At 44.7% G+C, this 57,671-nt stretch carries 54 protein-coding genes (1 of these 54 running past the window's edge); 27 read left to right on the forward strand and 27 right to left on the reverse strand.

Going from position 1 to position 57,671, the window contains the following annotated elements; genetic code table 11:
* Positions 1-158: 158 nt before the first annotated feature.
* Both H6F63_RS12990 and H6F63_RS29380 read left to right on the forward strand, forming a co-directional pair.
* Positions 159-575 (forward strand): AAA family ATPase, encoded by a 417-nt coding sequence (locus H6F63_RS12990; protein WP_190637937.1) that lies wholly within the window; start codon positions 159-161, stop codon positions 573-575.
* A gap of 47 nt (positions 576-622) precedes the next feature.
* Positions 623-1,651 (forward strand): AAA family ATPase, encoded by a 1,029-nt coding sequence (locus H6F63_RS29380; RefSeq protein WP_347276794.1) that lies wholly within the window; start codon positions 623-625, stop codon positions 1,649-1,651.
* A 117-nt stretch (positions 1,652-1,768) separates the two neighbouring features.
* Here H6F63_RS29380 and acs read toward each other — a convergent pair whose 3' ends face one another.
* Positions 1,769-3,742, reverse strand: a complete 1,974-nt coding sequence (gene acs / locus H6F63_RS13000) for an acetate--CoA ligase (protein ID WP_190637939.1) — start codon at positions 3,740-3,742, stop codon at positions 1,769-1,771.
* A 400-nt stretch (positions 3,743-4,142) separates the two neighbouring features.
* On the reverse strand, positions 4,143-5,633 hold the full coding sequence (locus tag H6F63_RS29385; protein ID WP_242019737.1) for a pentapeptide repeat-containing protein: 1,491 nt from the start codon (positions 5,631-5,633) through the stop codon (positions 4,143-4,145).
* A 75-nt stretch (positions 5,634-5,708) separates the two neighbouring features.
* On the opposite strand from H6F63_RS29385, the gene H6F63_RS13010 reads away from it, so the two are divergent.
* Positions 5,709-5,957 carry a hypothetical protein gene (locus tag H6F63_RS13010; protein ID WP_190637941.1) on the forward strand — a complete coding sequence of 83 codons (249 nt, stop codon included), beginning with the start codon at positions 5,709-5,711 and terminating at the stop codon, positions 5,955-5,957.
* On the opposite strand, the gene H6F63_RS13015 is transcribed toward H6F63_RS13010, so the two are convergent.
* Positions 5,947-6,204: a hypothetical protein gene (locus H6F63_RS13015; protein WP_190637942.1), complete on the reverse strand. Its 258-nt coding sequence runs from the start codon at positions 6,202-6,204 to the stop codon at positions 5,947-5,949. The genes H6F63_RS13010 and H6F63_RS13015 overlap by 11 nt on opposite strands.
* Positions 6,204-6,980 carry a Uma2 family endonuclease gene (locus H6F63_RS13020; protein WP_190638007.1) on the reverse strand — a complete coding sequence of 259 codons (777 nt, stop codon included), beginning with the start codon at positions 6,978-6,980 and terminating at the stop codon, positions 6,204-6,206. The genes H6F63_RS13015 and H6F63_RS13020 overlap by 1 nt, the downstream gene beginning before the upstream one ends.
* A 124-nt stretch (positions 6,981-7,104) precedes the next feature.
* On the opposite strand from H6F63_RS13020, the gene H6F63_RS13025 reads away from it, so the two are divergent.
* Complete coding sequence (locus H6F63_RS13025; protein WP_190637944.1) at positions 7,105-8,385, forward strand: FGGY-family carbohydrate kinase; 1,281 nt, start codon at positions 7,105-7,107, stop codon at positions 8,383-8,385.
* A gap of 142 nt (positions 8,386-8,527) precedes the next feature.
* On the opposite strand, the gene pcrA is transcribed toward H6F63_RS13025, so the two are convergent.
* Positions 8,528-10,849 carry a DNA helicase PcrA gene (gene pcrA, locus H6F63_RS13030; RefSeq protein WP_190637945.1) on the reverse strand — a complete coding sequence of 774 codons (2,322 nt, stop codon included), beginning with the start codon at positions 10,847-10,849 and terminating at the stop codon, positions 8,528-8,530.
* Between the two features lie 241 nt (positions 10,850-11,090).
* Here pcrA and H6F63_RS13035 point away from each other — a divergent pair, with 241 nt between their 5' ends.
* A complete protein-coding gene (locus tag H6F63_RS13035; protein ID WP_190420314.1) occupies positions 11,091-11,819 on the forward strand; it encodes a winged helix-turn-helix domain-containing protein in 729 nt (242 codons plus the stop codon).
* An 80-nt stretch (positions 11,820-11,899) separates the two neighbouring features.
* On the opposite strand, the gene H6F63_RS13040 is transcribed toward H6F63_RS13035, so the two are convergent.
* The gene (locus tag H6F63_RS13040; RefSeq protein ID WP_190637947.1) at positions 11,900-12,739 is read right to left on the reverse strand and encodes a fatty acid desaturase; all 840 of its coding nucleotides are present in this window, start codon (positions 12,737-12,739) and stop codon (positions 11,900-11,902) included.
* 188 nt (positions 12,740-12,927) lie between these two features.
* On the opposite strand from H6F63_RS13040, the gene H6F63_RS13045 reads away from it, so the two are divergent.
* Both H6F63_RS13045 and H6F63_RS13050 read left to right on the forward strand, forming a co-directional pair.
* Positions 12,928-14,154: a TetR family transcriptional regulator gene (locus H6F63_RS13045; RefSeq protein WP_190637949.1), complete on the forward strand. Its 1,227-nt coding sequence runs from the start codon at positions 12,928-12,930 to the stop codon at positions 14,152-14,154.
* Between the two features lie 387 nt (positions 14,155-14,541).
* A complete protein-coding gene (locus tag H6F63_RS13050) occupies positions 14,542-15,771 on the forward strand; it encodes an ISL3 family transposase (protein ID WP_190638008.1) in 1,230 nt (409 codons plus the stop codon).
* A 226-nt stretch (positions 15,772-15,997) separates the two neighbouring features.
* Here the strand turns inward: H6F63_RS13050 and H6F63_RS13055 are convergent, their stop codons facing one another.
* Entirely contained in the window at positions 15,998-16,405 is a 408-nt protein-coding gene (locus H6F63_RS13055) for a hypothetical protein (RefSeq protein WP_190637951.1), read from the reverse strand.
* 388 nt (positions 16,406-16,793) lie between these two features.
* Between H6F63_RS13055 and H6F63_RS13060 the strand changes: the two genes are divergently transcribed.
* Entirely contained in the window at positions 16,794-18,518 is a 1,725-nt protein-coding gene (locus H6F63_RS13060) for an RluA family pseudouridine synthase (RefSeq protein WP_190637952.1), read from the forward strand.
* A gap of 243 nt (positions 18,519-18,761) precedes the next feature.
* Positions 18,762-19,241 carry a peptide-methionine (S)-S-oxide reductase MsrA gene (gene msrA / locus H6F63_RS13065; RefSeq protein WP_190637954.1) on the forward strand — a complete coding sequence of 160 codons (480 nt, stop codon included), beginning with the start codon at positions 18,762-18,764 and terminating at the stop codon, positions 19,239-19,241.
* A 222-nt stretch (positions 19,242-19,463) separates the two neighbouring features.
* Here msrA and H6F63_RS13070 read toward each other — a convergent pair whose 3' ends face one another.
* The gene (locus H6F63_RS13070) at positions 19,464-20,486 is read right to left on the reverse strand and encodes a spore photoproduct lyase family protein (protein WP_190638010.1); all 1,023 of its coding nucleotides are present in this window, start codon (positions 20,484-20,486) and stop codon (positions 19,464-19,466) included.
* Positions 20,487-21,059: 573 nt separating this feature from the next.
* On the opposite strand from H6F63_RS13070, the gene H6F63_RS13075 reads away from it, so the two are divergent.
* The gene (locus tag H6F63_RS13075) at positions 21,060-22,112 is read left to right on the forward strand and encodes a J domain-containing protein (RefSeq protein WP_190637956.1); all 1,053 of its coding nucleotides are present in this window, start codon (positions 21,060-21,062) and stop codon (positions 22,110-22,112) included.
* 299 nt (positions 22,113-22,411) lie between these two features.
* Positions 22,412-23,152, forward strand: a complete 741-nt coding sequence (locus H6F63_RS13080) for an SIMPL domain-containing protein (RefSeq protein ID WP_190637958.1) — start codon at positions 22,412-22,414, stop codon at positions 23,150-23,152.
* Positions 23,153-23,220: 68 nt separating this feature from the next.
* Here the strand turns inward: H6F63_RS13080 and H6F63_RS13085 are convergent, their stop codons facing one another.
* The 3 genes from H6F63_RS13085 to H6F63_RS13095 form a co-directional block, all read right to left on the reverse strand.
* On the reverse strand, positions 23,221-23,604 hold the full coding sequence (locus H6F63_RS13085; protein ID WP_190637959.1) for a YkvA family protein: 384 nt from the start codon (positions 23,602-23,604) through the stop codon (positions 23,221-23,223).
* A 143-nt stretch (positions 23,605-23,747) separates the two neighbouring features.
* A complete protein-coding gene (gene metK, locus H6F63_RS13090; RefSeq protein ID WP_190637961.1) occupies positions 23,748-25,007 on the reverse strand; it encodes a methionine adenosyltransferase in 1,260 nt (419 codons plus the stop codon).
* A 239-nt stretch (positions 25,008-25,246) separates the two neighbouring features.
* Positions 25,247-25,663 (reverse strand): hypothetical protein, encoded by a 417-nt coding sequence (locus H6F63_RS13095; protein WP_190638016.1) that lies wholly within the window; start codon positions 25,661-25,663, stop codon positions 25,247-25,249.
* A gap of 229 nt (positions 25,664-25,892) precedes the next feature.
* Between H6F63_RS13095 and H6F63_RS13100 the strand changes: the two genes are divergently transcribed.
* Positions 25,893-26,597 carry a Uma2 family endonuclease gene (locus H6F63_RS13100; protein ID WP_190638012.1) on the forward strand — a complete coding sequence of 235 codons (705 nt, stop codon included), beginning with the start codon at positions 25,893-25,895 and terminating at the stop codon, positions 26,595-26,597.
* A gap of 53 nt (positions 26,598-26,650) precedes the next feature.
* Here H6F63_RS13100 and H6F63_RS13105 read toward each other — a convergent pair whose 3' ends face one another.
* The 7 genes from H6F63_RS13105 to psbB form a co-directional block, all read right to left on the reverse strand.
* Positions 26,651-27,394: an HAD family hydrolase gene (locus H6F63_RS13105; protein ID WP_190637963.1), complete on the reverse strand. Its 744-nt coding sequence runs from the start codon at positions 27,392-27,394 to the stop codon at positions 26,651-26,653.
* 126 nt (positions 27,395-27,520) lie between these two features.
* On the reverse strand, positions 27,521-28,705 hold the full coding sequence (locus tag H6F63_RS13110; RefSeq protein ID WP_190637964.1) for a 30S ribosomal protein S1: 1,185 nt from the start codon (positions 28,703-28,705) through the stop codon (positions 27,521-27,523).
* A gap of 422 nt (positions 28,706-29,127) precedes the next feature.
* Positions 29,128-29,337: a hypothetical protein gene (locus H6F63_RS29390; protein ID WP_242019746.1), complete on the reverse strand. Its 210-nt coding sequence runs from the start codon at positions 29,335-29,337 to the stop codon at positions 29,128-29,130.
* A 120-nt stretch (positions 29,338-29,457) separates the two neighbouring features.
* The gene (locus H6F63_RS29395; RefSeq protein WP_199297996.1) at positions 29,458-29,988 is read right to left on the reverse strand and encodes a S1 RNA-binding domain-containing protein; all 531 of its coding nucleotides are present in this window, start codon (positions 29,986-29,988) and stop codon (positions 29,458-29,460) included.
* A 94-nt stretch (positions 29,989-30,082) separates the two neighbouring features.
* The gene (gene nrdR / locus H6F63_RS13120; protein ID WP_190637966.1) at positions 30,083-30,646 is read right to left on the reverse strand and encodes a transcriptional regulator NrdR; all 564 of its coding nucleotides are present in this window, start codon (positions 30,644-30,646) and stop codon (positions 30,083-30,085) included.
* 205 nt (positions 30,647-30,851) lie between these two features.
* Positions 30,852-30,947, reverse strand: a complete 96-nt coding sequence (locus H6F63_RS13125; protein ID WP_190420256.1) for a photosystem II reaction center protein T — start codon at positions 30,945-30,947, stop codon at positions 30,852-30,854.
* A 115-nt stretch (positions 30,948-31,062) separates the two neighbouring features.
* The gene (psbB, locus tag H6F63_RS13130; protein ID WP_190637968.1) at positions 31,063-32,592 is read right to left on the reverse strand and encodes a photosystem II chlorophyll-binding protein CP47; all 1,530 of its coding nucleotides are present in this window, start codon (positions 32,590-32,592) and stop codon (positions 31,063-31,065) included.
* A 53-nt stretch (positions 32,593-32,645) separates the two neighbouring features.
* Between psbB and H6F63_RS13135 the strand changes: the two genes are divergently transcribed.
* Complete coding sequence (locus H6F63_RS13135) at positions 32,646-32,900, forward strand: hypothetical protein (protein WP_190420252.1); 255 nt, start codon at positions 32,646-32,648, stop codon at positions 32,898-32,900.
* Between the two features lie 123 nt (positions 32,901-33,023).
* On the opposite strand, the gene H6F63_RS13140 is transcribed toward H6F63_RS13135, so the two are convergent.
* Positions 33,024-33,326 carry a hypothetical protein gene (locus tag H6F63_RS13140; protein ID WP_190637970.1) on the reverse strand — a complete coding sequence of 101 codons (303 nt, stop codon included), beginning with the start codon at positions 33,324-33,326 and terminating at the stop codon, positions 33,024-33,026.
* A gap of 446 nt (positions 33,327-33,772) precedes the next feature.
* Entirely contained in the window at positions 33,773-34,660 is an 888-nt protein-coding gene (locus H6F63_RS13145; RefSeq protein WP_190637972.1) for a hypothetical protein, read from the reverse strand.
* A 264-nt stretch (positions 34,661-34,924) separates the two neighbouring features.
* Here H6F63_RS13145 and mnmG point away from each other — a divergent pair, with 264 nt between their 5' ends.
* The 6 genes from mnmG (at position 34,925) to H6F63_RS13175 (ending at position 41,854) form a co-directional block, all read left to right on the forward strand.
* Positions 34,925-36,841 (forward strand): tRNA uridine-5-carboxymethylaminomethyl(34) synthesis enzyme MnmG, encoded by a 1,917-nt coding sequence (gene mnmG / locus H6F63_RS13150; RefSeq protein WP_190637974.1) that lies wholly within the window; start codon positions 34,925-34,927, stop codon positions 36,839-36,841.
* A gap of 330 nt (positions 36,842-37,171) precedes the next feature.
* A complete protein-coding gene (locus tag H6F63_RS13155) occupies positions 37,172-38,479 on the forward strand; it encodes a hypothetical protein (RefSeq protein ID WP_190637976.1) in 1,308 nt (435 codons plus the stop codon).
* Positions 38,480-38,597: 118 nt separating this feature from the next.
* Positions 38,598-39,176, forward strand: a complete 579-nt coding sequence (locus H6F63_RS13160) for a TIGR04376 family protein (RefSeq protein ID WP_190637978.1) — start codon at positions 38,598-38,600, stop codon at positions 39,174-39,176.
* A gap of 40 nt (positions 39,177-39,216) precedes the next feature.
* Positions 39,217-39,972 carry a prolipoprotein diacylglyceryl transferase family protein gene (locus H6F63_RS13165; protein ID WP_190637979.1) on the forward strand — a complete coding sequence of 252 codons (756 nt, stop codon included), beginning with the start codon at positions 39,217-39,219 and terminating at the stop codon, positions 39,970-39,972.
* 73 nt (positions 39,973-40,045) lie between these two features.
* Positions 40,046-41,464 (forward strand): radical SAM protein, encoded by a 1,419-nt coding sequence (locus H6F63_RS13170; RefSeq protein WP_190637980.1) that lies wholly within the window; start codon positions 40,046-40,048, stop codon positions 41,462-41,464.
* 75 nt (positions 41,465-41,539) lie between these two features.
* Entirely contained in the window at positions 41,540-41,854 is a 315-nt protein-coding gene (locus tag H6F63_RS13175) for a hypothetical protein (RefSeq protein ID WP_190637981.1), read from the forward strand.
* Between the two features lie 32 nt (positions 41,855-41,886).
* On the opposite strand, the gene H6F63_RS13180 is transcribed toward H6F63_RS13175, so the two are convergent.
* Both H6F63_RS13180 and H6F63_RS13185 read right to left on the reverse strand, forming a co-directional pair.
* On the reverse strand, positions 41,887-42,219 hold the full coding sequence (locus H6F63_RS13180; RefSeq protein ID WP_190637982.1) for a hypothetical protein: 333 nt from the start codon (positions 42,217-42,219) through the stop codon (positions 41,887-41,889).
* Between the two features lie 245 nt (positions 42,220-42,464).
* Positions 42,465-43,316 (reverse strand): hypothetical protein, encoded by an 852-nt coding sequence (locus tag H6F63_RS13185; protein WP_190637983.1) that lies wholly within the window; start codon positions 43,314-43,316, stop codon positions 42,465-42,467.
* A gap of 326 nt (positions 43,317-43,642) precedes the next feature.
* Between H6F63_RS13185 and H6F63_RS13190 the strand changes: the two genes are divergently transcribed.
* From H6F63_RS13190 to H6F63_RS13200, 3 genes are all read left to right on the forward strand, one after another.
* Entirely contained in the window at positions 43,643-46,540 is a 2,898-nt protein-coding gene (locus tag H6F63_RS13190; RefSeq protein ID WP_199297997.1) for a zinc-dependent metalloprotease, read from the forward strand.
* A 362-nt stretch (positions 46,541-46,902) separates the two neighbouring features.
* Positions 46,903-47,715 carry a hypothetical protein gene (locus tag H6F63_RS13195; protein WP_190637984.1) on the forward strand — a complete coding sequence of 271 codons (813 nt, stop codon included), beginning with the start codon at positions 46,903-46,905 and terminating at the stop codon, positions 47,713-47,715.
* 393 nt (positions 47,716-48,108) lie between these two features.
* Entirely contained in the window at positions 48,109-48,876 is a 768-nt protein-coding gene (locus H6F63_RS13200; RefSeq protein WP_190637985.1) for a DUF3825 domain-containing protein, read from the forward strand.
* A 136-nt stretch (positions 48,877-49,012) separates the two neighbouring features.
* Here H6F63_RS13200 and H6F63_RS13205 read toward each other — a convergent pair whose 3' ends face one another.
* The 3 genes from H6F63_RS13205 to H6F63_RS30510 form a co-directional block, all read right to left on the reverse strand.
* Positions 49,013-49,441, reverse strand: coding sequence for a type II toxin-antitoxin system VapC family toxin (locus H6F63_RS13205; RefSeq protein WP_190637987.1), 429 nt, complete (start codon positions 49,439-49,441; stop codon positions 49,013-49,015).
* Positions 49,438-49,719 carry a type II toxin-antitoxin system Phd/YefM family antitoxin gene (locus tag H6F63_RS13210; RefSeq protein WP_190457273.1) on the reverse strand — a complete coding sequence of 94 codons (282 nt, stop codon included), beginning with the start codon at positions 49,717-49,719 and terminating at the stop codon, positions 49,438-49,440. The genes H6F63_RS13205 and H6F63_RS13210 overlap by 4 nt, the downstream gene beginning before the upstream one ends.
* An 89-nt stretch (positions 49,720-49,808) precedes the next feature.
* Positions 49,809-49,943 (reverse strand): hypothetical protein, encoded by a 135-nt coding sequence (locus H6F63_RS30510; protein ID WP_277876405.1) that lies wholly within the window; start codon positions 49,941-49,943, stop codon positions 49,809-49,811.
* Positions 49,944-50,022: 79 nt separating this feature from the next.
* Here H6F63_RS30510 and H6F63_RS13215 point away from each other — a divergent pair, with 79 nt between their 5' ends.
* A complete protein-coding gene (locus tag H6F63_RS13215) occupies positions 50,023-50,205 on the forward strand; it encodes a hypothetical protein (protein ID WP_190457275.1) in 183 nt (60 codons plus the stop codon).
* A gap of 201 nt (positions 50,206-50,406) precedes the next feature.
* Here the strand turns inward: H6F63_RS13215 and H6F63_RS13220 are convergent, their stop codons facing one another.
* Both H6F63_RS13220 and H6F63_RS13225 read right to left on the reverse strand, forming a co-directional pair.
* The gene (locus tag H6F63_RS13220; RefSeq protein WP_190637989.1) at positions 50,407-51,900 is read right to left on the reverse strand and encodes a pitrilysin family protein; all 1,494 of its coding nucleotides are present in this window, start codon (positions 51,898-51,900) and stop codon (positions 50,407-50,409) included.
* Between the two features lie 43 nt (positions 51,901-51,943).
* Positions 51,944-53,686, reverse strand: coding sequence for a pitrilysin family protein (locus H6F63_RS13225; RefSeq protein WP_242019748.1), 1,743 nt, complete (start codon positions 53,684-53,686; stop codon positions 51,944-51,946).
* Between the two features lie 224 nt (positions 53,687-53,910).
* On the opposite strand from H6F63_RS13225, the gene H6F63_RS13230 reads away from it, so the two are divergent.
* The 4 genes from H6F63_RS13230 to H6F63_RS13245 all read left to right on the forward strand — a co-directional run.
* Positions 53,911-54,546 carry a TetR/AcrR family transcriptional regulator gene (locus H6F63_RS13230; protein ID WP_190441615.1) on the forward strand — a complete coding sequence of 212 codons (636 nt, stop codon included), beginning with the start codon at positions 53,911-53,913 and terminating at the stop codon, positions 54,544-54,546.
* Between the two features lie 244 nt (positions 54,547-54,790).
* On the forward strand, positions 54,791-56,032 hold the full coding sequence (locus tag H6F63_RS30990; RefSeq protein ID WP_190637991.1) for a Rid family detoxifying hydrolase: 1,242 nt from the start codon (positions 54,791-54,793) through the stop codon (positions 56,030-56,032).
* Positions 56,033-56,343: 311 nt separating this feature from the next.
* Entirely contained in the window at positions 56,344-57,321 is a 978-nt protein-coding gene (locus H6F63_RS13240) for a phosphate/phosphite/phosphonate ABC transporter substrate-binding protein (RefSeq protein ID WP_190441618.1), read from the forward strand.
* A gap of 80 nt (positions 57,322-57,401) precedes the next feature.
* On the forward strand, positions 57,402-57,671 hold the 5' portion of the coding sequence (locus H6F63_RS13245; RefSeq protein ID WP_190637993.1) for a phosphonate ABC transporter ATP-binding protein. 447 nt of this gene lie beyond the right edge of the window; the window shows 270 of its 717 coding nt (coding positions 1-270); the start codon lies at positions 57,402-57,404; its stop codon lies beyond the right edge, outside the window.

Raw genomic sequence — 57,671 nt, forward strand, 5'->3', positions numbered from 1 at the left:
ATCATCGACGTGACAAAACAAAGCTTCTAAACTAAGCATGGGCGGGTAGATACTTGAGAACTCAGCACTTTCAGCGTATCTGCTCCGCCCTTTTTTATCCCGAACTCACGTTATCTTAGGCTTGCAGGGTAGCCTAATTGTTTTTAGAGGATAATGTAATGCCAGTAGTACATAGTCAGATTCTTCATCAGATAGATATTAAAAAAATTAAGAATATTTCTAATGTATCTATTGACTTTGAAGGCTCTCCCTTGATATCTCTCATGGGAGTAAACGGTAGTGGTAAATCAACAATACTTCATGCACTAGCCTGCGTATATAAACCTATAAATAAAGACCATGATAATTATAAGTTTCCTATGTTTTTTCCGCCAACTAATCACTTCGATTGGTCTGGCTCAGACTTTTCAATAACTCACAGTTACGGGGATGGCAAGAATAATCACAAGAAAGTTTTAATGCAATACCAAAAAAAGGATAGATGGGTGATCTATGAAAGAAGACCTGAAAGATACGTTAAGTTTCTAGGTATAAAAACCTGCGTTCCGGTAATTGAAACCGAAAAAAAGGTCTAAAAATTAAATATATTACAACAACACAAACTACTTCAGTAGATAAACTAATTCGAGATAAAGCTGGATATGTTCTAAATAAAAACTACGATAGTTTACACGTACATGAGTATCGTAACCGAACTATTCTAGGTGTTAAATCTGGTGCAACCCAATATTCCGCACTCACTATGGGAGCAGGTGAACAAAGAGTGTTCGCAATCCTCGATACAGTTTTTAGGTCTCCAGAAAACTATAGCTTAATTTTAATAGACGAAATTGACTTACTCATGCACCCTGATGCTCTCGAAAGATTAATTAATGTACTTTTTGAGCGAGCCAAAGACAAGAATCATCAAATAATATTTACTTCTCATAATACTGAATTATTTGGACTTAAAGATAAAGTGCAATTGAGACATATTCATCAAACGAAAACCCGTACAGTTTGTATGCCAAATACAACTCCAGATATTACTCGTCGTATGACTGGCAAGGCAGTTAGATCGCTTGAAGTGTATGTTGAAGATGCTCTTGCAGAAGCAATAGTAAGACATATTGCAAGCTCACTTGGAATTTCTAAAGACGTACGGATTAATAAGTATGGTGCAGCCATAAATGTATTTACTGTTTCTGGCGGGCTTGCTCTTTCTAGTCAATCAATTAGTAATTCATTATTTGTACTAGACGGGGATGTGTATGTCACCTCTGAAGAAAAGAAAAAACAAATAGAAGGGGTGGTGACTGGACATGGTTCAACAATAGAGGGAATAAGAGAGCAAGTATTAGAAAGTATGAAACAGTTTAATCTTGATCAGAATATGAAGCCTGAGGAATTTATCTTCAAATTAATAAATGAATTGACAGAGCAAGCTAATCCAGAAAATGAAGAAATTAGGAGTATAGCATCTGATATTATTAATGCTGGCAATCATCACAATTTAGTTAAGCTACTCACTGAGCAGCTTGGATTTAATGAAGAAATTGCTTTAAATCGCCTCATTCAAGTTGCATCCCAATCTCATAGCTGGCAAGAGTTTTCTGCTCCAGTCTATGATTGGTTAGAAGCCAAAAAAACAGAATTACATTTAGGGGTGTGAATATCTGGATTCTATTGACAAAATCTCTCGGAGAAGCCCTACCAGTAAGGAGTGGGCGGGATGCCCACCCCTTAGATGTTGCTACAAAGTTGAGATTATCTCGTCTTGATTGTTCAATCAGGCTTCTTCTCGGAGTTTATCCAACACGCCACGATCCTCTAGCGTAGAGGTGTCGCCAGAGACTTCTTGACCAGAAGCGAGATTTCGCAACAAGCGCCGCATAATCTTACCCGAACGAGTTTTGGGTAAGGAGTCGGTGAAGCGAATTTCGCCAGGACGCGCGATCGCGCCGATCTCAGCTACAACGTGTTTTTTGAGTTCTTTACTCAGTTCCTCGCTGGCACTATACGTACCCTCTAAAGTAACAAAAGCTACTACCTCTTCCCCTTTGAGTTCATCCGGCTTACCCACTACCGCAGCTTCAGCAACGGCAGGATGAGAAACTAAAGCGGATTCCACTTCCATTGTACCTAAGCGGTGTCCAGATACATTCAGCACATCGTCTACTCGTCCCATTACCCAGAAGTAACCATCCTCATCGCGTCTGGCACCATCTCCAGCAAAGTAGACATACTGCCCATCTTTCGGGGGAATGTGTTCCCAGTAGGTGCGACGAAAGCGATCGGGGTCGCCGTAGACGGTTCGCATCATCCCAGGCCAAGGATGCTTAACTACTAGATAGCCGCCTTCGTTGTTGGGGACTGTGTTGCCTTCCAAATCCACGACATCAGCGAGGATTCCAGGGAAGGGAAGGGTAGCAGAACCAGGCTTAGTGGAAATTGCCCCTGGTAGCGGCGTAATCATAATGCCAGCCGTCTCAGTTTGCCACCAGGTATCAACAATCGGACACTTTTCGCCACCAATAACGCGGTGATACCACATCCACGCTTCCGGGTTAATCGGTTCTCCGACAGTTCCCAGCAATCGCAGAGAAGAGAGATTTCTGGCGTTGGGTAACTCTTCGCCCATCTTGATGAAAGCGCGGATTGCAGTCGGTGCGGTATAAAAAACGTTGACACCGTGCTTTTCAATCACATCCCAAAAACAGCCGGGATTTGAGGCACGCGGCGCACCTTCGTACATTACGGTGGTGGCACCGTTGGACAAGGGGCCATAGACAATGTAGCTGTGTCCGGTAATCCAGCCTACGTCAGCGGTACACCAATAGACATCGGTATCTTGAAGGTCGAAGATCCACTTGGTGGTCATGTGGGTGTAGAGGTTATAACCAGCAGTGGTATGCACAACGCCTTTTGGCTTGCCTGTGCTGCCGCTGGTATAGAGGATGAACAGCATATCTTCGCTATCCATCGGTTCGGCAGGGCAATCGGCTGAGACAGTTGGCTGCATCTCATGCCACCAATGGTCGCGTCCCCCGGTCTGCATATAAATTTCTTGTCCGGTGCGTTTGACAACTAGGACGTTTTGCACACTGGGGACAGCGCCATCGGCTAAAGCTTTATCGACTTGCTCCTTGAGGGGAACGATCGCATCTTTGCGCCAACCGCCGTCAGCAGTAATCACCACCTTGGCTTGTCCGTCGATTAAGCGATCGCGCAAAGCTTCGGCACTGAAACCGCCAAAAACGACGCTGTGGGCTGCACCAATTCTGGCACAAGCTAACATAGCGATCGCGGCTTCCGGAATCATCGGCATATAAATCCCGACGCGATCGCCTTTTTCCACCCCTAACTGTTTCAAAGCATTGGCAAATTGACAAACTTCCCGATGCAACTGGGCATAAGTTAAAGTGCGCGAGTCTCCCGGTTCCCCTTCCCAAATTAAAGCGGCTTTGTTCTTGCGCCAAGTAGTTAAATGCCTATCCAAGCAGTTGTAGGAAATATTTGTTTTTCCCCCAACAAACCACTTGGCGAAAGGCGGTTGCCAATCCAGCACCGTATCCCACTTCTGGAACCAGTGCAACTCTTGATCTGCTAATTCCGCCCAAAACTTCTGGGGATCGGCTTTAGCGCGATTATAAAGTTGCTGATATTCCTCCAGGCTTTTAATATGTGCCTTTTGTGAAAATTCAGCAGGCGGATTGAATAGGCGTTTTTCTTGCAGGATTGATTCTATCGTTGGCTGTGACATAGTTTTCGCAGTTACTTCTCCAAACCATTCTGAACGCCGATTCGCCCAAAAGTGTTTTTAGTTTCGTTAAGCCCGACGACTAAAGTCAGGGGCGAACAAACGAAGCTTGCCTGGGCGGACTACAATAAAGCTTTGCGGCTTCAGTTATAGGTTGGGTTTTCTTCCTCCGCAGGTTTGTATTGTTAGTTATAAGTAAACTGTATTGCGCCTGCGCGGACTACACTTATGAGATATTACCAGAAGTGAACCTGATTGATTTTGAGCTTGCAATTCAGTTTGTACAAGTTCTGAAAGCTATTTGCAAATTACAGAATGTTCAGTTGCAAACAGCATAGATAATATTTGGAAGTGATTCCTTCGCCTCAAACTTCTTCCTAAACACTCTTTTTCACCAGCTATTTCAAGATATCGGCATTACCCATTCTTGAGTTGTACCATCAGGCATAGTTGCCCCTTGAAGCTGTGTTCTCAACATATCTGACGGGTGAAGTTTTGCTCCTTTTAAGTTCGCCCCACTAAAGGAAGCATCACACAAGTTTGCTCCACACAAATCAGCTTGGGCTAAGTTAGCTCCCCGAAGACAAGCATCACACAAATTTGCTTTGCGGAGATCGGCTTGAGTTAAGTTTGCACCTTCAAGGGATGCTTGATAGAAGTTTGCGCCACGCAGATCCGCAGCAATTAAGTCGGCTGCATCTAATTTAGCACTATGCAGTCTTGCTCCTCTGAGGTTAACTCTACTCAGATTTGCATATTTCAAGTTAACTCCTTCTAAGCATAGATCGCTTAACTTTGCGTCCGCTAAGTTAACTCCGGTAAAATCCCTTTCTCCAGCTTCATATCGCCTCACAAGTTCTTCAGCGTCTATAGCTGTAACTCTATTTTTTTTTGAAGAAGGGTTGTCAGTTTCCGGATTTATATCGGATGCACCATTCGAGGTATTTTCCCGACTAATTACTTGCGTTTCTATCAATTCCGGCGATTGATATTCTATTCCTTCTTGACTTAATTCGGGGGAACTTTCAGTTTCCGAATTTATAGGAAAATTTTCAGTTTCCGGATTTATATCGGATGCACCATCCGAGCTATTTTCCAGATTAATTAATCGCGTTTCTATCAACTCCGGCGATTGATGTTCTATCTCTGTTTGGTTTAATTCGGTGGTATTTTGAGTTTCTGTATTTATATCAGATGCGCCATTGCGAATATTTTTCCAATTAATTAGTTGCGTTTCTATCAACTCCGGTGGTAGATTTTCACTAGCTGTAACTGGACTGTTTTCTGGTAAAGAGTTGGAATCCGAATTAATTACTAGCGTTTGTGGGGAAGGCGGTAGTTGATTGAGTTTCTGATGCAGCTTTGCGATTCTTTGGGATAGTTGCACGTTAGCGTTGCTTAACGAAGTTATCGCATCCCGCAAACTTTCCTGCTGTTGTACCTGATTCTGCTCGTTAAACTGCTGAGTTAAAGTTTCCAATTGCTCTTTCATCGGTGCAATGGATTGCTCTAGAAAATCGAGCTGCGGTTGTAGATTCTGCATTGCCAAAACTAAATGCTCTATACCCTCAGTTGGCTGTGGATTTTGGGAATTTTGATTCAGATTTTGCATCGCGGTTTTTAATTCCTCAACCTGCTTCTCTATAAAGTCTTTTATTTTTGAAACTCTGGCGAGACTTTGGCGAGTCAGCCGATCTAACCGATAACGGTTATATATATTCAGTCCCATTAATGGAATCAGCGGTATAGCAGCCCAGATAATTTCATCAAAAATTAACGCTATGAATGAGACAATTACAAAAACTACCAACAATCCCAATTCGACATTCTCTAGTAGATTGCGTTTGTGCCTTTTCTGGCTAGGAGCCGATAATAAGAAGTCCCTGATATTCATGTTCAGCTTAGTTGAGGGTATCTATCGGAAAGCAGCGCCAAAGATGCTAAAGAACGAAAAAGCGATTTGTATAATATGAAATTCTACCTCAATATGGATGGCGACACCTCTGACACACGGACTGTATTAATTAATGCAAATGGTACTATTCAATTTGAGATACGATATCACTTTGAAGCGTCGCCGTCAGATTTTGCTGCCAGCTTAGGGCAAATTTACCAGAATTACGGAGGGAAGTACAAGCGATCGCATCCCCCGCAACATCAGCCAAAACTTGCTAGACGCGATCGCTTTGCACAGTATTTCCGCTTCTTTAACCGATGAACAGCTTAAGCGCAACATGAAAGAAATCTCCTAGAATCTCAGCCTGTCTTCGGCTAATACTTAGTTTGCCATTGATAACTCCTGAAGTAAAATCTAAAGCTCCAAAAATACTTACTAAATCGAATTCTTTGAGGTTACGCGCTTCCATTAAATGTTTGAGAGCCGATTGAGGAGTTGAGTAGATAAGGCGGATGCGATCGCTCAGTCGTACTCGCAAACGTGAAGATGCGATCGCGCTCCACAACATTAACCAAGATCGTCCAAGTCAATATTTAACTCGCGCAGTTTCGCCGCCAGTCGTTCAGCACGCTCCTCGGCTAACCTAGCTCGTTCTTGGGCGACGGTGGCTTCTTGTTGAGCGGCGGCGGCTTCTTGTTGAGCGGCGGCGGCTTCTTGTTGAGCGGCTGCATTTTCCTCTTCGGGAGTAGGAATCATCTCTCCCGACTGTGTAAACCACCGTAACCAAATGCGGTTAACACCTTTATAAGTACCTTGCCACAAGCCAAAACTTAGCCCCAGTTCTGGAACCGGATACAGTCCCTCTTCATGTGGTGTCATAGGTTCATAATGACCGCCAACCAAGTGAAACGGTTGCAACTCATTCGTGTAGCGACTGAAAATAATGTAATAAGGAACGCGCAGAATTTGCTCGTAAACTTGCCATTTAGTCGGCGGTTTCCCTGGCTGTTGCACAGTCCGACCTAAATCTTCATCTTCTGTACTGGGGGACAATAACTCTACTATTACAAATGGGCTAACCAGTTCTTGCCATAATACATAACTCATTCGCAGGTCAAAACCTTCGTAGAGTCGGGAAACTCCTACAACGGCAAACCAATCTGGGCGTTTGTACCAGTTGGTGTGGTTAAGATTGTAGTAAATGTGTAAATCTGTAGCAGTTAATATCTCGTCAAAGTCATAGTTAGATGGCTTGAAGGTATCATCTAAAATGTCTGGCTGATAACCGTGATACTGATCTGGCAAACGCTCTTCCTCTGGATCTTCGCTTGGTAGATCGTACATCGTCGGCAATGTTTGCCGAGGCGAAAGGGGTGGATCTATTTGAGGGATTTGACGAGTGGTGTTAGTCACGACCAATATTTAATGCGTATATAGTACAGGATATCAAGCAGGATTAGAGCGGGTTATGAATCTCTACCTCGGCTTAGACTTCGGCACTTCTGGCGCACGGGCTATAGTAATTGACGCGGATGGTAATATCCATGCTGAGGCGCAATATCCTTTTGCAGCGGCGGCTGATTTAGCTGCAAGTTGGGAGAACGCTTTGTTTTCCCTGATTTCGCAAATTCCTGTAGAACTACGAAGGGAAATAAAAGCGATCGCGCTCAACGGAACTTCTTCTACTGTAATGTTATGCGATCACGCTGGCAATCCTGTTGTTGAACCTATCCTCTACAACGATGCGCGGGGGGTGGAAATGATGGATAATTTGCAGAAAATTGCCCCACCTAATCACACAGTATTAAGCGCTACTTCCAGCCTGGCAAAACTTCTCTGGTATCTAAAGGCGCTCCCACCTGAGAAAGGGGAAAATAAGAAAAATTATTTCCTGCATCAGGCGGATTGGTTGGCGTTTTTGTTGCATGGAAAAATAGGAATAAGCGATTATCACAATGCTTTGAAATTGGGTTACGATGTCGAAATTTTGTGCTATCCTGAATGGCTGGAAAATCTGCAATTACCAGTTGATCTTCCCAAAGTTCTTGCCCCTGGTACACCTGTTGCTGAAATAAAATCTGAGATTTCTGCTAACTTTGAATTTCCGAAAGATTGCGTTGTATGTGCTGGCACAACTGATAGTATTGCGGCGTTTCTCGCCAGTGGTGCTAAGTCTCCCGGTGAAGCTAGTACCTCGCTAGGTTCTACTCTGGTGCTGAAGTTGTTGAGTAACACTCGTGTTGATGATGCGCGATATGGAATTTACAGTCATCGACTAGGGAATTTGTGGTTAGTTGGCGGTGCGTCTAATACTGGTGGTGCGGTACTGCGAAAATTTTTTACTGATGCGGAGTTGGAAAGTCTTAGCTGTCAGATTGATGCAGAGAAAGAAAGTTTACTTGATTATTATCCGTTATTAAAAGAGGGCGATCGCTTCCCTATTAATGACCCCCATTTACCACCAAAACTAGAACCGCGTCCAGATAATCCAGTAGAATTTCTGCATGGTTTGTTGGAAAGTATTGCCCGAATTGAAGCACGAGGTTATCAATTATTACAACAGTTGGGTAGCACGCAGTTGAGTGGAGTTTATACCGCTGGGGGTGGTGCGAAAAATTCTGTTTGGACTGCAATTCGTGCGCGCTATCTTCAGGTGCCGATTGTTACACCAATTCATGCTGAAGCTGCTTATGGTAGTGCGCTTTTGGCTAGAGGTATAAATAGGAACAGCCCAGGCGCGGAGGAATGAACCGCGTTGGCGGATGTATATTTATAGCGTTTCTCGGTTGGGTGGAATATATCGCGGTTGTTTTGTTTCCGCCACCTTGGTAGGGACATGGCATTGCCATGTCCCTACAGATGTATCGCACCCAACCCTTGAATTGCTATAGCTACTCGACTCTTTGCAGTTTGGCAATTTTGGGATCGATGATTTTTTGCCCGACGCTTGGAAATTTAATTGCTACAGAGATTTTGTTTCCTTGTCCGAAAATGTGGGTGATGTTACCAACGCCAAAGGCTGAGTGAAGAACGCGATCGCCTACTTTCCAATTATGATTACCATTGGTTGTCGGCGTTTGGGATTTTGCCGGGGCGGTGGTGCGATTAACTTTCGTTATTCCACTTAGTAATTCTTTGGGTAACTCTTTGAGAAATTGCGAACTAACAGCAGGTTCGCGGGAACCCCATAGGCGACGTTCGCTGGCATGGGTGAGATACAATCTTTCTTGAGCGCGGGTGATGCCGACATAACACAAACGCCGTTCTTCTTCTAGTTGCGCTGGGTCGTTTAAGGTGCGCGTATGGGGTAGTAATCCCTGTTCCATTCCTACTAAAAACACTACTGGGAATTCTAGACCTTTGGCAGAGTGCAATGTCATCATGGAAAGGCGCGATTCTCCTTCTTTCAAATCATCTAAGTCAGAAGATAAGGAAGCATTTTGGAGGAAACTTTCTAATTTTGTGTCTTCATTTTCTTGTTCAAATTGTTGCACCGCGTTGAAAAGTTCTTGGACGTTTTCTAGTCGGTTTTGCGCTTCATCGGTGCCTTGGGTTTTCAAATCCTGAATATAACCAGAATCTTCCATTATTCCCTGAACAATTTCCGATGCTGGTAGGATTTCTAGTTGGTTCTGCCAGTGGCAAATCATTTCGACAAAACGTGCGATCGCTTTGGCAGCACGTCCAGCTAATGTGTTAACTGAAGTCTCATCCTTGAGGATTTCCCACATCGACACGCCTAACTCTTGGGAAACGCCCGCGATCGCATCTAATGTAGCTTTGCCTATCCCACGTCGTGGTGTATTAATCACTCGCTGCAAACTAACTGTATCCGCAGGATTGACAATTAGACGCAAATATGCAACCGCATCTTTAATTTCTTTCCGGTCGTAGAACTTCAAACCCCCGACTATTGTATAAGGTACACCGCCGCGCACCAAGCATTCTTCAAAAGCGCGAGATTGAGCGTTGGTGCGATAAAGTATGGCAAAGCTACCCCAATTTAATTCGGGATTTTGGTGTTCTAGATGGCGAATTTGAGTGACGACAAATTCGGCTTCGGCAATTTCATTGTCGCCTTTGTAACAAAAAATAAGTTCGCCAGCGCCGCGTGTTGCTTTTAACACTTTGTCAATGCGCTGAGTATTATTTTCAATCAACTGATTAGCCGCTTGCAGAATATTTTCTCTGGAACGATAGTTTTCTTCCAGTTTTACCATTGTTCGGGTGTCGTCATCTGGCAAACCGTCGCCAAAGTTATCCTGAAATTCCAACAAAATTGTGAAATCTGCCATGCGGAAACTATAAATGGATTGATCCGCATCACCAACTACAAAAACCGAGCGATCGCGCCAACTCCATTCGCTTTTTTCCGTTTTTCCATCTGTTACTAACAAGCGAATCAAATCGTACTGAATTCGGTTGGTATCTTGATATTCATCTACTAGAATATGATGAAACTTGCGGTGCCAGTAACCTAAGACTTGCTCGTTTTGCTCAAACAATTTGACTGGAACCATAATCAAATCGTCAAAGTCTAGGGCGTTATTTTCTGCAAGTTTATCTTGGTAGAGACTGTAAACTTGAGCAATCGTCCGTCCGCGAAAATTCGGTTGCTCGGCGGCAAACTCTTGAGGAGAAAATCCCTGATTTTTGGCGTTGCTGATGGTATAGCGCACCGAACGCGGTTCAAACTTTTTCTCATCCAAGTTTAGTTGTTTGGTGACAATCTCTTTTACCAAACTTTGAGAATCAGAATCGTCGAAAATGGAAAAATTTCGCGTCCACTTGCGTCCTTTCTCATCCTGATATTTCTCAATATCAAAGCGGAGAATCCGGGAAAAAAGACTGTGAAAGGTGCCAATCCACAAATCTTTGATGTAAAGTTTGTAAACACGCGATCGCAACCGGGTTTGTTCATCCGCAGGTAACGCTGACAACGGCTTACCGTATTGCTTCTCCGCTAACTGCGCGGCGAACAGCTTTTCCATCCGTTCCTTCATTTCCCGTGCGGCTTTATTGGTAAAAGTCACCGCCAGGATATTTTCCGGATCTACCCCGTGCTGCAAAATTAGATTAGCAATTCGATAAGTTAGCGCTCGTGTTTTGCCGCTCCCTGCGCCAGCAACGACAAGCAAGGGGCCTTCGTAATGTTCGACGGCGAGGCGTTGACTGGGGTTGAGGTGGCTAAGGAAGTTAGTAGTGGTAGTCATAGTTAGACTGGAGGGATGCGATCGCAAGTGCGCCTTTTCAGCATACGGGTAGAGTCGCTATTGGCAAGGCTACACTATGGTATCTAAACTCGGTTAAGAACGATTTACTTTTCTAGTTTGTCGGGGTGCAATAGGCTCTACACACCAAAATAGCAATCTTGTCGGCACTAAACTTGTAGCAGTGGAGGAGGGAAGTGTAATGGTCGAAAATTTTAATCAGCCTAGACCCGATGATTCAGGCATAGCTCCCAAAAAGATTCTTGTGGTTGATGACGATCCTGCTATTCGGAATTTAGTTTATCGCTTTTTAGGTCAGCAAAATTATTTAATGGAGTCCGCTGGAGACGGTAAGACGGCTTTGGCAAGGTTTGAACAATTCCAACCCGATTTGGTGATTCTAGATGTAATTTTGCCTGACATTATCGGCTATGAGGTTTGTCAGCAAATGAAAAAAAGCCGCACGGGTACTCTTGTCATGCTGCTGACCGGACTGGCGGATGTAGAACACCAAGTTACAGGATTAGAGTGGGCTGATGCCTATGTTACCAAGCCTTTCCATCTGCGACTACTGGAAAAACAAGTGCAGGCTCTTTTGCGTTTCCTCCAGCCTCCAGTCCATCCGGAGGAACGGAAGCGTTTCGTGTTTGAGAAGTTGGTGATTGACCCGGTGAGCCGTGAGGTAACGTTTGACAATCAAATTGTATCGTTAACCGCCTTGGAATTTGACCTGCTGCATTTTTTAGCGAAGCATTCCAAACAGGCTTTGAGTCGCAAGGATCTGATTAGAGACGTTTGGGGTCATGAATTTGTCGCAGATGAACGGGTTGTTGACGTTCATATCGGTCAAATTCGCCGGAAGCTGGAACCGAATATTAGTAAGCCGATATTTATTCATACCGTCCGGGGTTTTGGCTACAAGTTTGAGCCTCCTAGCCCCACTCAGAATAAAAATGTTCAATTAATGGGATAAGCAGGCGCGATCGCTTCTCACTGATATTGTGGTGACAGAGAGTGCGATCGCTCAAGAGAAAAACTTCTTAGCTTTTCAGATTATCCTTCTGGTGGCATCACTACTCGTTGTGCCAAACCCAGCTTTTTCAGGATTGTAATCGCCCACCAAGTCATGTCGATTTCCCACCACTGCCATCCTGCCTTCGCCACATTCGGATAAGCATGGTGATTATTGTGCCATCCTTCGCCGTAGGTAAGCAATGCTGCCCACCAAAGATTACGGGAATTGTCCTCAGAGGTGAATGTGCGGTAGCCTGTCATGTGGGTTGCCGAATTAATCAACCAAGTGCTGTGCCACAGTAAAACTGCTCGCACAAATATGCCATAAATTACAAACGACCAACCGCCAAGCAGGTAAAGTAAAAGTCCTAACGGCAGCTGAAGCAGCAAAAAGTTCTTATTCAGCCAACGGTAAAAGGGATCGCGATCTAAATCTGGAGCTAAGCGCTTGTAAGATTCATAGTCGAAAGTTTCTCCCTGCGGGTAAAACAACCACAGCATATGACTCCACCAAAATCCTCGTCGCGCAGAGTAAGGATCTTTATCCACATCCTCGGTGTGTAGGTGGTGCATCCGGTGTCCACCTACCCAAAAGATCGGCCCGCCTTGCAGTGCTAACGATCCGATGAAAGTAATTACATACTCCAGAGGTTTTGGCACCTGCAAGCTGCGGTGCGTTAGCAATCGGTGATAACCCAAACAAATGCCAATACTCCCAAACAGCCAGTGTAAAAAAATCGCTACGCCCAGCGCCGACCAGGAAAAGAACCAAGGTGCTAATAATGCCAGTGCATGAAATGCACCGAAGAAGGCCACATTTATCCAAGACAGGGTGCCATATTCACCCCTGTTGGGAGCCGTTTCCGTATTAGAAGTCATGAAAATCCTCAAAGGTGACTAACATCCATCAGCACCATTGAGTACAGCGCTGATTTCTGATTTGCTCTCTTCACTGGCTGTACACTTGCCGGTTTAGCAAGGTACAGTGGAAAGAAGAGATGCAAGTGCTACTTACATTACTTTAACAACTTTTTGCAGTTTGTGCAAGTAACGCTTGCATTGTATTTATGTCAACTCCGCGAAATCCCACCCGGCAACGTTTAATCGATGCCGCATTAAAGCTATTTGCCGCCCAAGGCGTGACCGAAACGACTACCAAACAGATTGCAGAATTAGCAGATGTCAATGAAGTCACCCTGTTTCGTCACTTTGGCAATAAACACGGCTTGCTGTTAGCCGTAATTCAAGAAGCTGCGGTATTTGCCCAGTTAGGTCAAACGCTGGTGCAGCAGGCGAATCAAGCCAGTAGCCTAGAACAAGCTCTCAAAGAGTATGCCGATGCTTGCTTGCAGGCGCTAGAACGAGTGCCAGAAATGGTACGTTCGGTCGTGGGTGAAGCCGGACAGTACCCAGCCGAGAACCGCGAGGCATTGGGACGCGGCTTTACCCAAGCTAATCGCTATGTGGCGGAATACCTCCAAGCCGTTATTGATGGCGGGCAATTGCAGGCGCACCTACCCGCCGAAAAACTTGCCAGTTTGCTCAATGGTATGTTGTTAGGATATGCCGTGATTGAATTCACCAGCGAATTTCACGATCTTTGGCAAGACAGGGAGGATTTCTTAAAAAATCTTGTGACTCTGTTTCTTCAGGGTGCAGTTGCGCCGAACCCGGTGACTCTTTCTCATGCAATTCAACTGGCATCTTTAGCAACCAATAAGATTGCAGATTTGCCTGCCCAACTGGTTCATAGTATTCTGCAAAAGGCTAAAAAGCAGGGTTTGCAGGAGTATGCTTTAGTTTACGTGCTGTTTGGTGCCGGATTGACTCCAGCAGAGATTGCTCAGTTAGAGCGATCGCATTATATTAGCGATCGCGATCAACAGTTTTTACAAATTACTAAAGGGTTGATTCGCCAAGTTCCCGTCAATCAGTGGATTATGGGGAAGCGCTATGGAACGTATCAGAAAAATCCGCTAACACAATGGTTGAGAAGTCGCAAAGATACACACTCTGCCTTGTTTATCAATGCCGCCCAACAGCCTTTAACTGAAGCAGAAATTCGCCACCTGTGGCAGGAATTAACAACTGACTTGATTGCACCAGAAGGGCGATCGCCCACTATTGAGCAAGTCCAACAAACCTGGTGCGTCGAAATGTTAATGCGGGGAATGAATTTAGAAGATATGCAAATTCTGACAGGTTGGGAAAATCGCCAGCTTGAGCCTTATATCCAAAAAGCTAAAGAGAAAGCAGCTTTAGAACAAGCAATTCGCTTAGATCAAAAAACTTAATTAGTTGGAATATCTTGTATAGATGTTGTCTGACATAATTTTCACTCAAAACCATACCAAAATTAAGCGTTTTTTCAGTAAGGCTCCCCAACGCCTGTTACTTGCTCATAAAATACATTATAAACAAGTACCTGTGCAGAATAAATTACACAACTTTGCATTGCCAGATAAGGCTTTTAATAGCATTTGATGTGTAATTAATTTCGGTTCTTCAGCACTTAGTATGCTAAATACATAGCCCAATAAGAAAAAGAGAGATAACTTTAGTGTATCTAATAGGGTATCAATCCCGATGGGTATTGACACATGAGGCGCATTTAGTATTGGCTATAGACAAAAGAAAAGAGCTGTTGGGATGCATTTACAGTTATGACCAGAAAAAAGGAAATCAAACTTCTAACGGAGCTTCTGAATATAGAGGGAATAAAAGTAATTTCGCAGCGCCAGCATGAAGGGATTGGGATAATTTTACAGCTTGAGCCAATCGAAAGAGAAAGTGTTTGTCCTCGTTGTGGAACAAAAAGTCATAGAGTTCATCAAAATCATCGATATATAGTTAAAGATTTACCTTGGGGAGAAAAGCCAGTATTTTTAGAAATTAACAGGCGACAATTCAAATGTGAAAAATGTCGAAAGCCGTTTAGTGAAGACTTAGATTTTATCAGAAGAAGAAGGATTTACACAAAACTGCTAGCAAGTCTTATCCTACAAGAAGTACTAGAGAACGATATCCACAGTGTCGCGAAAAAAAGAGTAGTGACAACAGAAGAGATAGAAAGGATGTTAAAAGATGCAGCATCAGAACTATTAGGAGCAAAACCCACCGATTTGAAGAGATTAGGAATTGATGAAATAGCGCTAATCAAAGGAAAAGGAAATTACTGTGCAGTATTAATAGACTTAGATAAGTCTAAATTAATCGGTATTTTACCAGTCAGGACACAATCAGAAATTAGTCAAGTAATGAGCGAATGGGGTACAGAGGTCTTAGAGAACATAGAAGAAGTAAGTATAGATTTATGGAAAGGTTACAAAAATTTAGTACTAAAACTAATGCCGAATGCTCAAGTAGTCGCAGATAGATTCCATGTGATGATACAAATAAATAAGGAGTTAGATATCGAAAGGAAGCGAGAGAAAAGAAAAACAGAAGATTTGATTAAAACAGCAAAAACCTCAGAAGACAAAGCAGAAAATGAGCAAATATTAGAGGGGTTAAACAAAAGTAAATATGCCTTACTAAAGAACGAGGAAGACCTGAGTGAAGAGCAAAAAAATAAACTTATCCAGGTTAAAGAGGTATCTGCTGAACTGAAAATAAGGCATGAATTAAAAGAGGAAATCCGCAAAGTTTTTGAGCAGAGTGATAATTGGTTAATGGGATTATTAAGGCTAGGGATATGGCTATCAAGGGCGAAAAAATATTTTCCCGACAGTCGGAACACTATTATCCGTTGGTTGGATGAAATTATTGCTTACTTTGACAACCGAACTACGAGTGGTGTTGTTGAGGGTATCAACAATAAGCTCAAGTTGATTAAACGCTCTGCTTATGGGTTTAGAAATTTTGAAAATTACCGAATTAGATGCTTGCTTACTTGGCATTTTAATTATTGAACTAGCATACTAAGTACTGAAGAGCCTTAATTTCTGATATCTACTTATCTTGCGCTTATTTATTTTTCTGCGACCTAAATCTTTACGTGATGTTCTCGCTCTGATGTACCCCTTGTCAACTATCCCCACCTGAATCCTTACACCTTGCCTACCCTACGTTACTTCTGTACTGTAATGCTGGCGTGACGGATTAATTATTCCTGTCTACCTGCAATCCTAAGCTGATTTAAGCTTTTTTCTGTATCTCGTCAATCCATAAATCGACTCTTTTTCTCCCTGTCTTAACAAAATGAGTTCCTACAGACGGCTCAATTCGTTTTTCAACATCTGAGAAAGTCTCATCTACGAAATACCGTTCAAGAGTCCACCACTTATCAAAAACCTCCAAGCTAATACAAGATTGCTCTAAAATTTTTTTATACAGATCGGTCGGTAAATATTCAGACATCAAATTTGCTATAAACAGCAGTTTAACTTCAATAATGTCATCTTCCGTATCGCCAGCCCGATGATAATTCCAAAATACAGTTTCAGATAAAATATCTACCAAATCCGGATCTAGGTCTAGATTAGCTAGTTTTTCTTTAAAAGCTACAGTCGGTTTGATGGCATAGTATGCAGGTATCAATATCATTCTGCTTTTCTCCTTATTGAAAATTTTTATATCAATTATAAGTTTCACTTAACTCATACTGAAAAAACTGACTTTCCTCAAACTTTTTTTGTGCGCTCCCCCCATAACCTTTTATACATTGCTGAGCGAAATCTTAATAGTTTGCATAGAATTAAAATTGAATGGCTAGACGCAATTCATATTCATAAACACCTTTTTGAAAATAGTTTCGGTATAATGCAAAATAGAAAAATATTAAGACAAGTAAGTAAATAAGCAAAATTAAATATATGTTTACTGCCTACGTTAATAAGCCCTTTATTTACATACTCTACTAGGCTTTTCCAATTCTCGTAAGCATCGGCTTCAATCCATTCATATTTGATAAATTTCCATCCGATTACTATTTATGGTGGTTCTGCACGCAATTTCAGATTTCGTCGTCGATGGCAACTATGCGATCGCTAACTCATCTCCTAGTTATTGGTATGAAGGACATTCTCCTCATGGCGAGTTGCTGAGACTTCCGCGCACCCCAATGTCGGAAGCGATCGCCAGAAGTTTAATGCAACACCTTGCCAGGGATGAGAGTTATTCCCGTGAAGGCAAGATGTACGGGATATTATTAATTGAACTACCAAATGGCGAACAACGCATACTCAAAGCATTCTCCGGACTGCTGAATGGTTGCAGTGCAGTTGAAGGCTGGGTACCGCCGATTCCCGGACGAGACGAGTATGCATTAGCCGAAGCCCGCACATTGGCTCAATTAGAAGCTATGAAGCAGGAACTGATTACCCTCAAGCAACTCAAAGAACGGCAAGAGTACGAAACACTGTATCGCCAGCATGAGCAGCAGTTGCAAATTTTAAGCGATCGCCATCGAGATTGCAAACACCAACGACAGGAAAAACGTCAGATACTCTGCCAAACGCTGACAGGAGTTGCCCTTACTGTTGCTCTTGAACAGCTCGACGAAGAAAGCCGTCGGGAGGGGATTGAGAGGCGAACACTCAAACGCCGGCAAAGTCAAGCATTGCAGCCGCTGAAGCAGTTAATTGAAACAGCCGATGCGCGTCTAAGGGAACTGAAACAACAGCGTAAGCAACTATCCCGCCAACTCCAGGCGCAGATGCACGCTGCTTACAGCCTGACTAATTTTTCTGGGCAATCTTTATCGTTGCAGCAATTGATGCCAGGAGGCTCTATGCCCACTGGGACAGGAGACTGTTGCGCCCCCAAGCTACTGCATTATGCGGCAACGCATGGGCTTAAACCGCTGGCAATGGCGGAGTTTTGGTGGGGATCGTCTCAAGACAAAATTCAGGGAGAGTTCTACGGAGCTTGTTTAGAACGCTGTCAGCCATTGATGGGGTTTCTACTGTCAGGATTGCCTCAGATGCCTACAGGCTATAAGCCTGGGGCTATACAAACTAAGCCTGAGTCGGCAGATTTAGTCTGTGTAGCCGCACCCTTGAGAGTATCCGCGATTGAGACAACGCTGACGCGATCGCTACCCATTATTTATGAAGACGAATGGCTGATTGCGGTGAACAAACCCCCAGATTTACTATCAGTACCGGGGCGTTATAGCGATCGCCAAGACAGCGTTTTAGCCCGGTTGCGTAATCTGTTACCTGATGGCATGGAGATTACTGCCGCGCATCGGTTGGATCAAGAAACCTCTGGTATTCTCCTACTAGCACGCGATCGCCAAACCCATCGCCAACTAAGTTGGCAGTTTCAGCAGCGACAGGTTCACAAGGTTTATGAAGCTGTACTTTCCGGTTTAGTTACGGCTGACTCTGGCGCGATCGCACTACCCTTGTGGGGAGATCCCGATCGCCGTCCCTATCAGAAAGTCGATGAACAAGGGAAACCCAGCTTGACTAATTTTCGGGTGATGGCAAGGCAAGGATGCACCAGGGTAGAGTTTATACCACTAACAGGACGCACCCATCAGATCCGAGTTCATGCTGCTGATGCCAGAGGACTTGGGATACCTATTTTAGGCGATCGCCTCTATGGATGCCGTGCAGGGGCAAATCGGCTACATCTGCACGCCAGAGAACTTCGTTTTGAGCATCCCCAGTTAAGAGAAACTCTCCACATACAGGCAAAAACGCCATTTTGACGATGAAACCCTTGAGAAAAGAGCCTTACCTGGAGAAAATATCTCGATTAATCCACGATATTGATAGAAAATTTAGTTATCACTAAATTTTCTAGTTATTTGTAGGCAGCAATGTTGAATCTCGATACAAAGACTCAACCAACATTAGATGTTTAGTTTAATTATGTCTACCTGATTAATATTTCTATGGCTGCTGTAAAGTTAATCAGGCTACAACTATTTTGAACTAGAGAAAAAAGCAGTATGGAAAAAGCCACGTTTGCAGCAGGTTGTTTTTGGAAAGTAGAAGACGCTTTTCGCACCGTTAAAGGTGTTTCCTCTACATCTGTGGGATATACAGGGGGACACTGGGCTAACCCTTGCTATTTAGACGTGTGTGCAAGGGTTACGGGTCATGCTGAAGCTGTGCAGATTGAATATAACCCAATGCAAGTTAGTTATGAGGAACTGTTGGAGGTATTCTGGAATTGTCACGATCCCACCCAGCTCAACCGACAAGGGACAGACCGAGGCGAACAGTACCGTTCTGTGATTTTCTTCCATACGCCAGAGCAAGAGAAAGCTGCCACAGCTTCTAAGGAAAAGTTACAACAATCGGGCAGCTATGACAAGCAGATTGTGACGTTTATTCAACCAGCTAACGAGTTCTACCTAGCAGAGGAATATCATCAGCAATATTTGTTGAAAAAACGGCAAAATTTGAAAGGTTCAGAAGCCTTTTAGCTGGGAAATTAGAATAGTTAATCCCTTTTTTGACCAACTAGGAAGCAAAAAATATCACTTTTTGCTTCCTAGCTATCCTCAATAGAGGCTTCACTTCTACTGCAATCCTAATTCATTTATAAACTCTCTTTTTTCTCTTGCTCTGAGTTCCTCTTTTACCTCAGCGGTTCGTTTAAAAAAGTAGCTTTCATAAATCAAAGAGGATTGCTATAGCTTAGCCGCTTATGTCCAGTAGAGAATTTTGGCAACAGGAAAACGCTTAGCAATCTGGCTCTCAAAAAAGCGGCGGAGTTTCTTCATTGTGTCAGCGTCATAAACGTACTTAATCCCACCAAATTTATTACGCTTGACACTGCGGTTTTCTTCATCCATATCCAGCTTGTTATGAGGGTACCACTGCATCAGCACTTCCTTCGAGCTGGGAGTGAATCGGTGAGAAATTAGCTCAAACGTCAAGTCGCAGTCGAAATCTAAAGCAGCGCTGATATCATCAAACAAGCGAGTGTAATGCAACTCCCAATCTTCAATTGGCATAATTGGTGCAATCACCAAACCAACCGGATAACCTCCACCTCCTTGAGAGTGAGGCAAAGCTAATCGTCGCAATGCTTGCAGCCGGGAAGTAACAGATGCGGTACCGCCCTCAAATTTACCGGAAATCAAAGCTGCATTCACGCTGATTCGACAACGAGTGCGGCTGTTATGAGGCAAAGAAAGTAACTCTGAAACACCGTCAAACTTGGATACCCAACGTAACTGAGTGTTTTCGCGAGTACCGAAGTAGCGAATGCACTCAGCTAAACTACCTGTAAGATGTTCAATGCCAAGCGGGTCGGTGTAGCAACTTACCTCAAACGTTGTCACCTCAGAAGGACGTTCGTAACTAACTAAGTTATCTAAAATCTGCGGCAGGTTGGCAAATACTCGAATTACGGGTGGCCCGCTAAGGCTACCTGCTAGATAACAATATTGGCAATGGGCAGGACAACCCTCAGCAATGTGGAACTGCCAATCGGCAGAAGGTGGAATGGGACTGAGTTTGAAGCTGCTTGGGGGTGCGGTTACAACTGCAAGGGTGCGCTTAGAAATATCGTAAGTTTCGCGCTCATTTTCCCCTCGCAGTCCGGTGAGGCGGTTGCGAGGAAGTTCTTCCACAGGTAGATTGAGCGATCGCACTCGTGATAAAATTTGCTGTCCCCAAGGTTCATCTAGAGCAGCCGGGGTGAATATAACTCGCTCTGGCATCCACAAACGCGCCTTGTGGGTGCTTGGCTCGGATAAAATAACGTCATTGGAAATCGTGGAATTAGCGATCGCGGTTGGTAAGGACAAAATCGATTCTCCACATTCAATCTATCCTTATTGTCGCTCAGTACAAACGGAACCAATAATCATACACACAGCGGATTCCACGCCATTATAGGTAGAGGTTTCCCGATGGATAAGTGCTTGTCACAAGCTGCTGAAGCTGGTTGAAATTGGCAAGCGTACAAGCTCGCTACGAACCCATTCCGGAAGCGTTAGCCAATCAACCTCAGGACTTACGCACTTGCCGTGAACTAAAGTTCCGGCTCAAAGCCCAAACCCATTGAAATGGGTTGGTTTGAGGTTTTTTAGTCAGTTTCAACCCACTTGGGCTTTGGGCCAGGAAATTGATTTCCTTCTAGTGCGTAAATGCTAAACCTGAATCTACTGTCAGCCAAGAATCACTATCATTGATTTTGTCAGCTTTTCTTAGCTTCAAAATTTCTCTGTCACCCTTTTCGACAGGCGTAGGCAGTTAAAATCTACAAAGTTGTGACTACTCCCTAGAGTCTAATGCCACGGAAGAAACAAGCACCGCAAACCCCCAACCCCTCATCAACCGCTATATTGGCGCTCTCGGAACTCCACTTTCGCGCTGAGGCTTTGGAGAAAGAGCGTCAATGGCTCTTGAAGCAAATTAAGCGAAAACGAACCGAACTGAACAACTTTGTCGAACAGATGCGCTCAGTGGCTACTGAAATTTTTCATCGCGGTACTCCTGCGTTCAAGAAGCTAACCTCTATTGAGCAAGAAATTCACGCCCTGTTCGATGAAATTCTCAGCACCAGGAAGTTTGGGGTGCAAACTCGGCAAGATATCCTGAAAGTTTATCGCAATCTCCAGATGGCGGGGATAATTAGCCCAAAATCTCTCGAATCTGAAGATGATGCTGAATTAGACGAACTATTTGAACCCCAAGATTGCGAAGATAACTCCCGCGACGATACAGATAGCTACCATCAACATCAGACCCCTGTTCCACAGGAACCCGCCAGAACTGAGGACTCTAGAAAAATTCGGCAAACCTTTTTGAAATTAGCAGAAATCTTTCACCCAGATAAGGTCGCTGACAGTGAAACTCAGATGCGCCACACGGAAATTATGAAAGAAGTTAACAGAGCTTACCAAGATGGGGATTTGGCGAGACTGCTAGAGATTGAGCAGCAATATAACGCGGGAGAGAGTCTTGATAATTTAAGTGAAGATGATTTGAGCCGAAAATGCCAAAGTCTGGAACAACATAACTTAATTTTAAAAAATCAATATGAAAACCTCAAAATGGAATTGAGATTGGTGAAAAGTACCCCAGAAGGAACGCTTGTTTCTGAATATCGGCAAGCGACACGAGCAGGAATTGATCCCTTAGCACAGATGCTGGCTCAGGTGGAGCAAGAAATGCAAATTATCGAAGAAATTCGGGATTTTGTCAAAAACTTTCGGGATAAAAAAATTACCATTAAAGACTTTCTGCGGGGGCCAGCTTGTTTAGTTAGTATGAGTCAAAGTATCCAAGAAAAAATTTTAGAGGAGATGTTCGGCATACCAATGACAAACATCCAATTCTAGTAAAAATGTCCGACGACTAAAGTCACGGCTAAACAAACAAAGCCTGTTAACGCAGACTAATATAAAATTGTTGCGTTAGCAGGCTTGGTTGTTCTAGCATCGAGGCTTATATGTGCACTCAACAGGATACTCTCGTTTCAACATAGGTATGGCTACTGTTACTGATATCGTAACCGCTAGAAGGGGATGAATCGAAGCTTCGAATCCCAGCACTATTAAGTTTCCAAAAATGTAACCTAAACTACTACTCTCCGATTCAATGCCAGATTAGGAACACGCTATCAATTGTGTTCTTAATTATGAAACTTTCTCTCTCCTCTAGTGGCTGGAATCCGTTAAAAATTGTCTTTTTAACTTTGGGTGTAGTTAGTCTAAGTGCGTGTCAAGCTGTTCCGACTGCGGATAAATTACCGAGAACCCTCACCGTCTCTGGAAAAGGAGATGTTAACATCCCCGCAACCATGACGAAAGTAAGCCTTGGCGTTCAGGTTCAGGGTAAAACTACCCAGGAGGTGCAACAGCAGGTAGCTGAAAAATCATCTGCGGTGGTGGCGTTGCTGAAGTCGCGCAAGGAAGTGGAAAAGCTGGAAACAACTGGTATCAGCCTCAACCCAGTTTATAGTTATAAAAATGGTCAGCAGAAGATAGAGGGATATTCGGGAACTAATAACGTTAGCTTTCGGATTGAAACTCAGAAAGCTGGGACGCTGTTAGATGACGCTGTTAAGGTGGGTGCAACCCAAATTAATGGTATAAGTTTAGTAGCTTCAGAAAGCGCGATCGCTCAAGCACAAAAAGAAGCCATCAAGGAAGCTGCTGAAGATGCCAGAAAGCAAGCTGATGCCCTTCTGGCTGCCTTAAATCTCAACCAGCGGGAAATTGTGAGCATTCAAATTAATGATGCCAATCCGCCTCTGCCATTGCAACGAGCGATCGCAACTGAGAATGCACAAGCAAGTGCTGGTAAACTAGCAGATACCCCAATTGTAGGTGGCGAACAGGAAGTACAAGCAGCCGTCACTCTGCAAATTCGCTACTAAGCTTCAGCTAAAAGAAACATCTTAGCCCCTCCCAGTTGACCAGTCGGGGGTTGAGGGTGGGATTCTTCTTACCTTTTCAGGGTGCGTGCTACCCAAAGCGCGATCGCAATCCCCAGCAAAAACCAGATTGCCACAATAATAACAGCAACGCTCCAATTTGTGGGTTTATCGGATGTGATCGCAGCTGTTGCTTTTTCCCGACACTCAACCATCACCGTCGGCGGAATCATTTTCAGTAGCAGCCAAATTCCCACTGGCACGATAATAATATCGTCAAGATAGCCGATAATTGGGATAAAATCGGGAATCAAATCTATCGGGCTAAAGGCATAAGCAACAACGAAACCAGCCAACAACCTCGCATACCAAGGAACTCTTGTGTCCTTACAAGCTAAATAGATAGCGTAGGTTTCTTTTTTTAGTTTCTTTAGCTGTTGCTGCCATCCCTGCATTTGAGTAACTATAAATAGAGAAATTAAATAGTAATAAGGTAAAAGGTAAATTTGAATAAAAAAATCTACCTTTTACCTTTTCTCAACTTGATAGATTTTAGATTTTGAGGAACCCTTCAAAATCTAAAATCCCAAAGTTCCAACTATACAGAAGCCGAAAGCGGCTGACTGACTGCTTCCTTCAACAGTGCAGCCTTATCGGTGCGCTCCCAAGGCAAGTCTAAATCAGTGCGTCCAAAGTGACCGTAAGCAGCGACATCTTGGAAGAAACGACCGCCGCGTTCACCAGGAAGGTGACACAAACTGAATTTTTGGATAATTCCCGCCGGACGCAGTTCAAAATGCTGCTTCACTAATTCCAGCAGCACCTCATCGTCCACCTTCCCAGTGCCGAAGGTTTCCACCAGAATGCTCACGGGTCGGGCCACCCCGATAGCATAACTCAGCTGGACTTCACATTTTTCAGCTAACCCTGCCGCCACAATATTTTTAGCTGCATAGCGACAAGCATAAGCCGCACTACGGTCTACTTTTGTGGGATCTTTGCCGGAGAAAGCACCGCCGCCGTGACGGGAGTACCCGCCGTAGGTGTCAACAATGATTTTACGACCAGTCAGACCAGAGTCTCCCTGAGGGCCACCGATGACGAATTTGCCAGTAGGATTGACCAAAAAGCGAGTTTCCTCGTCTGGCTGGATTTCCATATCGGCAAAAATGGGTAGCACCACCGTACTCCAAAGGTCTTCTTTGATTTTGGCTTGGACGGCATCTTGTTCTGTGATGTCGCCAATGGTGGCGGTGTGCTGGGTGGAAACCAGGATAGTATCAATGCCTACAGGTTTGCCATCTTCGTAGGTGACAGTGACTTGAGTTTTGCCATCGGGACGCAGGTAAGGCAACTGTCCGGTTTTTCGCACCGCAGCAAGGCGGCGAGAAATACGGTGAGAGAGACTGATGGGCAATGGCATCAGTTCTGGTGTTTCGTTGCAGGCGAAGCCAAACATTAAGCCTTGGTCACCAGCACCAATGGCATCTAATTCGTCATCACTTGCTTCTTCGCGGGTTTCTTGGGCGGTAGTAACGCCTTGGGCAATGTCTGGAGATTGTTCATCCAGAGCCACTAAAACTGCACAACTGTTGGCAGAGAAGCCGTTATCGGCATCGGTGTAGCCAATGTCGGCAATTTTTTTCCGGGCAATATCAACGTAATTGACTTGCGCTTTGGTGGTGATTTCACCAGTAATTAGCACTAAGCCAGTGTTGACAACGACTTCAGCGGCGACGCGGCTCTTGGGGTCTTGGGCGAGTAGCGCATCTAAAATGGTGTCGGAAATCTGATCGCAGATTTTATCAGGATGGCCTTCGGTAACAGATTCAGAGGTAAACAGGTAGCGACGAGACAACGGCAATTCCTCCCTGGGATAGTGGCTGTTGCTGACGGAGTTGGCGAGATAAGTTCAGCTATTTTAACCTGCGATCATAACCTGATTTAGATGCGATCGCTCTAAGGGTGACTATTACTGTTTGAAGATTTGCCTCAATTATGATTTTTTCACAATTGCCAATTTAGCTGGATGTAAGGCCCAGCTTCAGATGGGCTAAGGGCGCGAGTGCCTTCTCTCTCCCAAATATAAAAAAAATCTTAGCTTTGTGAATTTTTGATGAAGACTGGAGTAGGAGATTTTTTTACCTCAACAATGCCTAAAGTTTTCCCCTCAACGGTTGTCACGCCCAATTTAGGGACATGGCAATGCCATGTCCTTACCAACGTGGGCTGAACGTTAGAACCGCGATTTATTCCACCCAACTGAGAAACGCTATATCTCCTACAGTAAATTAAGTTGTGCCGTCGTAGGTTGGCTATCTGATTTGGTGATAGTCCAAATTGCTGAAAGCTGGGAAATAAATTCGCTCCATCTTTTGAAAATTTGCCCCCAGTGATATCAAGGCTGTTTCCATTTGGAGCGACAATTATCCCAGTGCCATCTGAGGCTGAGATTATAGATTGAGCTTGTAGTGTATTAAATATTGCTACTAAGAAAAAAACTGTTAGTAACAAGATAATTATCTCACCTAATTTGATGTAGCTGCACTATATTGCAATTGTTCCACGTTTTTAGCACAACATGGAAAATTATTACTTTGGTAAATATTTGGTATTTTTGTTTGGCTTTGGCGAACGCGATCACGTACTTTTTTCTGGGGCTTCTAGAAAGAAATATAGTATTACGGTAATCGTTTACGCTTTGGTAAATTAAAATAAATTAATCATGCCTCACGGTGCGACCATGACAGCTATATTACCCAAAACCCAATCCGCAGAAATATTCTACCCTAGTTCAGACGGTGAACCATTGGCAGAAACCTACGATCATCTGTACGCAATATTAACAACGTTGGAAGTTTTGAAACAATATCTAGCTCTTCGTCAAGCGACTGTGCTAGCAGACCAGTTTCTTTACTATTCGCAAGGCTTTCCTAAACTACGAGTAGCTCCCGATGTGATGGTGATTTTCGATGTGGCACCAGGGGGACGAGATAACTATAAAATATGGGAAGAAGGTCAAGTTCCAGTTGTAATTTTCGAGATAACTTCCCCCGGAACAAGACAACAAGATGAAAGTTTGAAAAAAACTTTATACGAGCAGTTGGAAGTCAAAGAATACTGGCAATTTGACCCCAGAGGCGAATGGATAGAAGAAAAGTTGCGCGGCTATCGTTTGCGAGGCGAAATTTATGAGCCAATTACAGATAATCGCAGCGAACCCTTACAATTGCGTTTAGCAGTAGAAGGGAAAATTATCGGTTTTTATCGAGAAGATACTGGGGAAAAATTGTTGATTCCCGATGAGCTAGCGCAGGCATTACAGCAGGAAACTCAAAGACGACAGGAGGCGGAGGAACGCGCTGAACAAGCGCAGCAACAGCTTGCTGAAATGGAAAACCTACTTGCTCGTTATCGCGATCGCTTCGGGGAATTGTCTGATAGCTAATCCAATCATGCCTAATTGCTCATAGCGGTTCTTCCCAATTAGCCATGATTGGATTAGCTATTACCTATAATTTGAATTTCATCAAGTTGCGAAATTGCTACATCTGCTGTTTCTAGGTGCGCCGCCTCTGGTTTTCCCCAACAAATACCAATACAACCCGCAGCACCCGCTTCTCGCGCCATCTGGATATCACCCGCAGAATCTCCCACCATCAAAGTCGCACCCGGTTCTACTCCCAGTCTCTGGCAAGCTTGCAAAAATAACGCTGGATCTGGTTTACTGTAATCTTCATCGCCTCCCATCTCTAGCTGGATGTAATCGCTGAGCTGATGTCGCTTGACAAATGCTTTAACTCGTGAGGTGGTGGCAGCTGAGAGAATGCCTAATTTTAAGCCAGCTAAGAAGAGAAATTGCAACACTTCCAGCGAACCGACAAATAGAGGGGAAGGCGCAGCATCTTTGAGAAATTGGTCGGATTCTTCAAACGCGCGACGAGCGATCGCTCTTGACTCCAACCACCCCCGTCCAGTTTCAGCAATATACGCGGCGGCGGCTATTTCATTTTCCAGGGAACTGCCAACAGCCATTAACCCGGTAGGATCGAGTTTATCCCCATTGATGCCAAATGCCATCAACAAGGGATCTCCAATACCGGGAATTTGGGCATCAATGATACGCGATCGCTTTTGTCCGAGGTTTCTTAAAAATGACTCGGAATCTTCCAGAGTGCCGTCTTTGTCAAAAATCACAGCCTGGATATTCTCAAATGTGACATCCTTACAGCGAATTGTTACCATTTGCCCCTCCAAATTCACAAAAAACTCCCATAAAAAAAGAGGGAATTTCCCTCTTTGGTCATTGGTCATTAGTCAGGCGTCATTAGTCAGTTGTAACAAGCAACAAACTGTTGACTACTAACAAAATTAATCTTCTTGTGTAGCTGGTTGCAGCTCATCTTCAGGAACGGCGTCCTCAATAGCAGCAGGAACTTCGTCCTCAATAGCAGCAGGAACTTCGGCGTCCTCCATAGCAGAAGGAACGTCGTCGTCAATTGCAGCAGGAGCGTCGTCGTCGGTAGCAGCAGGAGCGTCGTCGTCAATAGCAGGAGGAACTTCGGCGTCCTCCATAGCAGAAGGAACGTCGTCGTCGTCGATAGCAGCAGAAACGTCATCGTCCGCAGGAGCAGCCACGGCAGTTGCACCTTGTTGCTTAGCTCGCATCTGCTCTCGATACTTAGCTGCCATTTCTTCAGCCATATCATAGACGCGATCGCGGTTCTTAATCATGTCCCCAGGCTCTGGCTCTAGCTGCTTGGTGGACAGCGAAATGCGTCCTCGTTCAGCATCCAAGTCAATGATCATCACTTTCACTTCATCATTGACATTGAAGACACTGTGTGGAGTGTCGATGTGGTCGTGGGAAATCTCCGAAATGTGCAATAGACCGCTGACACCGCCAATATCGATGAATGCACCGTAAGGCTTGATGCCTCGGACTGCACCGATAACGACTTCGCCGACTTCCAAGCGGTTCATCTTACGCTCAACCAGCGCCCGTCGATGCGATAACACCAGACGGTTGCGGTCTTCGTCTACCTCTAAAAATTTTAGCGGTAGTTCTTCTCCTACCAAATCTTCTTTAGGTTTGCGAGTGCTGATGTGAGAACCAGGGATAAAACCGCGCAAGCCTTCAATCCGCACCAGCGCTCCACCTCTATTTGTCGCAAAGACAAGCGATCGCACTGTAGCGTCTTCTGTCTGCAACTGCCTTACCCGCTCCCATGCACGCATATACTCAATGCGTCGGATGGAAAGAGTTAGCTGTCCATCTTCATTCTCGTCAGTCAGAATAAAGAATTCCCGCGTCTCGTTCGACTGCAACACCTCTTCGGGAGCGTCAACACGGTTGATTGACATTTCCTGAATCGGAATATAAGCAGCTGTTTTAGCGCCAATGTCAATCAGAGCGCCCCTTGGCTCCAAACTGAACACGGTTCCGGCGACAATATCACCGGGATTAAAGTGATAGTCATATTTATCGAGTAGGGCCGCAAAATCTTCGTGAGAAAAGCCAATATCTGCTGTAGCGGTTGTTTTCTGATTGACCATGCGAATGTTTCCTGGTAGTTATCTCCGTATTAACTGTGCCTCCTGCGGATGTACGCGCACGGAAAGCCTCGTGCTGTTTACACCTACATTGCTCTCTCGCCAACCTTATTGTATGAGATTTTTAGATACGAGTGAGTGTCCAGACAGACCATTATAACCCAAAATGGACTTCCTCTAACGTTATTATTGATTAGTTATCAGCCGAATGACTAATAACCTTGAATCTGTTCCCGTTGGGTTGAGGCAGGAAACCCAACATACATGACTAATAGACTTCTTGTATTCATTGCCTTGAAATAAATTTTAGGCTAAAAGCTTAAACCTGTTAAAACAGGTTGAAACATTTAGACAGGAATCGTGACGATGACTTTAGCTACGAAGCCCCGAACTTTAGTTTAGGGCTTTTGCAAGAAGTGTAATAACTAATGATTAATTTGGTACTTTGCCGCCATTTCCTCAGCTTTTTCATAAACTTTCTGAGGATTTTTCAGCATATGACCTGGTTCTGGTTCCAGTGCTTTTGTAGAGAGTGAGATCAGGCCCCTCTGAGTATCCACATCAAGAATCATTGCCTTCACTTCGTCATTGACCTTGAGGTAGTGGTATAGAAGTAGTGATAAATCCGCTTTCACCCCTACCGTACAAGGCTTTGAGCATTGAATATCACTACCTGTTTACCACTATCGACCTTGAAAACACTATGAGGCGTATCTAAATGAGCATGGGAAATTTCAGGAATACGTAGCAGACCTCTAATGCTTTATCTGCTCGTCAAGAGCCAAGGCTCCACTATAGCTTAGGAGCAGACGGTTAAGGTGTTCATCCACCTTCAAAATCTTTATAAACAGTTCTTCTCCAATTAACTGTCCGTTGAGTTCACGGCTACAAAGGTAATAATTGTAAATTGTGCCGTACAACCCTTCAATCTCTACCAATACGCTGTATCGCTTAGCTTCAATAACTCTCGCGTATACAGTGACGTTTTCGGCTTGCATTTGACACACCCGCTCCCAAGCCAGCTTTTTCTCCAGTTGTCGAAGGGAGAGGGAAACCATCAAATTACCCTCTATATCGTAGTCATTTACAACCACCAAGAATTCGCGGGTTTCATTTAGCTGCAAGACTTCTTCTGGAGAGTCAATCTCATTAATTGACATTTCCCAAATTGGGAGAAAAATAGCTGTTGGAGCGCCAATGTCAATCAAAGCGCCTCCCGGCTCCAAACTGACGACTTTACCAATTACAATGTCGCCCGGACTCAAGCTAGATAAATTTGAGTTCAAAAATGTTCGGCTGTAACTACCGCATATCTAATTCATACCATAGCACTTTTGTCAATAGTCAGCCACGAAGTATTCAAAAGCTATTAGCCAATTATTAATGACCAATCACCAAAGAAGCTTGGTTTTCGGTTTCATCAAACTCAAGTAAGGAAAGTTGATTATTTTCGGCAGTATTTGTGACGTCGGCAGCTTCTGACTGGCGACTGCTGTAACTTTCGAGGTGATTCAGAGTATCCACAAAATCGCGGATACCTTGAAATTTCCGATAGACAGATGCAAAGCGGACATAGGCGACTTCGCTGAGAGTTTGCAGACGCTGGAGAACCAATTCACCAATTTCTTGACTGGTGACTTCTCTGATGATGCGCTGTTGTAATTCAGCTTCAATCTCATCGACCAAAACTTCTAGGTGTCCTTGAGGAATACCCGTTTTTTCGCAAGCGCGAACAATTCCCCGCACTAACTTGGAACGGTCAAAAGAGTCCCGTTGACCTCCCCGCTTAATGACGGTAATCGGAACAAATTCAATGCGTTCGTAAGTGGTGAAACGATGATTGCACTTCAAACACTCGCGCCGTCGCCGGATACTTTGTCCGGCTTCTGTGGAACGGGACTCAAGGACGCGGCTATCGGTGTGCTGACATAAAGGACATTGCATTTTTAAGAGTCCTCGCTTGCTGGGTAGATGAGCGTGAGGAAGCAATAAACTTGAATTTGAAAGAGTTAAAATACCTAAAATGGGAGAAACTGAGCCGTTGTTTGTCTTCAACTGTCGTTAAATACGACGGTTGGGACAATTGCGGCTCAGTGGATCTCCCAAATTATATTAAGTTGTGACGATCGCACTCATCAAACGCGATCGCTTACTTTTGAATCCGAGGCGGTTCGCGAAATGCGATCGCAAAGAATAGCGTACCCAATGCCAGGGCTAACACCAAGATATAAGCAGCAGCTTCCATGTCACAATTTCCTGATTATCAGCTTTACTACCAGTCTACCAACTAAGTCAAAAGTAAAAAGGAAAAAGGCAAAAATAAAAAGAATCTTTATTTTTGCCTTTTTCCTTTTACCTTATTAGACTACTTCCTTCTTACGGGTACTCTTGTCACCCAGTTTCTGGAACAGACCCCACTCGACCTGCTCTTCCAAATCTGCCTCGACCCCGGCAAACACGTCGCGGAACAGAGTCCGAGAACCATGCCACAAGTGACCGAAGAAGAACAACAGAGCAAATACAGCGTGTCCGAAGGTGAACCAGCCACGAGGACTGGTGCGGAATACACCGTCAGAATTCAGGGTTTCGCGGTCAAATTCAAACGGCTCACCCAATTGAGCTTTCCGAGCAAACTGCTTGACTTTGGCTGGGTCATCAAAAGTTTTCCCTGCCAAAGCGCCACCGTAGAAGGTAGCAGTTACACCAACTTGCTCAAAGCTATTTTTCGATTCTGCCCGACGGAACGGAATATCGGCGCGAAGCACACCGTCTTTATCGGTCAAAATCACTGGGAATGTTTCAAAGAAGTTGGGCAAACGACGCACTGTCAATTCCCGACCTTCTGAATCTTTGAATAGCGGATGACCTAGCCAAGCTTGAGCTATGCCATCTCCCTTATTCATTTGACCTGTGCGGAACAAGCCACCCTTAGCGGGGCTGTTACCCACATAGTCGTAGAAAGCCAGCTTCTCAGGAATTTCTGACCAAGCTTCAGTAGCACTATTCCCTTCAGCCACAGATTCTTGAATCCGACGGTCAATTTCCTGGTGGAAATAACCGCTGTCCCACTGATAGCGGGTGGGGCCAAATAGTTCAATTGGAGTAGTGGCGCTGCCGTACCACATCGTACCCGCCACCACGAAGGCGGCAAAAAATACGGCGGCAATACTGCTTGAAAGTACGGTTTCAATGTTCCCCATCCGTAGCGCTTTGTAAAGTCGCTCTGGTGGTCGAACACTTAGGTGGAACAAACCAGCGATGATGCCAACAACACCCGCCGCGATATGGTGCGCGACCACGCCGCCAGCGTTGAACGGGTTAAACCCAGCAGGCCCCCATTCCGGTGCCACAGGTTGAACGCTGCCAGTTAAACCGTAGGGGTCAGAAACCCACATACCAGGGCCAAATAGCCCCGAAAGGTGGAATGCACCGAACCCAAAGCAGAGAAGACCAGACAAGAACAGGTGAATGCCAAACATTTTTGGCAAGTCGAGAGCTGGTTCGCCAGTGCGGGGATCTCTAAAGAGTTCCAAATCCCAGTAAACCCAGTGCCAGCAGGCAGCTAGGAACAGCAGACCGGAAAGAACGATATGAGCGGCAGCAACGCCTTCAAATGACCAGAAACCAGGGTTGTTTGCTGGGCCACCAGTGATGCTCCAACCGCCCCAGGATTGTGTTACACCCAGGCGAGCCATGAAGGGCATCACAAACATACCCTGCCGCCACATGGGGTTAAGTATGGGGTCGCTGGGGTCAAAAATTGCTAGTTCGTACAAAGCCATCGAACCAGCCCAGCCTGCCACGAGGGCAGTGTGCATTAGGTGTACTGCAATCAACCGTCCTGGATCATTCAGAACAACTGTATGTACTCGGTACCAGGGTAGTCCCATTGACTACGCTCCTCCTAAGATAGATTAAGTGTCTACGACGCTTCTTTTTTAATGTGCTGGATTTCGCCTTTTTTTGCCACAACCCTTGCAAAGAAACTCTTCAGCAAGATGTTGGGACAGCAGCGCCAGCTTTTGCTGAAAATGAAAGTTTATCTGGGCTACTCTTGGCGCTCTCGAAGAGCGATGTCGCTTTCCAAAAGAACCTGAGAGTTCTGCGTAATTTATGTTTTACCTCGGCAGATATGATTCAACAGTTTGTATCCTCACATCAGGTTCACGCCATCCCTAGCCCGGAAGACCGAGGTTAATTACCATTTAAAGAAGTGTAACTATTGTTAGAATCCAATGCAAGCAGGTTGGCAGTTAGAATCTCGCTGTTTATTGTACTTTTTCGGGTGCGGTGCTTCTCTGTGAAGGTCTTTTCAACCAAATTACTGCGGAGTCAATGCTGTACTCAATCGCTCAATGGCATCCTCGGCACTGATGAGGCGTTTTAACACAACTTGACCAATATTCTTGGCTGAGTCAGACGAGGCATCATCTAGGGGTCTGACTTCGACCATGAGAACAGCTTCTTCCACCCGGTACAGCCATAGTTTTTCCCCTTGCTCGAAGATGCAAAGGTTCGTTTGCTGAATTTCGGGTTTTCGTCGCCAGGAATTTTCGTTCCACAAGCCGCCGAACTCCCACACCCTACCTACAGTCCATCCATTAGAAAGGAAAAAATACTTCACAAATTTTCTTTTTTCTTTATATAGGCGTTCTCTTGAAAGAAACTTCTTATTTATCGTTATTTATACCATTTCGCTCTATTTTGGTGTCTAGCATGATATAATTTTCAGCTTTGACGAAGTGAAAGCTAAGCATTGAAGCGATCGCCTTGAACCCCATCTAGAGATTGAAATTACCATGAAATACCACTTTTGGCACCCAGCAGCGATCGCGATCACCCTGCTAACCCGAAAACGCGATAAGTTTTAGTTATAGTTTATTGCCTGTCGCTATAGTGGAACTGAGGGTTTTGAGATGCGATCGCTTTTCAGCTTGGCTTCCGTTGGGGAAAGCATACAACAGTTAACTTAGACCATCTTCTTTAAAAGAATTGTCAAACAAGTTGGTGTTGGGCGACTTGGCAATATATTAAGAGGAGCAGCCACTCACTCTGAGTGTTTCCACTCAATTAAATTCCAGATCCTGTAGAAACTCTCCAACTGAACACCTCAACCAATAGAGGAGTAATTCCAGGTACAATATCAATTACGTAGGCCTTGTTTTCAGGGTAATCGAATGGACGAACCTTAATAACATATTTATCACCAATAGCCTGAAATTCAAGTTTCCCTCGAAAATCGCTCTTGTGTCGAAAGTTGAACGGGGCGCGGCAAATAAGCAGTTTCAAGGGGCTTCCCATTAAAAAATTTCTTAGTACAGGAAATTCTTCCGGGGAAACGTGAGTAATTAAAATATCTACTCCCCAAAGTTGATTCAGTCTTTTCTCGTATTCGGATTCAGCCATTTCGTAAGGTGAAATTTCAACAACCCCCTTGAAGGGATGAACAGTGTTAGGAACGCCGCCTATTCCACCTATACGAATACCGTCTTTTTCAAAAAAGTCATTATCAATTTGATGAAGCCGGGGCGAATTGATTGTCAAATTTCCGCTGAGAGACGGGTAATCCATATTGCCAGGAATGAAGTATAGGTCGCTATTCTCAAGTGATGTCTCTAAGTTCGCAAAAAGTGTTTTGTATCGTTGCCAAGCTATATGTTTTGCTTCGTAAAAACGATTACCTGTTAATGAAAACATATTTTTTAAGGGTTCAATAAACAGAGAATTATGAGTATCACGAAAATGGCTGTTTACCAAGTTATCCATTCCTTCAAATATTAAATTACCGTATAACTGGTAAAAAATAGAGCCTTCTAAATTTTCGCCTGGTTCGGGAAAAATATTTAATAAGTCGCCAGCCACCAAAAAGTTGATATCAGGATAAGCAGCAATGGCAGCACTGATAAAATTTGGAAATGCGGGGTGTTCTAAAATGTTAGAAGCTAAAACAAACTTCATTTGACTGCTCCAGTGAGGGTTAAATTTGTCTGTTAAAACTTACATCAAATATACTGTCCAGAGGTCATGACGAACAGTTCATTTTTAAACGCAATTTGCAAAAATAGTATGGTTAAGCTGATAACCCGATATCGTAAATCATCGAGTCTTGCCAGAAAACTTCTACGTTCAGACCTGTTTGGGAATGGGTTGCTGAAATGCCATGCAACCAAGACTATAACTTCGCTAGGATTGAATATAAGTAATTACTGCTTAGGTTGAGGAATGGCCATCAATTCGACCGTTGAATTTCAAGATGCTTTTGATGTAATTGTTGTTGGTGCTGGACACGCCGGATGCGAAGCTGCGCTGGCTACAGCACGCCTCGGCTGTCGGACGCTGCTGCTGACACTCAACCTAGACAAAATTGCTTGGCAACCTTGTAACCCAGCGGTGGGAGGGCCAGCTAAGTCACAGCTAACTCATGAAGTCGATGCGCTGGGCGGGGAAATTGGCAAAATGGCAGACCGCACCTACTTACAAAAGCGGGTGCTGAACAACTCCAGAGGCCCTGCGGTTTGGGCATTGCGGGCGCAGACGGATAAGCGGGAATATGCGGCGGTGATGAAGGGGATTGTCGAAAACCAGGAAAACTTGACAATTCGCGAAAGTATGGTGACGGATTTGGTGCTTGGTGCCAATGATGAAGTTATTGGTGTCGAAACTTATTTTGGCGTTGGGTTCCAGTGTAAGGCGGTGGTGCTGACGACTGGCACGTTCTTGGGCGGTAAAATTTGGGTTGGTAATAAGTCGATGTCAGCGGGACGGGCGGGGGAATTTGCCGCCGTTGGGTTGACGGAAACGTTGAATAAATTGGGTTTTGAAACTGGGCGACTGAAGACGGGAACCCCGGCACGAGTTGATAAGCGATCGCTAGATTATACTAATCTGGAACCCCAGCCTGGTGATGAGGAGGTGCGGTGGTTCAGCTTTGACCCGGCAGTTTGGGTGGAACGGGAGCAAATGCCTTGTTATCTGACCCGGACGACACCTGAAACTCATCGGATAATTCGGGAAAATCTGCACTTGTCGCCAGTATACGGCGGCTGGGTGGATGCCAAGGGGCCGCGTTATTGTCCGAGTATTGAAGATAAGATTGTCCGCTTTGCCGATAAGGAAAGCCACCAGATTTTTATTGAACCAGAAGGGCGGGATATCCCAGAACTGTATATCCAAGGGTTTTCTACGGGTTTGCCGGAAAACTTGCAGTTACAAATGTTGCGAAGTCTCCCCGGTTTGGAAAATTGCGTGATGCTGCGTCCAGCCTATGCTGTGGAGTATGATTATTTACCTGCAACTCAGTGTTATCCCACACTAATGACGAAGAAGATTGAGGGGTTGTTCTCGGCTGGGCAAATCAACGGAACAACAGGTTATGAAGAAGCTGCGGCTCAGGGAATTGTGGCGGGAATTAATGCAGCGAGATATGTGCAGCATCAGGAAATGATAGTTTTCCCCCGCGAACAAAGTTACATCGGTACGTTGGTTGATGACTTATGTACCAAAGATTTGCGGGAACCTTACCGGGTGCTAACTTCGCGTTCTGAGTATAGATTATTACTGCGTTCGGATAATGCGGATCAGCGTCTCACGCCGTTGGGAAGGGAAATTGGCTTAATTGATGATCGTCGATTCTCGTTGTTCCAAGACAAGCAAGCGAATATTGTGGCGGAGAAGGAACGGTTACACTCGACGCGGGTGAAGGAAAATGAGGAGATTGGGATTGCGATCGCATCCAACGCCGGACAAACCATCAAAGGCTCAATTACCCTAGCTGAGTTGCTGCGCCGTCCAGGTTTCCACTACGTTGACTTAGATCGCTACGGACTCGGAAACCCCAGTCTAGAACAACCCGAAAGAGAAGGCGCAGAAATTGATATCAAATACTCTGGCTATCTCCAGCGTCAGCAGTACCAAATTGACCAAGTAAGCCGTCACGCCAACCGCCAGTTGCCGCCGGATCTAGATTATGCGGCAATTGAAACTCTCTCGAAAGAGTCTCGTGAAAAGCTCTCGCAGGTGAAACCCCTAACTATTGGTCAAGCGGCGCGAATTGGCGGCGTAAACCCCGCTGATATCAACGCTTTGCTGATATATCTGGAACTGCGTTCAAGACAAATGAGTTTGGCCAGGGGCCAGTAGTCCCTTGAAATGTACCCTTTGGGGTCGCCCGTTGCGGTAGGAATTCTTGGTACAGGAATTTGTTCTACCGAGAATTCCTACCCAACCTGGGAACGTTTCCATAACTAATGACTAATGAGTTAATTCGCCAATTTATAGTCACCCAATCAAAAATTGGTATAAACTTTCTAAGTTAGCCTTGGGCGAAACTGGTGAGTCAGGGAACATCTACAACTGACTGCCTTAGGGTAGGATCTCCCAATTAAAGAAATTTTTCACCAACGTAAGCGCTATCAATTGCTTTAAGGCTTATCGTTAATTCAGTCTAGGCACGAAAGTGAGCAGCAATCCATGTCTCAGGATGTCAGCAATAACCAGAGGGAATCAGAGGCATTAGCCAATTCCAGTTCTATCAAACCCTGGTCGGTTGAAGCTTATGCCGATCATTTAATGGACGATTTGTTTGCAGACATCGACCGGGTGCTGGAGGGCGGAAGCGTATCGCCTCCAGAACAGCCGTCCACAGAATACGTCTCGTTACAGCCTGTAAAAGTTCCGCAAGCAACTCTGCCCCCGACGTGGGTACCGCCTCACGATCTCCTACCACCACGGCAACAAGACAATACACCGCGTAGTATTGTGCAAATGCCTGTCGCGATTGATGTCAGGGTGGAGGATGTTGAACCCGAAGAGAGCGAAAAGAGTGGTAAGAGTCAATCTTTTGATAAATTGCTGTTCGGATTTGCCTTGGCATCGGTCTTGGTGACTGTGCTGCTATGGGCGGCTTCTCAGGATAGACTCAAGTGGCTATTTTCGCGTGAAATACCGGCTGCACAAGTAACACAAGAGGCTCAGCCTAAGGTAGATGAGCAATTTGTTAACTATATGGAGCGATCGCTCGAATCAATCGAGCGCAAGGCAGAAGCCAACAAACAAAATGCGACAAGGGCTAACGTGCCACCGACAAATAATCTGCCGTCGGTTTCCGGTGTCCCTGGCAATGGATCTGGAGGAGCTAACCGATCCTCAGTTATGGAAAGAGTCTATATCCCCATCTATCCATCGCCCTCAAGCCAGCTGGGTACATCAGGGACAGGCTTAGGGTTACAAAGTATTGCGCCCTTAGCACGTCCCCAGCTCGCTCCGGCACTGCCAATGCGTCCAATCCGTCCGGTGCCGCAAATCCTTCCTGTACCATCAGTCCGTCCGGCACCGCCAGCTCGTCCTAAACCTCAAGCCCGTCTGGTGCCGCCAGTCAGTCTGACATCGCCAATGCGTTTGACACCGCCGCCAATGCGTTTGGCAGCGCCAGCCAAGTCTGCACCCCCGATGCGTCCTGCGCCTGCCCCTAAACCTCCAGTGGCTGCCACAATACCTCAACCTCAACTTCCGCCACCACCGCCGCCCTCAGCACTACCTGAACTCTCAGCTGCCACCGCACCTGCACCAGTGGCAGAGGCTATACACACGCTTGTAGGAGTTCTGGAATTGGGCAATCGCTCGGCTGCCCTATTTAGTATCAATGGCGTTACCAAGCGTCTCCAAGTGGGGGAAAATATTGGCTCTAGTGGCTGGACGTTGGTATCCGTAGACAATCAGGAAGCCATTATCCGACGAAATGGAGAAGTTCGCTCAATTTATGTAGGGCAGAAGTTTTGAATTAGTATATTGCTAATGGCTAATAGCTAATTGCAAAAGAAAAAGTGCATAATTCTTTTTTGCATGAGAGCCTTTTACATGATTGCCTTTTTAACTGAGAAGCGTGGGGGTTTTTGCAGTGGGTCTATTTGACGATTTCAACCGATTTCTGGAAACCCGATTAGAAGAATTTTTGCGAAATAATCCCCATCTAGAGTTACAGGCGCTAGAGGAACAGCTGCGGGAACAGGAAGAAGATGCCCTACGGCTGATTGCAGACCTGAATCTGCAAGAACAAAAATTACAGGATGAAATTCTCTCAACTGCACAAGAAGTCCAGCGCTGGCATATTCGGATTGAAAAGGCAAAAGCGGCTAACAGGCTTGATTTAGCCGAGCCTGCTCAAGAGCGAGAGGCCGCTTTGCTACGTCAAGGAAATCAGCTTTGGGGACAGATGCAAGGGCTGAAACAGCGCAAAGAGCAAGCTAAGCAGCTACAGCGTCAGATCCAGCAGCGCCGACAGGAAGTTCACACTAAAGCAGTCCAAGCTGAGGCGGCGCGTACTAACGCTCAAGCTCAGCAGCGAGCAACGACTGGCTGGAATCAAAGTTACAAGGGCAATATCAAAAGCGGGCCAGACTTATTAGATGATAAATTTAAGCGTTGGGAAACGGACGATGAGCTAGATCAGCTAAAGCGAAATATTGGAAATAGGTAATGGCTTGTAACAATTAGCCATTAGCCATTAGGCAAAAATTATGACTTTTCCGGTTTATTTGTGGCTGGGGTCGGTGAGGATTCATCCTCATATTTTGTTTGAGTCTTTAGCTTATGCGATCGCTTTCCGTTTATTAATCAAAAATTCTCGCAAAGATTCTATCGCACCCACGCAACGCAGTTCGGTAATTGTCGGTGGCTTGGTAGGGGCGCTAGCTGGTGCGAAGCTGCTGGTTTTGGTACAGCATATTGATTTACTTTTTTCAAATTGGCAACAATTATTTTTACTTTTACTTCAGGGCAAAACTGTTGTAGGAGCGCTTTTGGGCGGGCTGATTGGTGTGGAAATAACCAAAAAAATTATCGGTGTAAATCGCTCAACAGGGGATGTTTTCGTTTATCCGTTGATTGTGGGAACAGCGGTAGGACGCATTGGTTGTTTTTTGACAGGATTAAGCGATCGCACTTACGGCATTGCCACTAATTTACCTTGGGGGATCGATTTTGGCGATCGCATTCTTCGACATCCGACTCAAATTTATGAAATTATATTTTTGTTAATTTTAATTATATTTTTAAAAATCCGCAGCCGCTACCATCGACAAGAAGGCGATTTATTTAAGTTCTATATGGTGGCATATCTAAGCTTTCGCCTGCTAATTGATTTCCTTAAGCCAGATTTTCATCCCATCTTCGGGCTAAGTGCCATTCAGATTGCTTGTTTACTGGGACTGTTATATTATCACCGTAGTATTCCCCAAATGTTTAATTTTAATCGTCCTGCGAATACTTGGTAGGTTAAACATTTTCTTCCAAGTTCTCTCCCCATCCACCCTGAGAACCAGAAAAAAACCCTTTAAATTATATAATATGCCTACTCGAAACTACCTTTTCTATGCCTTAACTAACAGCGTTTGCTCTAAATGTCTTATCAAAGTCGAAGCGAAGATTCTCTTTCGAGACGATTGCGTTTACTTGGTTAAACATTGTCCAACTCACGGACATCAAGAAGTTTTAATTGCCGATGATATTGAATATTACAAACAATCCCTGGAATTTATCAAGCCTGGGGATATGCCGCTCAAATTTAATACCCCAATAAAATATGGCTGTCCTTATGACTGCGGACTTTGCCCAGATCACGAACAGCATAGTTGTTTGACTTTAGTAGAAGTGACGGACAGATGCAATCTTTCCTGTCCAATTTGTTATGCCGATTCAGGTACAGAAGAGGTTTTTCAAAATTCTAATCAATATCGTCGCCACCGCAGTTTAGAGCAAATTGAAATGATGTTAGATGCGGTAGTGGCGAATGAGGGAGAACCTCAAATTGTCCAAATTAGCGGAGGTGAACCAACGATTCATCCAGAGTTTTTTAAAATTCTGGATATTGCCAAAAGCAAGCCAATTCGACACTTAATGATTAATACCAATGGTGTCAGAATTGCTAAAGACCGAAATTTTTGCGATCGCTTAAGCCAATATATGCCTGGAATTGAAGTTTATCTGCAATTTGATAGCTTTGAGGCGGCGGCGTTGGAGGAGTTGCGCGGGGCAGATTTGCGAGAAGTTCGCCAGAATGCGATCGCTCACCTCAATGAGTTTAACATCTCAACAACGCTGGTCGTTACCCTGAAAAAGGGGCTAAATGACGGCGAAATCGGCAAAATTATTGAATACGCCTTGCAGCAGAAATGCGTCCGGGGTGTCACCTTTCAACCAATCCAAGCAGCAGGACGTTTGGAAGGATTTGAGCATGAACGCGATCGCTACACTCTTACAGAAGTCCGCCGCTCAATTTTACAGCAGAGTCCCTATTTCAAACCAGAAGATATTCTCCCAGTGCCTTGTCATCCAGACTGTTTAGCAATGGCTTATGCGCTAAAAATTAAGGGCAAAGTGATACCCTTAACTGGGCTTTTTGAGCCAAATACCTTTGTGAAAATGATGCCCAATTCTGTCCTTTACGAGCAGAATGATGAACTAAAGCGTAATATTTTTAATTTATTTTCCACTAGCCATTCACCCGCATCTTCGGCAACATCTTTAAAACAATTGCTGTGTTGTTTACCGATGTTACCTGTTCCAGATGGTATTACTTACGAAAATATATTTCGGGTAATGATTGTACAATTTCTCGACTCCTTTAACTTCGATGTCCGTTCTGTGAAGCGCTCCTGCATTCACATTGTGCATCCTGATGGTAGGATTATTCCATTTGATACTTTTAATATGTTTTACCGCGAGGGTAGCGCTGGGCATCACTTAGTTAATAACCGTTTAGCCTGATATCAACTATCTAACTCTAGAAGCGATTATTAATATTTTTGATACAGAAACAAACACTATTTTAAATAAAAGCAAATGCGAGCAAGAAATGAAGGTTTACAGATAGTTTTAGGTTTCTTACTACTATTGGTAATACATATTGCAGTAATTGCTATATTGGCATTAATTACATACAAAACGAGAAAATCTGGTGGATCAAGTATTATTGAACCAATTTGGTTGATTTCAGTTTTTTACATTGGCTTATTCCAAACTTTGTATGTAATTCCACTTGTTATTTGGCTGCAATTGCAAGGACGGTGGGGATTGATGAAAGGGGTGATTATCGGTGCAGTTATCACCGCTTTGTTGAATGGTGGCTGCTTTTTATGGGTGTTCTCAGGATGGTAGTAAATTTTAAAATTATACTAATCGAGAAGTAATCACTTTGTTGACTGGCGGCTGCTTTTTATGGCATCTCTGGCTGTCTTCTCAATTTTGAAAGAAACTGATTGACGCGATCGCGTGGTTGGATTTTGCTGAGATTGGCTATTGACGGGAGATACCACTGGCGGTGTTTCGTTTTTAATTGCAGTCAGTGTAGCGTCCTCTGTCTGCTGGAAGGGAAGGAGACCGCGTTTGTCTAAGTTGGATGCGATCGCTAAAAATGCTCCACCCAAAATATACACGGGTAACGGCAGCGTAAACTGTTTTGCCCACTGGTACATTTCTGCCAAGCCAAACAGCACCACAAAACTAACCAGCCACACTCTCATGCTTGTAACCCAACGCCGTATCGAAATTTCTATCTCTATTTAAACTGATATTTGCATCATTCAAGGGCAATGGGGAGCTTCAAATTCTTAATCTTCGTTACCAGGCTCAATGAACCGCGAAAATGATGTCTTCCCTGCTGTTCCCTCCATAGGCAATGGTTATAATTTTTTTAGAAAATGATAATTAAAACCCTAAAAATGAATTATAACCGCTGAAACATTGACAGGCTGTGAGTTGCGTGAGTTTAATTAGCCTGCGATCGCAAAGCATCTCTTTCAGAAACTTGCTTTCTCCGTTTTGACCTAATTCCCATCATACTTAGCAACCCGACGCAACTTAAAGCTAGAGTGCCTGATGGTTCAGGAGTTTTAACTTCGGCATAATTTAGCTGGTTTCCTATTAACTTTAAACGGGTTTTGTTAGCGAAATTACGCGAATAGTTACCCACAACAGAACCACTAAGAAGTTTTTCTCCTTCTAAACTATTATCCAGAACCTTATCCTCTAAATCAAAGCTGACGTATTGGCTTTTTTGGATACTAAAAAACTCATCCGATAAATTTCTTAGACCAGCCAAGATGCTAAAAGAATCTAAGAGTACAGGCTGCTTACGGTTCGTGATATCGAACAAGGAAAAAGATAGTTTTCCATCAGCCCGTGCAACCTCGCTGGGAGAATTATCAGTTGAAGTTAATAAAATCAAAGAGGCGATAAAATCAAAAGAGAAAGATTGATTCTTTCTTATCAAAAATTCCTCAACAATTCCCGCCTGACTTTTGGCATTACCTCTGTAGATTCTACCTGTTCCAGAAGATTCGCTTACAGATGTATTAAACGAAAAAAGTGGCTCGTCTGAAAAAATTGCTTCAGCATCAGCAAAAGCATCCACTGAACCATGTTTTGCATTTGTCAGAGTATCAGTATCAGTGCAAGTCTTAGCAATGTCAGGATTTTGGCTGTAGTTATTAATGACTAACGTCCCCCTGGAAAAGGCAAGAGTAGCAGCTAAACTAGGCGAGACGGCGACGCTTAAGCCAGTTACTAAAGGTGTAAAGAACAGCAAGAATTGTTTGACAATGCTGCGGTTTAATAGCATAGTTTTCTCCTTTAATTTCAGATATTGAGGTATTATAAGCAGCCTAAGCTTGCAGGTGCAGCCTTGAAAAACAGCGGTATAAGCAAAAGACTGCCATCGCTTCAGATGAACAGTTTTAAGAGCAGATGTAAGTTATATTATCGAAATTAAATTGTGTCAATGTAAAAGGACTGGTGCAGAAATTGCTAATGCAATATAGCCAGTAACACCAGAGGTAAAATATTTAAGTAATCATACTAATGCCATAGTAAGAGATTTAATGTAAAGCTAAAGTAAGTATGCGGAAAAAGAGTTTGAAGATTGTGTAAATTAATAGCCGTAATTAGATGACCGAGAAGATGAGAAGATTGCCAGTATTTATATTTGCTCTACAAGGATTATTGTTTGCTGAGCCACAGCTAGCCGCGCAGCCGTTACCTATGGAGGTTTCGTTAGGCGATCGCGTCCCCAAGACTCAGCCTTCTGACTTGATTCCCAATTCCTACGTATGGGTAATCAAGGATAGGCAACAACAGCCAGAACAGCAACCCTACTTATGGATAGTTAAAGATACCAACAAGCAGTTGCGACTTCTTAAAGATATCAACAAGCCAGAGACTCGTCAGACAGGGTCAAAACCCAAAGACCCCAAAAAGCCAGCTTCATCGGGGTTCGATGAAATCGTAAAAGATACCGAGAAGTTAGAGGGGATGTTCACCCTTTACCGCAACAAGGAAAAAGGAAAAGTTTATCTAGAAATCAAGCCGGAACAGCTAAATAAAAACTTCCTTGGAACTGTGACGATGGAATCCGGTATTGGTGAACGAGGGATTTACAGCGGACTACCGCTGAATGATTTTTTATTCTACTTTCGTCACGTAAACAATAATTTACAGTTTGTTATTCGCAATGTGAATTTTCGCACCACTCCCGGCGATCCGCAAGAGCGATCGCTAGATCGAGCATTTAGCGATTCCGTCCTCTACTCCCTAGACATCAAAAGCACCCACCCGCAACGCAAAACTCTACTCATCGATCTGAGTGACTTACTACTTGCAGATTTGCCTGGGTTAACCCCAATTTTAAAGGAATTTTTGGGCAGTCCCTACCGACTCGACAGCAGCAAGTCGTCTTTTGACACAGTGAAAGCCTTCCCCTTAAATATAGAAGTTTCTTCAATTTACGGCTTCTCGTCTGCGAATAGCCAGGATCTACCGCCCAATTTAGACACCTTAGCTGATAGCCGTGCGCTCAGCATCAAAGTACATTACAGTTTGTCTCAGCTACCAGAAAATAACGGCTATATTCCCCGTTTAGCTGACGACAGAATTGGCTACTTTATCACAGCTTACAAAGACTTTTCTAACGACAACTTTAGAGAACCCTTTGTTCGTTATATTCATCGCTGGCATCTGGAAAAGCAAGACCCAAAAGCACCCCTTTCTCCACCCAAGAAACCGATAGTTTTCTGGATTGAGAATACTGTACCGTTGGAATACCGCGATGCTGTCCGCGAAGGCATTCTAATGTGGAACAAAGCTTTTGAGAAAGCAGGATTTAAGGATGCGATTGAAGTGCGGCAGATGCCTGATAATGCCACCTGGAGTCCGGGTGATGTGCGTTACAACACGATTCGCTGGATCAATTCTTTGGATGGATTTTCTGCCAGAGGCCCATCACGGGTTAACCCCCTGACTGGAGAAATCTTAGACGCAGATATCATTGTGGATGCTAATATGCTGCGCTCTATTAAGCAAAGATATCGCAATTTAATAGAACCTACGCAGTCGCAGGAAATGGGGTTGTTGGGACAAGGAAATTTATGTAACCTCACGTCCTCGCCTGTACAGGGAGAGGGAAGTAATTTGGGCAGGCGAGACGCAAGTCGCAATTCCAAATTCTTGCAACTTCTGCAAGACCAGGATATCTGCTATGGGATGGAATCTACAATGCAGACAGCGATGGGAGCGATCGCATTATCCCTTTTTCACAATGTCTCGCCCACAAGCAACAAGATGAAAGAGTATGTGAATCAATATTTGCGTCACCTCATCGCCCACGAAGTCGGACACACTCTAGGGTTGCGGCACAACTTCCACGGCAGCACTTTAAATGGGCCGGAGGAATTAAACAATACAGAAATTACCCGCACTAGAGGAATGGTTAGTTCCGTGATGGACTACGTTCCGGTAAACCTTGCCCCCCAAGGCACCAAGCAAGGGGACTATTACCCGGCTAATATTGGCCCTTACGATGAATGGGCAATTGAGTATGGTTATAAACCCAGCGGGGCAATCAGTTCTATAGCCGAGAGACGGTTTCTAGACCAAATTGCCGGACAATCGTCGAAACCGGAATATGCTTATGCTACCGATGAAGATATCTTGGATCTCGATCCGGGTGCAAATCTTTGGGATTTAAGCGGCAACGTGCTACTTTACTCGCAGTGGCAGATGGACAACGCCCGTACCATGTGGGAGCGTTTGAATAAGCGTTCTCCGTCCAGTGGTGACTATACAGAAATGCGGGTGTTGTTCAACACCGTACTTAACTACTATTTCAACAACGCGAATCTGTTAGCGCAATACGTCGGCGGTCAGTCGTTCAGTCGCGATCGTGCCGGGACTCCTAACGGACGTTTGCCGTTTACACCCGTGCCGTTAGAAAAACAACGTGAAGCATTGACAAATATAGGGAAATATGTATTTGCAGCAGACGCTTTCAATTTTTCGCCGCAACTGCTGAATCAGTTAGCGCCGTCGCGCTGGAGACACTGGGGAAATCCGATCCCGATTTTGCGACTGGATTATCCAATTCATGAAAACTTGCTGTCGCAGCAAAGTCGAGTGTTGCAAAGTCTTTTAGGTAGCGATCGCCTAAATCGTCTGCGCGATATTGAACTGAAATCGAAGCCGGGAGAAGCACTGACGTTACCGGAACTGTTTGAAACTCTGCAAAATAGTATTTGGACAGAGGTACAAGATGGTAAACCGGAGAATATTTCCAGCCTGCGCCGTTCCTTGCAGCGCGAACATTTGGAGATTTTGCTAGAAATGGTGTTGCGGACTTCTCCTGTGCCAGAAGATGCTCGTACCCTAGCATGGTACGAACTGCGACAACTGAGAAAATCGCTAGATGCTTCGCTGAGGAAGCAAGACAAACTCGATACCTATACGAAAGCCCATTTAGCAGAAACACGCGATCGCATCGACAAAGCCTTAACCGCGCGATTGGAATCGAAGTAAGCCAGATAAGACGCGATCGCATCAGCTGGGGCATTTGAAGTCTGCAAGCGATCGCTCTTCAGGAGGGGTTTGCCACATCAAATCCATCTAATTGCTCACAATACAAAGAAACCCACTCTCAACCCCAACAGAGCAAGCCCACCGGGGAGCCAGAGCCGCAGAGCTTTCTTGGGTTTCTTTTATTATGGGTATCATTTGATATCAGGGGGCTTCGTCCACTTTTTTAACGCCAAGGGCAGGAGCTTTCTCACTCATCTAGTGTTAAAACCAATAATATTGCCCGATTCCTCAAGGACGGGTGCGAAGTTAAGTTTAAGCTACTCAATGACGGATTTCGCAAGCTCTTTAGGAGAAGTTAGGAGATGACCCATCACGTCAATCAGCTTGGCGAAACTATCCCCCAAACGCTTAATGGATATGACCCTAACGTGTTTCCAGCATTTCATGAAACGCTGCAAACTCACTTTCCAGGGGCAGTCCCCATGAGCAAGTACATGAGAAAGACTTTCCAAAGCTTGAGTTCCTACGGTTTTTGTGACGAAAACACGATGGGAATGATAGCAATTTGTCGGGATGAAGTCGCCGAACCCCTATTTATTGAAGTAATTCGATACTGGGGGAAAACTTTTAATTGTTGCAGCTTAGCCGGGTTCGTCATGATGGGGAAAACTGGGTTAGCCGCTGCAACTGACCATACCCCTATCGTTGATGGTATCCGTCGTTTTACCTTCTATGCTATGCCCCATATCGCTATTTCTAGACATGGCGAGATTGGTAAGGTTTATCGAGATGGCGTTCAAAAAGTTTCCCACGCCTGCGGAGCATTAGAAACAGTTGTCAAAGAATTGGCATCTGGTCATCTGAAACTAGAAATGGATATGCAGGATATTGAACAAACAATTATCCGGCAGAAAATTCTTTCATCCCTTACCTATGGCGACAAACCCGATTTGATAGAAGTTACAAAATTGGCATCTAAAATTATTTCCCACGATGTCGAAACTCTCTTAAATACTCTGGATCAATCCGTCTTTAACTACGCCGTCATGACCGGAATTCAAATTCATGGCCCTCTAGGTACGCACTGGATTTATCCACAAGATTTTTATGTCGTCGGCTCTGACCTTCCTGGGGGAAAGGAAAATATAGAAGCGTTTCAGCAGGCGCAAAATTAAAAAGGTAATGACAATGCGATCGCTATAACAGAAAGTAATCTGTCACATCCCAAAGTCGCCAGTTTCTTCGATAAGATGAAGCAAGAAAAGCGCTTCTTAAGCGACGTTTGGGTTGTGCAGTTGCACTTCAAGCAAGTTATCAAACAAGTGCAAAAAGACAACTACTTTAAAGCTGAACGCTGGCGCGATCACGTGCATCAGTCGGCTGATGCACGTGATCGGTTAAAGAGGCGATGCAACCGTTGAGTGTCTAAAATTTGGGATTTCAGTCAAAGATATTAGAAGCTAGAACTTATATCCAGAAGTTTCCTAGCTTATGAATTATGACAGAATTCGCAAGTTTCTTTCGTGTTACAACTGGTGCTACAAGATTTTCTAGTTATCAAAAGCTGTATGAGTATTTGGCCTGAAAACTTTTTTGACTTTGCTTTCATACCTGATATTGCTGGTAGTCTTGAGGAACTTGCCCAAGAGGCAGAGCCGGAAGACTGGAGCTATCATTACACCTTTAGTGAATATTCTCTCCCAATCCTTTACAACTATATCCGATATACCTACCGACGACTTGCTGAAGAGCGAAAGTTAGCTCTCTCTGATGATGGTCAGTATTGCTGTTTTAACACAGGTCTTGTGACGCAAAATCAAGAGCCTATCTATGCTTCATTTGAAGTTAATCGCAAATCTGATGCACAATCCTGGTATTTCAAAGGATGGTTTCGCCGAGGTCGATGGGAGTTAAATATATTTCCAGAACTTCCAGACTTAGCACACTACTTCGACGACCCTTCCTGCTTAGTCTTCGATACACGCAAAGATATACGGGTCAACGTCGAACACATGATTGAAGAGAATAAAGAGCGTTTCCCAGAGGCATATAAATCAAGGAACAACTATGAGTTACAGACCTCCCTTTCGGGAGCCATCAACAACGTAAAAGACAGAGTTCGTCGTAGCTATAAAACTGCAATTCCGCAGTATTACAGGGGTCAAATTCAGTTATTACTACCTCTTTGCCTTAGCAATCCTAGCCGAGCTGATTTGGCATTAGTTGTTGAGAAGCACTCAACCTTTTACCGTGCTTCAACTTGCCTTACTCTTGACATGGCGTACAATAATGCACGCCAACTGACTAGACCCGACCGTGACTGGCTCCAGCCTTAATATTGAACGCCCTTTCAACCAAACAGGAATGTACCGAAACACGCCACAGATTAAGCGATCGCATTCTTTTCCTCTCTTTGGTTTAGATGCGATCTCAATTTATCAGATTCGTATGTTCAATAAGTTAATGTAAACGTCACAAGTTCACAAACCAGTTCTCTATCTGAATTCCCTGAAAATCAGCATAATCTGCCTCGTTATTTGTAACCAAAACAAGATTATTGACAACAGCGATCGCTGCAATCTGGGTGTCAACATAAGATGGAGTTTTGCCTAACCCAACTAATCTTGCTCTCTCAAAAGCGTGCCATTTGGCGGCTTCTGTGCTGTAAGGCAAAAGTAGCAACTTCGCTTCAACTTCTTCTCTAAGATAAGCTTCTATGGCTTGACGTTTTCGAGAATTAGGTAGACGATAGCAGCCATAGAGCATCTCATGAAATACAACCGTAGCTGTTGCAGTCAAACCGCTATACATAACCAACAACTCCATCACGCGAGGGTTTGGGATTGGACGCAAAGGTTCGGACAAGATGTTGGTATCCAATAAAAATTGAGGATTGCTCAAAAGCTGACCTCTCGACCTGGGGAGCGATCGCGAACATCGTTGAATACTGCATCCAGATCGATATCCAATTTCTGGATCTGGTACTTCTGACGAAATTGGGCTAAATCCCCACCAAATCCTACCTTCTGGGAGGTTAGGCGTTGATATTCGTCAAGCGATAACACGACAGCTACAGGCTTGCCTTGTCGCATAATCTGAACAGACTTACCATTTTCTGCATCGTGAATAATTTCAGCAAAGCGATCGCGGGCTTGGGCAATTGAATACTGGTCAGACATCGTTTGGTTTTCCAGCTAAATGGCTATGTTTATGGCTATATTTTAGTCTTTAAGATGTAGATTAAATAGGCATCAATGATTCAACTCAATCAATGCCCTTTCAACCAAAGTGGAATGCCGCGAGAGACATCATAGATTGAGCGATCGCATTCTTTCGCTGACCTGGGGTTACGTGCGATCGCAAATGAGATGGCGCTCTTTTTGGTTGGAGATACGGTAATCACTGCACTCCCAGCTACCCCCACTGCTAAAAAATTTGGTCAAGATAGAAGTATATTTACATTTCTCTTAAGGATGAACGCTATGTTTCCGTTTTGGGGTAGTACCTGCTGGGGATCTGAACCTGTTTCCAGTAAAGCCTATCAGGAACGCAAACTTCGATTCCTGAAATCGATGCGAAACGATCTAGAGGCAAGATTGGCAGGGCTTAATGCTGCGATTGAAACCATTGAGCGTCAGATCAGTCGGGAAGATTCAATAATTTAGTGCATCAATTGCCGATTGCATATTGTTGTCGGTTGTAACAAAGCGATCGCACTGAGTTAAAAATTCCTCTGTTGAAAGCGTCTACTTCTGAAGTAGGCGCTATATTTTTATAGTTAACCCCAAAGTATTGGGAGTATTTCTAGAATGCAGAATTCAGAAGGCAAAATATTTCTTCTGAATTCTGCATTTATGCTTCTCAACTCAACGGTTACTGCTCTTTGGCGTTGGAATCGAAATATCTACCGACGTGACATTTGGTGTAAGACTTGTCAGAGGCGGATTAATTTCGGTAGCATTTCCAACTACCAGAGTCACAATGTTCTCTGGCTGGAGGTATTTTTGGGCAACCCGCTGCACATCCTCAATCGTTGTTGCTTCCAAAGCTTTCCGATAGCGGAAGATAAAATCTGGCGGGTAGCCGTAATATTCGTATCGCATCAATCGCGATAGAGTTTGGCTGGGATCTTGGAACTTGAAGACAAAAGAATTGAGTTCTGATTCTTTGGCATAAGCAAGTTCTGCTGGAGTAACTGAAGACGTGCGGATGCGTTCAATTTCAGCTAAAACGCCCTTAATGAAAGGCACAGTCGCATCAGAACGAGTTTGTCCGCCAGCCAGAAACGTACCAGGATAGTCAAATTGGGGACTCCAATAACCGTAGACCGAGTATGCTAAACCTTGACGCGATCGCACTTCGTTAAACAGCCGTCCCCCAAAACCATTTAATACCCCATTGAGAACTTCCAGCGCTGCAAAATCAGGACTATTCAGCTGACCGCCCAGATGACCCATGAGAACATTACTCTGGGTCAGCTGCGGCTGATTCACCATAAAAATCCCGCCTTTCTTCGCTTGAGATGCACTTGGTATTGGTGGTTCCTGTTTAACTCCCGACGGCTTCCAGTTGCCAAACTTTTCCTCAATCAACTGGCGCATCGCAGACTTATCAAAATCCCCCACAATACCCAGAATCACATTGCTGGGTAAGAAATATTTCTGGTAGAAACTTACCAAATCCTCGCGGGTGATATTATCCAGAGTCTGATACTCAACAGTTCGCGCATAAGGACTACTATCGCCGTAGATTAACTTCTGAAATTCGCGAGAAGCAATATCACCAGGATCGTCATTGCGACGGGCAATTTCACCACGCCGCTGAGTCTTAGCTAAAGCCAGCTTTTCTTGGGCGAAAACTGGCTCTTTAATCACCTCAGCGAATAGACTAAACACCTCATTCAAGTCTTCACTGAGGGAACTAAAGTTAGCAGAACCAACAGTAGTATTAATGCTAGTTTCCACAGAAGCTGCTCTTTGTTCTAACAGCTCATTTAACTCATTACCAGAGTGCTTCGCAGTTCCCCCAGTTCGCAATACTTCCCCGACCAAACCAGCTAAACCGATCTTCTCACCAGGTTCCAAGCGATCGCCTGTGCGAATCAATGCCGTACCGCTAACCAAAGGAAGCTCCCGATCCTGCATCAAATAAACAATCATCCCATTGTCCATCTGATACCGCGTATATTCCGGCACCTTAACTTCTGGTACAGGCGAAAACTTCAACTCAGTGTAATGCCGCGCCGTGTCCGCCACAGCTGGCAACAAAAAAGAAAAAAGTAAAAAAGCAAAAGAAAAAAGAAACACGAAATAATGCTTCCTTCTTCCTTCCTTACCCCTCAAATGCCCAAACCACTGCATACTAATTTTTCCTCTTCCTCTGCACTCTCAGTGTCTCTGCGGTTTATCCCTCTTTAGGCAAAATGCGCCCAACAGTGCGATTTTCCGACTGGAAAGTTTCCCGCGCCACCCGCTGAATATCTCCAGGTGTCACAGAAGCGATCGCATCTAGCTGCTTAAACAGATTTCGCCAAGAACCAGTCTTCACCTCATACTCCACCAGAGAAGTAGCCATGCCCATATTAGAATCGAGCGATCGCAACAACTCAGCTCTAGCCTGAGTCTTCACCCTCTCCAACTCTTTAGCTGAAACAGGTTCCGATTTAAGCCGCTCAATCTCCTTACTCAAAGACTGCTGCACCTCATCAACCGTATGACCGGGAGCTGTAAGCGCGTAGAACAGCATCAAATTCGGGTACTTATCCCCCGGAAAGCCACTGAAACCCTGAGCCGCCAGAGCCACTTGCTGCTCTTCTACCAAAGACCTATACAGGCGAGATGTGCGCCCATCGCTCAGCAAACGACCGATAATTTCATAAATCGCATTATCAGGATGACTCATTGCTGGACGATGATAACCTTCCAGATACCAAGGCTGAGATGGTAGCCGCAAAGTCACTTCCTGCGCTTGGGTTTGCTTTGGTTCCACCGCTGTTAACTTCGGCGGTGCAGGCGCAGCCTTGTAGCGACCAAAGTAAGTCTGAGCCAGCCGTTTAACTTCCGCTGGGTCAACATCTCCCACAATCCCGATTGTCAAATTATTGGGGACGTAGTAGGTATCGAAAAACTTCTGCACATCCTCGCGGGTGAGATTGCGGATATCTTCGTTGTAGCCAATCACCGGACGACGATAAGGATGCACTTTGAAAGCTTTGTCAATAAAAGCTTCAATCATTTGACCAATCGGAGAATTATCAGTCCGCAGCCGTCGTTCTTCCAGAATTACCTGCTGCTCTTTATAAAACTCCCGAAAAACTGGATCTAAAAACCGCTCCGACTCCAGCGACATCCAGAGTTCCAGCTTGTTAGCCGGAAAGCTGAAGAAGTACATTGTGGCATCTGTAGACGTTGCTGCATTCAGCCCCACGCCTCCAGCTTGCTCTACAATTTGACCCAGCTCATTTTGCTTGGCAAATTTAGTAGCCTCAGCCTCAACTTTGGCAAACTCAGCTTCCAAAGATGCTACCTCTGCCTCTTTTTTAGCCGCTTTGGCTGCCCGAATTTGTTTAGCCAACTCATCCAAGCGGTCTAAAAGCGGCTTTTCTTGCTGGTAATTTCGCGTTCCGATGCGCGTAGTTCCCTTAAAAGCCAAATGCTCTAGAAAGTGAGCCACGCCTGTTTGACCATCGGGTTCGTTAGCACCGCCGACATCAGCGTAGGTGAAAAACGAAACTACAGGCGCTTCGTGCCGTTCCAGCACAATAAACTTCAGACCATTATCCAGCTTAAATTCAGTCACCTTCTCGATGACGCGATCTAGGTAGGGCTGGATAGATTGAGCAGTAGATGGAGGTGTCTGGGTACTTTTCGGATCAAGCTGACCTAACCCCCCTAGCCCCCCTTCCCTCGCAGGGAAGGGGGGAGAATTACTCCCCTCTCCTGCAAGGAGAGGGGCTGGGGGAGAATTACTCCCCTCTCCTGCAAGGAGAGGGGCTGGGGGAGAGGTATCCCTTGAAGTATTGGGAGGTGTCTGGGTACGAGCCACAGCCGCCTCTGGGAGCATTCCCCACGAGAGGAGAAAAACTAGCAAAAATGCCAAAAGAGCCGAACAGTGGCGTTTTGTTGACCATTTGGGGACTGGTTTCATAGCCTCCCGTAATAGTTGCTCGGTTTTTGGGATTGGGATAAACAGGAATCGACAAAACTGGCTCATACGGTACAAAAATCAAGCAGCGCTAATTCCAAGATATTGACTTTAACGTGGATTGCGTGCTGTTAACAATGTGTGAAGCTTTGAGCGATCGCGCAACTGTGCATTGCACAATAGCATTAACGTGTAAGTGGCAATCCATTAATCTAATTCTTCTCAATATGGGAATTTTTAACCGGAAATCCGTAGGGGCGACCAAGCAAGTTGCTCGTACAGAGGACGATACGCACACCAAGATTTTGAGCGCAGCCCAGCGGTTGTTTGCCCGTCAGGGATATGAGGGGACAACGACTCGCGATCTCGCCGCCGCCGCTGGGGTTGCCGAAGGTACGCTGTTTCGTCATTTTCCGACTAAAAAAGCCATTTTGATTGAGGTGGCGACGCAAGGCTGGGTGGAAATTCTCACGGATTTGTTGACAGAATTGAGCGAAATGGGCAGCTATAAAGCTGTGGCGCAAGTGATGCACCGCCGGATGATGAATTTGCATGAAAATGCAGATATGCTGCGGGTTTGTTTTACGGAGGCGCAGTTTCATCCAGAGTTACGCGATCGCATCCAAGTTGAAGTTATTGTCAAGATGACCGACGTTGCTGAAGCTTTTTTTCAAACAGCAATGGATAAAGGGATCTATCGTCGCACAAATCCCCGAATTGTCGCCCAAGTTTTCTTAGGAATGTTCACAATTGCAGGTTTTAGCCAAGATACGCTGATGGGGGGTAGTTCTTCTCCTAAAGCAATGCAGGAAATGGCTGAAGGTTTGGCTGATATTTTTCTCAATGGTGTGTTGGCGAAATAAATTCACCCTGCCATTAACTGGGCGGTTGAAACCGCGTCTATACAGACAAAACCCGCCTGCGCGGGTTTCAAAACTTTTGATTTGTCTTGAGTCCGCGCAGGCGGACTTAGTTTGTGAAGCCGCGATTTCTAATCGCCAGGGCTTATTGTGATTTGGGCTATTAGACTTGGAACAAATTCCAAGGCGGTACTGAAACAAAGGGGTAGACTGATGCAAGAATGTAAAGGCGATCGCTAAACCAACAATGGACGCTGAAGAACTTCTAAAAAGATACGCCCAACGCGAACGGAACTTTCAAGGAGCAAAACTAAGTGGGATACAGCTCCCAGGTGCAAACCTAAGTGGTATAGACCTACAGAATGCAGATTTGACCGGAGCTGAGTTAAATCAGACAAACTTGGCTAATGCCAACCTCACTGGCGCAAAATTTAGCAGAGTATCCTTAATTGGAGCAAATCTGAGTGGGGTGCAAGCTTCTTCAGTAAATTTGGGTTTGGCAGAACTCAGCGGTGCCAACCTCAGTAAGGCAAACTTGATTGGTGTTAACTTTAATAATGCCAACCTAGACAATGCAAACCTAAGTGATGCTCAACTAAATGGTGCCAACCTAACTAAAGCCTCTTTAAGTCAAGCCAACCTTGTTAGAGCAAACTTGAGTAGTGCGAGGCTAACGGGTGCAAACTTAGCTGAAGCTGACTTAAGTCGGGCAGAATTAGCTGGTGTTAACATCCAAGATGCCAATCTCCAGGGAGCCAAGCTCCGGGGTGTCAAGTTGCCCAGCTATAATTTGTCAGGTATGAATTTTGCTGAGGTAGATTTGGGCGCAGCAGAACTGACAAACATACAGTTTAGAAAAGCCTGTCTGCGAGGGATAAATTTAGAGAGAGCAGGTCTGCAAGGATCAAATTTCATGGGGGCAAACCTGAATGGAGCCAACCTGAAAAAAGCAGATTTGACTGATGCAAACCTTTATGGAGCAAGCATCAAGGGTGCGGACTTCACGGGCGCGATAATGCCCGATGGAGAAATATACAAGCCGGAAGCCTCCGATACAGAACGCCGCAAACAGGAAACATCGTTACCAACACAAATAGCAATGATTCGCAAAGTAATTCGTACAGAAAACGCACCAGCACCAGTCGGGCCGTATAATCAAGCGATCGCTGCTTCTGGTCAAATGATCTTCGTCGCTGGTCAAATTGCCATCGACCCCAGAATAGGCGATATTGTCTACACCGACGATGTAGCTAAACAAACAGAACAGGTAATGGCTCATCTTGAAGCTATTCTGACTGCTGGGGGTGCTAATTGGCAAAATGTGGTAAAAACCACCGTTTTTCTCAAAGATATGAATGATTTTGCCGCGATGAATGCGGTTTATGGTAAATATTTTGATGCCGAAACAGCTCCCGCCCGTGCTTGCGTAGAAGTAGCTCGTCTCCCCAAAGATGTACTGGTAGAAATTGACTGTATTGCCGTGATTTAAATGGTGCGGCCCTAAAGGGTGGCGCTACATAAACAAAGCCTCCTGACCCAGGCTTTTGCTTTTTTAAGTCCGCCAAGGCGGACTTAGTTTTTGGAGCATCGAGGCTTTAGCCTGCGGGCGATCTGTGGGATACGTATACTGTGGGTATCTTTTAGCGATCGCACCATAATAATATATTTAATCTTATTGACTTTTTTTCCTAAAAGTTATTGACTTTTGCTGTCAAACGTTTAAGACTTTACTAAGTGCTTGTTGCCACTATTTCTCTATAAACAGTGGCATAGTCTTTTTTTTTCAACGGAGCGTTCAAAATAATTGTGAAGAAGAACATTTTACTTGGTGCAGGTGCTGTAGCGGTAGCACTGGCAGGTTTGGCTATCAACACGGTTGCAAAAATGCCACAGGCGTTGGCAGACAACTCCGCCAACAACCAAGTGCAAAGTCCCATTGCTCAAGCTCGTGTTAGGCGTTTGACAGTTGCTTTCCCCGGACGAGGAGATACCGCAGATTTACAAAACAAGGCAAATGCTGTAGCGCAGTTTTTGTCAAGAGAGCTGGGAATGCCAGTTGACGCATTTGTTGCTGATGATACATCTGCTGTGGAAGCCTTGAGAGCCAACAAAGCTGATGTTGCCTTCTTAAGCAGTCGTCCCGCTTTGAAAGCTCAGCAGTTGGCAAATGCCAGATTGTACCTAGCCGAGGTGCGTCCAAATTATTCTGGAAGACACACTTATAGATCCGTTTTTGTAGTACCCGTTAATAGCCCGCTGAAAAGCCAAGCAACAGCTAAGCAGACGCTGGAACAACTGCGCGGCAAAAAAATGGCTTTCACTTCCCCCACCTCTGGATCTGGATTTATTTTCCCAGTCGGTGAGATGGTAAGACAGAGATTGGTGCCGAATCGCGATCGCTTAAACAATTTCTTCGGGCAAATCTCATACGGTAACAACTACAGCGGAGCTTTGCAAGCTGTTCTGAGAGGTCAGGCAGATGTAGCCGCAGTCTCAGAATACGCCCTTTTCCCCCCATATATCACCGCAGAAGAAGCCAAAAAACTGCGGGTTCTTCATGGAATTTCTGGCGTACCTGCTCACGGTGTCGCCATTGATGATGACGTACCAAACCCCATGCGGGAAAGAATCATCAACGCCATGCTGAAGTTGAATCAGCCAGCGAATAATCAACTGCTAAAAAACCTGTATAACTCTACTGAATTAGTTAGAGTTAACGGCAATCAGCATTTACAACCAATGCGCGAAGCTCTAAGTCGTGCTGGATTTGAACCATAGAAATTTGTTAATTGCTAATAGTTGATAGCAATTAGCAATTAGCAACTAGCAATTAGCAATTAGCAATTAGCAATCCTGCAATGACCATTGAATGCCAAGACTTAGAAACGCCCTATGCAGCATCTTTGAATCGTCCGATTCTAAACCGGATTAATTGCAAGATTGGGCAGGGTGAATTTGTCGCTTTGCTAGGACTCAATGGGGCGGGAAAGTCCACACTGTTGCGATCGCTAGTTGGGCTAGTTCCAGTGCAGCGGGGAGAGATTCGCATCAACGGTGTAGCGGTGACTCCCCGCACCTTGCCTAGAATTCGGCGAGACGTAGGCATGATTTTTCAAGGCGGAGGGCTG

Source organism: Trichocoleus sp. FACHB-40, assembly GCF_014695915.1.
Taxonomy (GTDB): Bacteria; Cyanobacteriota; Cyanobacteriia; order Cyanobacteriales; family FACHB-T130; genus Funiculus; species Funiculus sociatus.

Bases quoted from the DNA above. Each gene is read 5' to 3' on its own strand.
- H6F63_RS12990 (WP_190637937.1), top strand. From the start codon at position 159: ATGCCAGTAGTACATAGTCAGATTCTTCATCAGATAGATATTAAAAAA.
- acs (WP_190637939.1), bottom strand. From the start codon at position 3,742: ATGTCACAGCCAACGATAGAATCAATCCTGCAAGAAAAACGCCTATTC.
- H6F63_RS29385 (WP_242019737.1), bottom strand. From the start codon at position 5,633: ATGAATATCAGGGACTTCTTATTATCGGCTCCTAGCCAGAAAAGGCAC.
- H6F63_RS13010 (WP_190637941.1), top strand. From the start codon at position 5,709: ATGAAATTCTACCTCAATATGGATGGCGACACCTCTGACACACGGACT.
- H6F63_RS13015 (WP_190637942.1), bottom strand. From the start codon at position 6,204: ATGTTGTGGAGCGCGATCGCATCTTCACGTTTGCGAGTACGACTGAGC.
- H6F63_RS13020 (WP_190638007.1), bottom strand. From the start codon at position 6,980: ATGTACGATCTACCAAGCGAAGATCCAGAGGAAGAGCGTTTGCCAGAT.
- H6F63_RS13025 (WP_190637944.1), top strand. From the start codon at position 7,105: ATGAATCTCTACCTCGGCTTAGACTTCGGCACTTCTGGCGCACGGGCT.
- pcrA (WP_190637945.1), bottom strand. From the start codon at position 10,849: ATGACTACCACTACTAACTTCCTTAGCCACCTCAACCCCAGTCAACGC.
- H6F63_RS13040 (WP_190637947.1), bottom strand. From the start codon at position 12,739: ATGACTTCTAATACGGAAACGGCTCCCAACAGGGGTGAATATGGCACC.
- H6F63_RS13045 (WP_190637949.1), top strand. From the start codon at position 12,928: ATGTCAACTCCGCGAAATCCCACCCGGCAACGTTTAATCGATGCCGCA.
- H6F63_RS13055 (WP_190637951.1), bottom strand. From the start codon at position 16,405: ATGATATTGATACCTGCATACTATGCCATCAAACCGACTGTAGCTTTT.
- H6F63_RS13060 (WP_190637952.1), top strand. From the start codon at position 16,794: ATGGTGGTTCTGCACGCAATTTCAGATTTCGTCGTCGATGGCAACTAT.
- msrA (WP_190637954.1), top strand. From the start codon at position 18,762: ATGGAAAAAGCCACGTTTGCAGCAGGTTGTTTTTGGAAAGTAGAAGAC.
- H6F63_RS13070 (WP_190638010.1), bottom strand. From the start codon at position 20,486: ATGCCAGAGCGAGTTATATTCACCCCGGCTGCTCTAGATGAACCTTGG.
- H6F63_RS13075 (WP_190637956.1), top strand. From the start codon at position 21,060: ATGCCACGGAAGAAACAAGCACCGCAAACCCCCAACCCCTCATCAACC.
- H6F63_RS13080 (WP_190637958.1), top strand. From the start codon at position 22,412: ATGAAACTTTCTCTCTCCTCTAGTGGCTGGAATCCGTTAAAAATTGTC.
- H6F63_RS13085 (WP_190637959.1), bottom strand. From the start codon at position 23,604: ATGCAGGGATGGCAGCAACAGCTAAAGAAACTAAAAAAAGAAACCTAC.
- H6F63_RS13100 (WP_190638012.1), top strand. From the start codon at position 25,893: ATGACAGCTATATTACCCAAAACCCAATCCGCAGAAATATTCTACCCT.
- H6F63_RS13105 (WP_190637963.1), bottom strand. From the start codon at position 27,394: ATGGTAACAATTCGCTGTAAGGATGTCACATTTGAGAATATCCAGGCT.
- H6F63_RS13110 (WP_190637964.1), bottom strand. From the start codon at position 28,705: ATGGTCAATCAGAAAACAACCGCTACAGCAGATATTGGCTTTTCTCAC.
- nrdR (WP_190637966.1), bottom strand. From the start codon at position 30,646: ATGCAATGTCCTTTATGTCAGCACACCGATAGCCGCGTCCTTGAGTCC.
- H6F63_RS13125 (WP_190420256.1), bottom strand. From the start codon at position 30,947: ATGGAAGCTGCTGCTTATATCTTGGTGTTAGCCCTGGCATTGGGTACG.
- psbB (WP_190637968.1), bottom strand. From the start codon at position 32,592: ATGGGACTACCCTGGTACCGAGTACATACAGTTGTTCTGAATGATCCA.
- H6F63_RS13145 (WP_190637972.1), bottom strand. From the start codon at position 34,660: ATGAAGTTTGTTTTAGCTTCTAACATTTTAGAACACCCCGCATTTCCA.
- mnmG (WP_190637974.1), top strand. From the start codon at position 34,925: ATGGCCATCAATTCGACCGTTGAATTTCAAGATGCTTTTGATGTAATT.
- H6F63_RS13155 (WP_190637976.1), top strand. From the start codon at position 37,172: ATGTCTCAGGATGTCAGCAATAACCAGAGGGAATCAGAGGCATTAGCC.
- H6F63_RS13165 (WP_190637979.1), top strand. From the start codon at position 39,217: ATGACTTTTCCGGTTTATTTGTGGCTGGGGTCGGTGAGGATTCATCCT.
- H6F63_RS13170 (WP_190637980.1), top strand. From the start codon at position 40,046: ATGCCTACTCGAAACTACCTTTTCTATGCCTTAACTAACAGCGTTTGC.
- H6F63_RS13175 (WP_190637981.1), top strand. From the start codon at position 41,540: ATGCGAGCAAGAAATGAAGGTTTACAGATAGTTTTAGGTTTCTTACTA.
- H6F63_RS13180 (WP_190637982.1), bottom strand. From the start codon at position 42,219: ATGAGAGTGTGGCTGGTTAGTTTTGTGGTGCTGTTTGGCTTGGCAGAA.
- H6F63_RS13185 (WP_190637983.1), bottom strand. From the start codon at position 43,316: ATGCTATTAAACCGCAGCATTGTCAAACAATTCTTGCTGTTCTTTACA.
- H6F63_RS13190 (WP_199297997.1), top strand. From the start codon at position 43,643: ATGACCGAGAAGATGAGAAGATTGCCAGTATTTATATTTGCTCTACAA.
- H6F63_RS13195 (WP_190637984.1), top strand. From the start codon at position 46,903: ATGACCCATCACGTCAATCAGCTTGGCGAAACTATCCCCCAAACGCTT.
- H6F63_RS13200 (WP_190637985.1), top strand. From the start codon at position 48,109: ATGAGTATTTGGCCTGAAAACTTTTTTGACTTTGCTTTCATACCTGAT.
- H6F63_RS13210 (WP_190457273.1), bottom strand. From the start codon at position 49,719: ATGTCTGACCAGTATTCAATTGCCCAAGCCCGCGATCGCTTTGCTGAA.
- H6F63_RS13215 (WP_190457275.1), top strand. From the start codon at position 50,023: ATGTTTCCGTTTTGGGGTAGTACCTGCTGGGGATCTGAACCTGTTTCC.
- H6F63_RS13220 (WP_190637989.1), bottom strand. From the start codon at position 51,900: ATGCAGTGGTTTGGGCATTTGAGGGGTAAGGAAGGAAGAAGGAAGCAT.
- H6F63_RS13225 (WP_242019748.1), bottom strand. From the start codon at position 53,686: ATGAAACCAGTCCCCAAATGGTCAACAAAACGCCACTGTTCGGCTCTT.
- H6F63_RS13230 (WP_190441615.1), top strand. From the start codon at position 53,911: ATGGGAATTTTTAACCGGAAATCCGTAGGGGCGACCAAGCAAGTTGCT.
- H6F63_RS30990 (WP_190637991.1), top strand. From the start codon at position 54,791: ATGGACGCTGAAGAACTTCTAAAAAGATACGCCCAACGCGAACGGAAC.